This is a genomic window from Micromonospora sp. NPDC048999, assembly GCF_040649295.1.
In the GTDB taxonomy this organism is placed as follows: domain Bacteria; phylum Actinomycetota; class Actinomycetes; order Mycobacteriales; family Micromonosporaceae; genus Micromonospora.
Map to the genome: position 1 here is coordinate 1 of NZ_JBEZFI010000042.1, position 51,715 is coordinate 51,715.

Genomic DNA, 51,715 nt, shown 5'->3' on the forward strand with positions numbered 1-51,715 from the left:
ACTCATAAATCCCCGATGCGGCAGGGGGCGGTAGCTCAGCGGGTTAGAGCAGTCGACTCATAATCGATCGGTCGCGGGTTCGAGTCCCGCCCGCCCCACCTGCGAAATCGAGCCGGGCACCTGATCTCACGGTCAGGTGCCCGGCTCGATTCGTGTCTATGGACGCAAGATCAAGGGTGTACGTCAGGGTGTACTCGGCCTTCGCAGCAGCGCCGCACCCATACGGTCCGTAGCGGCCTTCGCCATCTCCGACGCGACGTGCACGTAGCCGCGGGTCACCTGGATCGCCGAGTGCCTCAGCACTTCCTGCACGACCTCGATGGCCACGCCCTGCGCGATCATCAGCGTGGCCGCCGTGTGACGGGTGTCGTGTACCCGGACAGGCCGGACGCCGGCCGCCTTGCACAGGTCCTTCCACTCCGCCCAGTCCCGTGCCGGGTCGATGGGGGAACCGTCGAGGTCGGCGAAGACCAGGTCGTGCTGCGCGTACGCACCCTCGGCCATCACCTTCTCCAGATCCTGGACCTCTCGGTGGCGGCGCAGCTCGTCGACGAGCTCCTTCGGGATCGGGATGGTGGCCTTCCCGGACCCCTTTGGCGCCTTCAGGATCAGCCCGCCCTCCAGCTGGATTTCGCCGGTACGCAGCCGCAGCACCTTGGATGGGCAGTTCCCGGCCCGCCGCCGGCCGCACGTCGGTGCTCCTAGCTTGCTGCCAGTTGCTCCCGACTTAGGAGCAATGCAGCCGTGCTCGAACGGCCGGCGGTGCAGCTGCCAGAACACGTCCATCGTGCCGGCGTCCAGGTCGACGTACGACCAGCGCAGCCCCAACGCCTCGCCCTGCCGCAGCCCGATCGCCAGGCCTACCGACCAGCGGGCCGAGTTCCGGCGCCGCTCCGCCGCCGTGAGCACCCGCAGCGCCTCCGCCTCGGTGAAGGCGTCCATCTCCTGCTTCTTCGCCTTCGGGTTGTCCTCCAGCAGCTTCGCCACGTTCCGCGTGGTCATGCCGCGCCGGTACGCCACCTCGAGGGCCCGGGACAGGATCCGATGGGTCTGCACGATCGTGGCGTCGGCCAGGCCCTTCCGCTGCATCTCCAGGTAGATCCGGTCGGGGTGCTCGGGGGTGAGTCGGTCGAGCCGCACGGTCCCTGCGATCGGGTAGACGTAGTTGCGCATCTTCGACCGGTAGCCGTGGATGGTGGTGGGGTCGACCCGGCGGGGCGCGACCGTTTCGAAGTAGGTTTCCAGCCACTGCTGCAGCGTCTGCGGCCGGCCCGGCTTGACGACGGTGCCGGCCTTCTTCTGGTCGAGCAGCTCGTCGACGCGCTCTTCGACCTCTTCGATGGTCTTGCGTTTGACGTGCCGTTGGTCGGGCCGGCCGTTCGCCTTCGTGCCGACGGTGACCCAGGCGTGGTAGAGGCCGTCGGAGCCCTCGTTGATCGTCGGGTACCGCTGGCGGGCCATCAGCGGCCGCCTCGCTCGGCGCGCTCGGCGAGCATCTTCAGCATCTCCCGCAGCACCAGCTTGTCCGAGTCGGGCACGTTGGGGTCGGCGAGGGTGCGCAGGATCTTGCGGATCTCCGGCGGCAGGGGCGGCTCAGGTTCGGGGTTGTCCCGGGTGAGGGACAGACCGAGGGCGGCGGCGGCGCCGGCGGGGGAGACGCCGAGGCCGTCGCAGAACGCGCGGACCTTGTCGAGGTCGGGGGCGGTCTTGAAGTTGCCCTTCTGCCAGCGGTGGAAGGTCGACGGTGGGACGCCGGTGGCCTGGCGGATGGCCTTGTCGTTCATGCCGCGGTCGCGGGCGGCGGCCAGCGTTCGTGCTACGAACGCGGCGAAGCGTGCCCGGGAGACGTCGGGTGTTGGTGCTGGGGATGCTGCTGCCACGAGGTCAAGGTAAGTCCCATTTATGGGTCTGTTGTCGCACGGGCGGGTGTGCTCCCACCGTTGGGTGCGCCTGCGGGTCTCCTTGAGCCGGTCCGCCGCTCGGGCTGCATAGCGCTGCATAGCTTACATGGTGAGCCTTATCTATGGCCCGAGCAAATCACCCGAACGGCTGATGTAGTCGCATCGGTGCGAGTGCGCTACGGTACTCCCATGCATGAGAGTGCAACGCCACGCAGTGACGCGAGTGAGAGCGTCTCCGCCGGCGGGGCGCAGTCCGACCCGCTGGCCTACTCGGTTCCCGAGGCCGCCCAGCGCATCGGGATGAAGGAGCGGAAGGTACGCCAGCTCGTCGCCGACGGGGCCATCCGCTCCTTCAAGGTCGGCGCCGCCCGCCGGGTGAGCCACACGGCACTCGTCGAGTTCATCGAGAAGCAGGAGAAGAGCGCAGCATGACCCACCCCTCCCCGCACCCGGGCACCCCGACCCCGCCGGCCGGTCCGAGCCGGGCCCTGTCCACGTGGTTGGACCGGATCCGCGCGGCCCGTAGCCGTAGCGCGAAGGCGGCCACCGTCGCCGGCTCGCGTAGCCGTTCGGCGGAGCCGATGAGCGCCGTCGACCGGGTGCGGAAGTACCGGGCGCAGACCGGCCGTCCGGGGCTGACGCCGGCGCAGTCGCGTCGGGCGATGAAGAAGCTCAACCGCGCGGTGGGGTGACCTCGGCCGATGTGGCCGGGGGTGGGGGCGGTGGCCCCGTCGACGTCGCCACCGCCCCCGCTCGCACCGCCGCATAGCACTGATCTTCCGGCCCGTCGGGACTCCACCACTCGGCGTCGCTACGACCGGCGGGCCGGACCAAGCCCGGGTGGCCGTCCGCTGAGGAAGGGCTCCGGACGGCCACCCGGCCACAAGAAAGCGGGCCGCCCATGCCCGGGCGACCCGCACCACCGACCACTCACCGAAAGGACAGGTCGATGACTTTCACACAGACTAGCAACGGCACCGTCCGCCGCACGATGACCTACTCCGACCAGGCGCACCTGCTGCGGTCCATCGAGCATGCGGTCACCTACGACCGGTTCGCCGCGCCCACCAGCATCAACATGCAGCCGGAGCACCGGTACGCCATCATCCAGTTCGCTGGCGACGAGGTGGCCGCCGTCCGGGAGTGGGCGGCGCGGGTCGGCGCGACGGTCGTCCACGGGGACTGCACCTACGACCGGACCACCGGCGAGCCGTGGCACGAGTTCGGCACCCGTCCGGGTGGGAAGAAGGGCCAGCTTGTCGGCTGGACGGTCGACCTCTGGTGCCGCGTCAACACCCCCTCGCCGGTCGAGCCGGAGCCGGAATCGATCGCGCTCGACCCGGCGACGGGCGCGGACCTGGCCGCGAAGATGCAGGCCGAGGTCGACGCCATCGAACACCGGCACGCCGGCGGGACGGTCGGCGGACCCGGCGAGAACAGCGCCGCCTGCGCCTGCAGCGTCACGTACGCCGGGTTCGACACGCACGCCGAGGCGGCCAAGCTGCTGGACGAGCACATCGCGAACCCGGCCGCCGCCGAGCCGCAGGCCACCATCGGGGACCTGCTCACCGTGGACGACGCCGCGCAGCTGGCGGACGACGTCACCGCCGGCATCGCCAAGGCCAACGCCCCCGGCTGCCTCGCCTGCGGGCACGTCCGCAGCTGGCACATCGAGGACGAGCGCGGCTGCCGGGTCGACGGCATCGACGGCGGCTGCGGCTGCCCGTTCTTCGCCAAGCCGGCCGGGGCCTGACCCGTGGCCGCCACCGTGTTCCCCGCCGCCGCCTCCGAGCAGGCCCGCGACGATCACCCGACCTGGTGCGCCTGCAACCCGTGCACCAGCCGTGTGCTCGCCGTGCTCGGCCGGCCGCTGGTGCCGCCGGGCGTGGTCACCGATCGGACTGGGAAGGCCCGTAACAGCTCCCCGGCCGGCTACGTCGCTCCCGAGCGGCGCACTCATCACGGTCTGCCGGCCGGGGTCGAGCAGGGCGGGGCGGGTGCGGGGGCTCCCGCCTCGCCCGCCCGGGGCGATGCCCGATGACGGCCGCCGAGCGGAAGGCGCGCGCCGAGGCGCTCCGCGAAGCGATCGCCGCGATGGCCATGCGGAACCAGGACGCCGCCCTCCGGTTCGGGCTGGCGAAGCTGGGCAGCGAGGAGGAGACGCGCTACTACCGCGCCATGCGCCGCCGGTACTCGGCGGTGGTCTGGCTCGCTCGCGCTCTCGCCCGAGTGGCTGGCGGTGCCCGATGAAGGCCCTGGCCCGCCGCATCCGGCTCGCGCTGCACCGCCACGACCCGATCGAGTGCTGGTGCGAGCTCACCGCCGCCGACGCGCACCAGCCGTCGCTGCCGGTCCAGCCCGGCCCGGTCTGGTGCACCGACTGCTGGGCGCTGCCTGGCGAGACGCATCAGCTGTCCTGCCAGCAGGTCACCCCGGAGCAGTTCCGCGCGTACCTGGCGGCCGAGCGTGAGCAGCACGAGCGGCAGGCCCGCCGTGATCTGCAGCTCGGCCACGTCGAGCGGTGGACCGCGTTCGTCGCCGCGCTGCTCGCGACCGCCCTGATCTGGGGGTGGCTCCTGTGATCGCCGTCGCCATCCTGCTGATCGCCGGCGGGGCCGCCTGCATCGGCTGGCTCCTCTGGGAGTTCGCCCGCGCTCCCGAGCAGCGCGAACCCCGCCCGAAGCCGCTCACCGTCGACGAGCACGCCCAGGCCCCGCTGCTGCAACCCAACCAGCCCATGTTCACCGCCGCCGAAGAGCAGCAGATCGCCGACCACGACCCGGAGCGGCGGGAAGCCCTCGCCGCCGAGTGGCGCAACTTCATCGCCTCCCTACCCGACACGCATGAACGGAAGTACCGCGCATGACCACCACCAGCGGGGCTGAGGACCGCCTGCTCACCCCCGGCGAGGTCGCTGCCCTGTTCCGGGTTGACGCGAAGACCGTCACCCGCTGGGCCGCCGCCGGCCGCCTCCCCTACATCCGCACCCCGGGCGGGCACCGCCGCTTCCCCGAGTCCTACGTCCGCGCCCTCCTGAACGGAGCTGCGAAGTGATCAACGTGAGTGATATGGCCACCGGCCTGCTCGGGATCGGCGTGATCGCCGGAGCCGTCGGCCTGGTCGCGATCGGCGGCCGCGACAGCACCGCTAACGAGCACGACGTGTCCGACTACTGGCAGGCCGGCACGTTCGGCCCCGTCGACGCCGCGACCCTCGATGTGGCCGACGCCCTGGACCTGGTCGGCCCGGCGCCGGCCGAGCATCCGATGGCCGACATGGTCCTGCCGCCGGCCCGCCGGGACTGGCCGCTGGTCAACGCCGCCCGGTGGGACGTGCGAGGCACCGTTCTGTGGGAGCCGCCGTACGCGGACTTGGAGCTCGCCCGGGTGCTGCGCCGGTGGGGCACCGACCCTGCCGACATCGCCGCCCGGATGCTGCGGGAGATCGCCGCCGAGCAGCGCGCCCTGGCGGGTGTCCGGTGATCCGCGACGCCGTCGAGGCGGTCATCGCCGACCGCAACGCCCAGTCCTGCGACAAGCAGGTGCTCGACGCCGCCGAGCAGGTCCTGGCGCGAATCGCCCAGTCCTGGATGGCGGTGGCGCCGCCGCAGGCGTGGATCCGCCGGGCCGCCGCCGAGCTGCTGCGCGATACGGCGTGGATCCGCCCGGCAGCCCCCGGCTGCAACTGCGTGGCGACCGGCGGGCAGGGCCTGGTCCCGACCGCCAGCCGCGAACACGCCGACGACTGTCCCGCCGGCCCGGCCGGGATCACCGACCGGCAGCTGCTCGCCGACGTCCGCCGGTGGGCCCGCGCCAACGGCTGGAGCCTGTCGTGGGGCGGCTGGGTCAACCACCGCTACGACAGCGACGCCGACATCGCGGTCGACTGGGACGACGTCGAGCTGCGCATCAAGCGCAAGGAGACGTACCCCGGTGGTACCGGCCGGTACTGGCCGTCCCGGTTCACGGACTACCCGGTCACGTCGGTCGTTCAGGCGGTGGACATCCTCGTCGCCCTGGACGTGCTGCCGCACCGGTTCAGCTCGGCGTACCGCGCGGCGGTGACCTCATGATCCGGAAGCCGCACCCGCTCGCCGGGCAGACCGTCACCATCCGCGCCGACGCCGTCGACCTCGGTGGCCAGCAGTACCGCGTCGAGGACTGGTGGCAGAACGTCGCCGGCATCTCATGGATGGACGCCGAGGGCAACCCGGCCGCGCTTACGTACGCGATCCGGTCGGCGATCGCCGGGCTGCCCACCGACAACGAGGTGCTGTACGGGAAGGTCGGTTCGTTCGGCCACCTGGTGCACGTCTCCGAGCTGGAGACGGGAGCTGGCCAGTGATCCGGCAGCACGTCGGCGGGCTGCTCCCGCTCGTCACCGTCAGCAGGATCCGCCACCTCGCCGGCGGCCAGACGTTCCGGCTCTGGATCGTCTGGTTCCGCATCGCTCTGACGGTCGAGGTCGGCCTCTGATGTCGACCCAGCTCGCCCCGGTGGCCGCCGACACCACGTCGGCGGCCACCCCGCGCCTCACCATCGAGCAGCGGTACCTGCTCTGGCTCCTCGCCGAAGGCGAAACCCACGCATCCATCGGCCGGCGGATCGGCGTAACGACGCCGACCGCACGCATGCGCCTGTCCCGCACCTACCGGCAGATCGGCGCCCGGAACGCGTGCCACGCCGTCGCCATCGCCTGCCGCGCCGGACTCCTCCCGGCGCCCGAACAACCGGGAGACGGCCACCGATGACCCAGAGCACCACCAACGCAGCCGCACGGCGAGTCACCCCGACCGCCGTGCGGCTCCTCCCCGCAGACGCCGACCGCGACGAATGGCTCACCCGCCGGCGCGACGGCATCGGATCATCCGACGTCGCCGCGATCCTCGGCGTCGCCGACAAGCACACCGCCGTGCACGTCTACCACGACAAGCGCGGCGACCTCGTCGACGACGCCGGCGAAGCCGCCCTGTGGGGCCGGCTCCTCGAGGAACCGGTCGCCCGCGAATGGGCGCGCCGGCAGAAGTCCGTCATCCAACGCGTCGGCCTGGTCGCGCACGTCGACGAGCCGTGGCAGATGGCCACCCTCGACCGGCAGGTCCTCGAATGCCCGATGGACCGCAGCGTGAAGACCCGGTGCGCGCTGGAGGTGAAGTGCCGGTCGGCGTACAAGGCCAACCGGTGGCGCTCCGACATCCCCGACGACGTCCTCGCCCAGGCGACCTGGCAGATGCGCGTCACCGGCTACGACCACATCCACGTCGCCGTGCTGCTCGGCGGCAACGAGATGAAGCTGACCACCGTCGAGCGCGACGAGCGGATGGAGCGGTACGTCCTCCGCGAGGTCACCCGCTTCCGCGAGGAGAACCTGCTCGCCGGGGTCGAGCCGGCGTGGGACCTGGACAAGGCCGCGGCGCTGATCGAAATGGACGCGCTCATGCACCCGACCCGAGTCGGGGAGATCGACCTAGACGGCATCGGCGAGGTCATGGAGTACGCCGAGCGGTCCGCACGCAAGGGCGCCGCCGAGCGGGCGCTGAAGCAGTCCCGGGCGGCCCTCGCCCGGCTGGCGCAGGGCGCCCAGACGGTGAAGTTCGCCGACGAGTTGGCGTACGAGTTCACGCCGGTCGACAAGCGCACCGCGGACCTTGACCGGCTGAAGGAGCGGTGGCCCGAGGCGTACGCGGACTGCGTGGCCGAGAAGACGCATTTCCAGATCCGGCTGTCGCCGGAGTTCCGCAGGACAGGAGAGTTCGAGTGAGCAAGCTACGCGACCGCGTCGACGCCGACGAGGCAGGCTGGGCGCCCGGCGATTCGCCGGCGGCAGCTTCCCGGCCGGTCGACGAGCCGGACGAGCTGCCCGACATCGAGTACACAGACCCGATCGTCGACGTCGACCAGGTGCCGGTGCACGTTGCGTGGGCGCGAGTGATGCGCGACGTCAAGTCGATCGCGAAGAGCGCCCGCGCCGAGATCAAGACCGAGAAGAGCAGCTACCGGTTCAACTTCCGGGGCATCGACATGGTCCTCAACGGCGTTGGTCCCGCGCTGCGCCGCCATGGCGTCATGGTGATCCCGGTCAAGACCGAAGCCAGCTACGGCAGCGCCGGGAAGATGCGCGACGTCCAGGTGCGCGTGACCTACGAGATCCGCGGACCGCTGGGCGACGTCATCACCGCACAGTCGGTCGGCGAGGGCCTGGACACCGGCGAGCGGGGCACCACCAAGGCGCTCACCACGGCGTACCGGAACTTCCTGACCACCGCGCTGACCATCCCCACCGAGGATCCGAAGGTCGATCCAGACCGGGTGAACCTGGAGCGGGAGGAGACACGGTTCAACCCGCTGGCCTACCGGGACGAGGCGCTGAACACGCGCACGTCGGCGGCCCGGCTGTCGCAGATGATCCAGGAGCTGCGGGCGCTCGGGCACGGCGGCGAGCTGGTGAAGAACGAGAACGGCGATGAGGAGAAGCTGGGGAACCTGCTGATCCGGATCCGCCGGGAGCGGACCGCGCCACCGCCGGACGCCGGCGATGAGTGGCCGGAGACGACGCAGCCCGGGGGCGCGTCGTGACCGAGCTGCGAATGGTCGGGCTCGACCTGTCGACGTCGGCGGCCGGGATCGCCCACACCCACTGGCACGACGGCACCCCGCGCCTCGGGTGCCGCACCGTCAACACCGGGCTGATGGGCCTGCACGACAAGATTCACCGGGTCCTGGCCGACGTCGCCGCGGCGTGCACCTGGTCGGGCGGCGGGTTCGCGGCCAAGCCGCACCTGGTCGTCGTCGAAGGCTCGTTCAGCCGTGGCAGCGCCAGCGACGGCCCGCTGCACATGCTCCGCGGCGCGACCCTCCACTGGCTGTGGACGAAGCGGATCCCGTACGTCGATGTGCAGCCCGGCACGCTGAAGGTTTGGGCGACCGGGTCGGGTGCGCTCAAGGGCGAGAACAAGGTGACCAAGGGCAAGGTCATCCCCGCGGTGCTGTCGACGTACGGCGGGCTGATGGCGATCGACCCGCGGGACTCGGATCAGTGTGACGCGGTGGCTCTGCTGTCGATGGGCCGGGCGGCGTACGGGCAGCCGCTGGCGGACGTTCCGCAGTCGCATCGGCGGGCGCTGAAGACGCCGAAGTGGCCGGACCTAGCCACCGAGCAGGGCCCGGTGGTGCCGGTATGACGCTGCCGCCGCACCTGCTCGCCGCCGTCGACCAGCACCGGGCGCTGCTCGCCGAGCTCGCCCACCACGCCCGCGTGCACGCGGCCGCCGACCAGTGCCCGTGCCCGCAGATCTGCCCCGGCCAGAAAGTGCTGGACCGCCTCAACGCCCTGCCGCCCCGGTACCAGTCGCTGCTGGTGTGCCAGATGGTCGCCGAGCTGGGCGCGCTCGGCTACGGGCTGCCGGCACGCCGGGCCGAGGCGGCGCCGGCCGTCATGGATGAGCCGTCGTCCCGCCCGTGGTGGCGGCGGCTGATGCCCCGGAGGGGTGGAGATGTTGAAGAGTGAGTTGACCGCGCTGCTCGCGCCGCGCCGCGACAACGACGTGGTGATCGACGTCGACGGCGTCCGGGTGCCGCTGGTCGGGGTGACGTACTGCAACGTCGGCGACCAGATCGTGTTGTCGATGGACCCGGCCGAGCTGGACGGGGCGATGCGGGCGGCGGTGTTGCCGCACTGCCGCCGCTGCGGCTGCACGGAAGGTGCGGCGTGCCCGGGTGGGTGCGCGTGGGCGTCGGATGAGCAGCAGGTCGCAGCTGGTCTTGATCCGATGCTCGGGGATGTGTGCACGGCGTGTGTGCCGCAGCCGGTGGGGGCCGGGTCATGACGGCCGCAGTCGCGGCGGCCGCGCTGCCGGATGCCGGCCCGTGCCGCACCTGCAGGTGCGCCCAGTGGGGGCACAAGCGTGGCAAGAGTGGCTGCAAGGAGTGCGGCGTCTGCGACCGGTATCTACCGCCGAAGGCGCACCCGAAGTCGACGCCCGCGCCAGAGGCCTCCGCCGAACCGACGTCGGTGGCCGAGCTGCCCGACGAGGACGTCGAGGCGTGGAACGCTGACGCGCTCACTCCGGAGCACCCGACGCTGGCCGAGGTGGAGGCGGAGCCGGAGCCCGTCGACGAGCCGGATCCGCTGGCGGCCGAGGTGGTGGCGGATCCGGCTGCGCAGGCGGCGCACGCTGACCAGGTGGCCGCGATCGACGCCCAGCTCGCCCAGCCCGGCCCGACCGACGGCGAGCTGGCGGACGAGATCGACCAGGCGGAGAGCGCCGTCGAGGTCGAGCAGCTGCGCGGCGACGTCGAGCGGTACGGCGACATCCTGCACGAGACGGCCAAGGTTCTGGGCATCGCGCCGGATGACGACGGCGACAACTACGACGAGATCCCGATCGAGGCCGCTGCGGCCCAACGCGCCCGGGCTGTGGCTGTGCACCGGCGGAACGAGGACCGCGCCGAGCTGGAGCGGCAGGCCGCCGCCGACGTTGAGCGCCGCCGCGAGCATCACGAGCACGTGCAGCGGCTCGCCGTCGAGCGGGACCAGGCCGTCGGCGCTGCCGAGGATGCGCAGCGCCGCGCCGAGCATCTCGCCGGCGAGCTGGAGGCCGCGAACGCCCGCCTGGCCGCTGACCTGGCCGCCGCGAACGCGCGTCAGGTGAAGACCCGGCGAGCCCTCGACAACGCGATCCGGACCGGCGCGGCGGCCGCCGCGCGGGTGCTTTGGCGGTACGACGCCTCCCAGTGCTTGACCTGCGGTTCCCGGTACACGGTGCCGGTCGACCACGAGCATCCGCTGACGCCGGTGACTGTGCTGGTTGTCGCGCGGGACCTGGCCGAGGCGACCGCCCCGGCCGACGAACCGAGCAAGGAGAACTGACCGAAGTGGCAGTCAAGATGTCGGCCCAGCTCACCCGCGACAAGCGGGAGTTCAACGGCCTCGACCGCATCGCCGACCAGCTGATCGATCAGCCGCGCGGCACCCGGTACGCCGTCGTCGCGTACACGGTCAAGCGGGTCACCGACGAGGTCGACGAGGGTGTGGAGATCCCGACGGTGCAGATCAACCACATCGAGCCGGTGGACGGGGTGCAGGCGGATCGGGTGCGGGAGCTCCTCGCGGAGCGGTACCAGGACCGGACGGGTAAGAGCCTCGACGGGGATCCGACGCTGTTCGACGTCGTCGAGCCCGTCGACGGCGGGGAGCGCCAGGTGCCGGAGGCCGGCGCGGACGAGCTGCTGGCGGAGCACCGCGAGCAGCGGGAGGCCCGTGCGTCGGCGGCCGCCGCGCCGGAGTTCTCGGGCGGTGAGCCGGCATGACGACGATCAGCGCCGAGCACGCCGAAGAGCTGTTCGAGTCGTCCGACGGGGAGGTCGTCGGCCCGTGGACGCGCGTCACCGAGGTGGCGCACGAAGCCCGGCGGTGGATGCAGGGCCACTCGCTGATCCTCCGCGACGAGGCCGGGGCGCATTGGTCCCTGGACTACGACCTCGGCCTGACGGAGGAGCAGCCGCACGAGCTGCCGTGGCGGAACGGTGTGGACCCGGTCGAGCTGGCCCGGGTGTGGCCGCACGAGGTGGTGCGGGTGGAGTACCGCACCACGCCCCCGGCTGGCGGCCCGTCGTGAACACCACGCTGACCATCCGGGACCTGCAGGACCGCGTCGACCAAGGCGTGAAGTGGCTCGACCAGCACTTCCCCGACTGGTGGAACGCCGACCGGCCCGACAAGGGTGAAGAGGACGGCGGCCCGATCCGCGTCGACGAACTCTCCATGTCCCACAACTGCTACTGCGTGCTCGGCCAGCTGCTCGGCAACTACTACCGGGCGAACCTCTCGATCGAGCAGGCCGTCGAGTTCGGATTCGACAGCTCGGTGGGCGCAGTGGCGGTGGACATCGGAACGGCTCAGGAGGCGATGGCCGACGAGTTCGAGGCGCTGCGGGAGCTGTGGATCCGGGTGATCGAGCAGCGGCGGGCGGAGGTCGGACCGTGATGGGCAGGGCCAAAGTACCGCCACCGACGGACCCGGCCGTCGGGCAGCTCGCCGAACTCGGCTACCGCGTCGGCCAGGCCGTCGCCTGCATCGACGCCCGGCTCAGCGCGGCCGGCACGAACAAGGTGCTCGTCGACGCGCTGCTCGACGTGCGGAACCTGCTCCGCCCACCGAACCCGTCGCCGTGAGCGAGGACCGGGCCCAGCTGCTGCGCGCCCTCGTCGACGAGCGATTCCAGACGCCCCGGCCGGCCACCCGCCGGCCGGGGCGCACCCCCACCGCACGGAAGGACCACCACCGTGGCAGCGACAGCGACGGTCGAGAAGAGCCAACCCACTGACACCGGCCGATGCGGCGAGTACGCCGGATTCGAGCGGCACCGCAGGCGCGGCGAACTCGCCTGCGGCCCGTGCAAGAACGCGGACACCGCCTACCGGCAGGCCAACCAGGCGGCGCGAAAGTCCCGACCGCTGCCGCCAATGCCGCTTCCGCCGACGTTCGGCCGGTACGCCGCCCTGGACGTGCCGCACGACTTCGCCGGCGATGACCTGTCGCAGTGCGTGGCGTGCTTCGGGTGGCGCAACGATCCGCGGCACCCCCTGACGGGCGGGCCGGTGGTCGGCCGATGACCGCAATGAACGACGACATCGTGATCGCCTGCGTCGACCTGGCAGGCCGGGCAGGCGCAAGCGGGGTCGACATCGGCTACATCAACGCGGCCCGTTGGTACGCGGTTGCCACCTACCGGGGCGCGCGGATCATCGTCGACGGACACGGCTCGCCCACGGCGGCCGCGCTCGCGCTGGCCGAACGGCTGCTGTCCCGCGCGAAGTGCCGGTGCACCCAGCCGGTCACGCTGTCCGACGCCCGGCCGGGCTGCCGGTGGCGGCTGGTGGGCCGCCGGTGGGAGCCGGGCTGCGATGCGGCGCCGATAACGGTGGCCGCCGGCGGGCGGGGCGATCTGGCGGCGATCGAGCGGGCTATGGCGCTGGTGCCGCCGGGCGGGAACCGGGCGGCGCGGCGCAAGGCGAAGCGGAGGCGGCCGTGAGGACGCCGACCCTGAACCGGCAACGCGTCGACCTGCTCCGCGCCGTCCAGGCCGGCAAGGTGTACCGGTCGATGGGTGGCTGCGACCTGCGCGAGGTGCGACGTGGCCAGAACCAGCGTGTGGACCGGCGGCTGCGTGAGCTCGCGGCCGCCGGCTGGGTGGAGCTCGCGCCGGGCGGCCGGTTCCACACGCTGACCGAGGCCGGCGTGCTGGCGCTGTCGGCGGTGGCCTCGTGACCGCCCAGCACGGCTCGTCGGGGCTGGCCGGCTACATCACCATGCTGTGCCTCGCTGGCCTGCCCGACTGCGTCGACGAGGGCTGCGTCTGCCGCTGCCACGACTTCGCTGGCCACGGCGAGCCGGTGTGCGGCGCGACGAACACGGTGGTCGGCCTGACCTGCAACCGCCGGCCCCACCCGCCCGGCACCGCCCACTACCAGCTCGACGGCAGCAGCGTCCGCGCCTGGCCCAGGGGCGAGCCGTGACTGATCCGTGGGTGCGGCGGCACCAGCTCCGGTACGCGTGGCCGCTGATCATCCGCCGCACCCGAACCCGTGAGCTGCGGGCCCGTTTCCTTGCCGACCTGCTCCGAAGGAAGAACCGCCGATGACCGACACCCCACCCGCCACCGCCGCCGACCTGATGCGCCTCATCGACCGCTACGCCGGGCACCTGGCCCAAGCGGAGGGCCTCAGCGTCGCCGGCTCCGATCGCTCGATGGAACGCGAGACCAGCCGGGCCGCCGAACTGCGGACCCGCATCCGCGCCGAGGTCGACCGGCTCTACGCCGGCCAGCCCGCCCCCGTCGACGACGACCCCCGCCACATCATCGACCTCCGCGCCGACGGATGGACCATCAAGCACCCGCTGAGCTGCCGGCTCGGTGACCTGTTCGGCTGCCCCGTCAATCTTGCCGCCGAAGGCCTCGACGGCCCGCCGGCGCCGCCCGGCCGGTACGCGGTGTCCGTCGACAGCATCGACGGTCAGCTGCGCATCGGTGACCGCGTCGACCAGGCGGTGGCAGGCCGATGACCGAGAAGCCGTACACCGACGCGGACGTCGACCTGGTCCATGACGCGATGGTCGACGCCCGCTTGCAGGGCCTTCGCGACTGGACAGACAGGCCGGCCCGCGCCGTCCTGGACGCACTCACCGCCGCCGGCCGGCTCGCCGCCCCCACGAGCGACCTCACTGACCGGCTCGCCGCCGCCCTAGCCGACGTCATCCGCCGCTGCGACAGCGGCGTCCCGTTCGGTGCTGGCGGCAGCCGGCACACCGGCTGGATCCGCGCCGACGTCGTCGACGGCTGGCGGGCGCTGCTGGCCGAGCACGCTTGCCCCTGCAAGCCCGACGCGCCGGAGCACCGGCACGGCGCTGGCGGCTACACGCCGGAGGACGTCAACACGCTCCTGGCCAACGTCGCCCGCAGCCTCACCGCTGCCCGCGACGACGACGAGCGGGCCGAGGCGATCGAGATGCTCCTGTCCGGCTGGTACGCGGCCTGGCCGGACAGCGCGGTGACGGACCCGCACGCCCCGCTGGCCGGCGAGCTGCTGCGCCTGCTCACCGGCCAGCCGGCGCGGGGCGCCCCAGCCGTCACCACCCCGACGTACGTCCACCACCTGCTCGACGCGTTCCTCACCGGCCAGCCCCTCAACTTCCACCGCGACCCCGTACCGCTCGACGTCCAGCGCCGGCTAGAGCACGCGGTGGCCACCGGGCAGATGGGCACCGCGCCCGGCCCGGACTGGTCGCACGAGATCGCGTTCGACACCGACGGCACCTGGACCCTGGAGCACCCCACCGGCTGCCGCACCGCCGAGCACGACTTCGACTGCCGGGTGCGGCAGCTCGCCGAACGGCAGATCACCTCCGACCTGGCCCAGCTGATGGCCGGCGGCCGGTACACCTGCTTCGCCGGCGACCTGGGTGACCTGTTCCAGCTCGGCGAGCGACTCCACGACGACCAGTGCACGACGCCGGTGTGCGCTGCCTGTGGGTGCTGGTGCCACGCCGAAGAACAGACCGAGGAGGCCCGCACCGATGGCTGACACCCCGACGGCCACCGATCTGATGCGCAAGGCCAGCGACACCATGCGCCTCGACACCGACGAGCGCTGGCACGCCGTAGCGGCCTGGCTCGACGACCTCCTCCGCACCACAGCCGACTACGTCGACGACGAGCCGTGCCGTGGCAACTGCTGGCACTCGGTGTGCGCGGTCAACCGTGGCGCGCACACCGTCGCCCGCGCCTACCTCTCGGACGAGGCGGAGGGCTGACCGGTGATCGACCTACTCACCAGCGCCCAGGTCGCCGAGCTCGCGGAAATCCGCCGCAGCTCGGCCCGCGTCTGGACCGCCCGACGGGGCATCTCCCGCGCCCACCACGACGGGCAGTGGTGGTACCCAGCCGGCCCGGTCATCGCCGCTGTCGCCGCCGGGCGGCCGCCAGCGCTGCGCCTGGCCCGGTTCGTCGCCAACCCGCTCAACCGCACCACCTGAGGAGGTCCTGGTGACGCAGCAGGCGCCACTCATCCCCACCCGCCACGGCCCCGACATCTGGCGCCGCTTCCGCCTCACCGGCAGCCACCACATCAACGCCGCCGCCTGGGAAGACGCCCGCGCCCAACGCCACCCCGTCGGCACCTGCCGCAACCTCACCAGCGACAAAGCCTGCGGCGGCAACCTCGACCCCGGCCAGCCGTACGACGTCGGCCGCCGCCAGTTCTTCCCCACCCGCTGCGGCACCTGCGGACACGAGACCGCAGCGCCCGGCCCCGCACCACGTAAGAAAGGCCGCCGATGAGCGCACGCTCCGCCTCCGTCAACTGGGGCGAATGGCCAGCCTGGCTCGACCAGGCCGACCAAGACGGCATCACACCCGCCTGCCGCGGCGAGGACACCAACCTGTTCTTCCCCGACAACGGCCCCGGAGCCATGGAGGCCATCGCCAAGGCCCGCGCTATCTGCCGCCGCTGCCCACTGCAATCCGTCTGCGAGGAGTGGGCGCTCGCGCAGCCGCCGCACCTGCTCCACGGCGTGTGGGGAGGCCTCAGCCACGCCGAACGCCTCGCCCGCAAACCACGCGGACAGCAGCCACCCCAGTTCCGCAAGCACACCCGCTCCTGAAAGGACAACCGTGACCCGCATCCACAACGGCCCCGCCCGCAACACCCCCAAGGGCACCGCCCGACTCACCCGCGCCGACGTCGCCGCCACCGTCCCCGCCCACCTCACCCGCTGCTGCTGCGCGCCCGTCACGGTCGGCGTGTTCCACGGCCAGCAGCTCGTCGACGTCGAGCGGCGGCACATGCGGGCGCAGGGCTGCCAGCAGCCGACCGGCCACACCGACCCGCAGGTCTACCAGGCCGACATCCGCACCGGCCGCCGCTGATCCACCCCGACCCCCGGGCCCGACCAGCACCAACGGGCCCGGGGGTCACGCACCACCCGAACCAATCACGCGAACGTGTGAGGAAGAAGGCTTCCGAAATTGATCACTAACGCTGTCGGCGGCGATATGATCAAGGCGCAAATGAATACGGCCGGAACGGGTGCTGGTAACACCCGAACCGGCCTGAGGCAACACCCGATCGCCAACACGACCGGAAGGAGCCCTGGCCGAATGATGCCATGGCACGTCAATTCCTCGCAGCGTGACGCACAGCACCTCGACGCGATCGGGGGTGCGTGGTAGTGGCCCGCTCAGAAGCACGCATCCTGGTCAGCATCTGGACCGACGCCGACTTCCTCGCGCTCAGCGAGGGCGCGCAGCGCATGTTCATGTTCCTGTGCTCGCAGCCCGACCTCGCCCACGACGGCGTACTCGCACTGCGCGAACGCCGCTGGAGCAAGTCCGCCGCCGGACTGACGCGAACCGATGTCGAACACCGCCTGGAAGAACTGCAGCACGCCCGGTTCATCGTGATCGACGAGGACACCGAGGAAGTCCTGATCCGGTCGTTCATCCGCCGCGACAAGGTCTACCGGCAGCCCAACGTGCTCCGCGCGGCCGCCGACCACCTGGCCGTCGTGTCCAGCCGGACCATCCTCGCCGCCATCGCCGCCGAACTGCGCCGGGTGCTCGCCGCCGACGACATCCACGACGGGGCCCGTCCGATCGTCGTGGCGATGCTCGACGCGATCGGAACCCCTCCGGAAGCCTTCCCGAACCCCTCCGGCAACCCCTCAGGAGGGCCTGACGACCACCGTGACGTCGCCGAGCCCGCACCCGCAGCCGAGAGCGGCGTATCCGCAGGTGGAAACCCCTCGGGAACCCATCCCGAAGGGTTCGGCGAACCCCTCGCGAACCCATCCGCCGGTACTCCCGGGGAACGGGGAGTAGTTACGGCCGTAAGTAGTGCTTCCCCTAGCCCCGATCCTCGTTCCTCGGGCCCCGGTCTTCGCCCCCAGTCTTCGACTGGGGGGCGCGCGGGCGTGCGCGAGACGCCGCCGGCCGGCGACGCCTCGGGGCCGCCCCCCTCCCGATGCGATGACCACCTCGAAGACCCGGACCCGCCGTCGTGCGGACGCTGCGCCGACCGCCGCCGCGCCCGCGAACGCTACGACCGCGACCAGGCCGCCGCCAACGCCCGCGCCCAATCCGAACGCGCCCGCCAACTGGCCGAGGCTGCCCGCGCCGCCATCGACGCCTGCCGGCTCTGCGACGACCGCGGCTACCTCGGCGACGGCCGGCTCTGCAACCACGACCCCGACCAGACCGACCGCGCACGCCGCGGCGCCGCAGCAGCATCGGCCGCCATCCGCCGCACCGGAGGCGGCCAGTGACCCACCCGCACACCCTCCACGCCCGCCGCGCCGCCGGCGCCCTCACCAACACCCGCCGCCACCTGGCCGACGCCGTCAACCGCGAGCACGCCGAACGCCACGCCGAAGCCCGCACCATCGCGGCGGCCGCCGCCATCCAAGCCTGGCGGCCGATGATCGGCCCCGCCGGCGGAGGCGGCTACGGCTACGGCGACCCGGCGTCCCGCGCCGCCGTCGACCACCTCGAACCCGAGGTACGCGACGGCCGCCTCGCCCGCCTCGCCTCGAGCACCACGGCGACCCTCGCCTGGCTCGCCGACCGCCTGCAGCTGCCCGCCGCCAGCGACCCGCTCACCGCCCTCGCGGCCGCCATCCCGCAGCTGCGCCCGGCCACCTCGAGGGAACTCGCACTCTGGCTCGACGAAGCCGACCAGACCATCCGCGAACGCCTCGCCCTCGACCACGCTGGCCAGCTGCTCCCCGGCCTACGCTGCCCCCGCTGCGCCCGCCGCCAACTCCGGGCCCACACCACCGGACCACGCCCCACCTGGACCATCACCTGCCCCGACTGCCTGTGCGCCGGCGACACCTGCCCCTGCCGCATGCCCGTCCGCCTGGTCGACGTGCCGCACATCTGGGGCCACGACCACCCGCTCGCCGCCGGCCTGAACGCCGCTGGTGCGGTCGCGGGGGACGCGCCAACCCGAGAGGACCGATCGTGCGCGACAACCTGATCTTCCTGCTGCTGAACTCCGTGCCCAAGTGGTTGCGCGGCCGGCTGTACCTGCGGATCTGCCGCCGCCAGATGGAGCGGTGGCACCCCGAACTGCGCACCGACCCGAGCTGGCGTAGCCGGTTCACTGACTGACGCCCCGGGCCACCCGGCACAGCACCGCACCCGAGAGGACTGACCATGGCCGACCAGCCCGACCAGACCACCCCCACCGAGGTCACCATCAGCAGCCCCGGCGTCACCGTCACACTCAAGGCCCACGCCCCGCTACCCGAAGTCACCGACCGAGCCGAGCAAATCCACGAACGGGCCGTCCGGCGGCACGCCGACGCCACCCGGCTGCCCGAAGGGCACGGCGGACACCTGTGACCATCGACCGGCCGAGGGAGAATGAACCCGTGACCAGCCTGCACCGCATCGCCGGCCGCCAGTACGGCACCGCCCGAGCCATCGCCGCCGCCCTCGGCCCAGACGTCACCGTCGACATGATCCGCAAATGGGCCGACCCCGACCGCGAAACCAACCCCATCACCCGCATCCGCGTAGGTCACAACGTCTACTACCCGCTCGACGAAGCCCAAGAGAAGGAAGCCGAGAAGTACCTCTCCGGCCGCGGACGGCCCCGCCGACTTGACGAACCGATCATGGCCGCCGCATGATTTGTCCACACACCTGATCTAGGCGAACTCTGCCCACGGCCCGGAGCTGCGATACGCGCCCGGGCCGTTCGCATACCCAAGGCGGTTCCACCATGGACACCATGACGGCCGACACCACCACCCCCAGCCAGACCGACATCGCCACCTGGCTCCGCGACACCGGCCGACCCGACACCTGGGCCGCCAGCCTCACCGGCCTGCCCTGGGCCTACATCCGGCCCGTCTGCGAGATCGCCGCCAACACCAGCGTCCACCCGATCGCTGCCCTCAGCGTCGCCGCCACCTACAGCCAAGACCTGGCGTTCCGTGCCGCCGCGGCCGCGCATCTCGCCAAGCACGGGGCCAGCGAAACCAGCGGGCCCAACCGGGCAGAGAGGCGGGCCAACAAACGGCGGGGCCAGCAGTCCGGGGCCCGCCGCAAGTAGGGCCCCCCACCAGCCTGGCCCCCGCCCACCCGGCCCCACCCTGGCACTGGACGCGACACCAACCAGCAGCGACCAGCGCAGGCGAGGTGACGACAATGCCCCGCACCAACACCGGCACCACCACCCAACGCGGCCTGGGCTGGGAGCACCAGCGGGCACGGGCCCAACTTCTCCCAAGGGCCTACGGCACCCCATGCCCCTACTGCCACCAGCTGATGCTTCGCGGACAAGATCTCGATCTCGATCACGCGACACCGCGAGCGCTCGGCGGAGCAGGCCCACGCCGCATGACCCATGCCAGCTGCAACCGCAGCGCAGGCGCGCAACTCGGCGCGCAACTACGACGAGCACGACGCTCAGCATCACGAACAGTCACGACGACCGAGCGACATTCGCGAGCGTGGTGACGGAGGGTAACCCAGGGGGGAGGGGTCCCCACGGGAGATCAACAACCCCTGACCCGCCCACGCATCAGGGGGATCTCCCCCCGCAACGGTGATCTTGCGGAGGTGCCCCCGTGGCCGACTACACGGTGACGGAGCGTGTTCGCCGTCATCGGGCGCACAAAAACGGTGATCACGGCCTGTGTCTGCCTGGCCGGGAGGACTGCGTTCCACCGCCGGTGGAGGTGCCGTCGAGTGGTCCGACCGTTACAGGTGACGACCCGCCCGCGGCGCCGACCGGGCTGCGGGAGCGGGGCGCGCGGCTGTGGGCGGCGACCGTGGCGGAGATGCCGGGGATGACGGTCGGCGACCTGGTGTTGCTGGAGGAGGCGTGCCGCACGGCGGACCGCCTGGACCGGCTGGACGCGCTTCTGCACGGCCGTGACGCGATGTGGGTGCGGCTGCGGCAGGCCCGCGCCGGCGAGCAGGTGACGCTCGTGGTCGACCAGGTGCTGACGGAATCGCGGCAGCAGCAGGCGGCGCTGGCCCGGATGTTGCAGCAGCTGGGCCGCGGCCGCCGCCCGGCGCCGGCGCGAGGCGGTCAGGTCCCGCTGACGGCGGGCAACTCGGAGGGCGGTGAGGTTCGTGCCAGTGGCGTCGCTGACCTCACCGCTCGGATTGACGCTGCGCGGCGCGCGCAAGCCGCGGGTTGAGACCCACCCGGAGTACGTCGGCAGCTTCGGGGCAGAGGCTGCTGAGCTGATGGTCCGGGCTGGCCGGCCGTTGGATGACTGGCAGCAGGACTCGGGCTCGCTGATCCTCGCGGTCCGCGGCGACGGCAAGTGGGCCTGCTTCGAGTACTGCGAGTGGGTAACCCGTCAGAACGGCAAGGGCGGCATCCTGGAAGCCCGAGCCCTGGCCGGGTTTTTGTTGTTGGGCGAGCAGCTGATCATGTGGTCGGCTCACGAGTACAAGACCGCGATGGAGGCGTTCCGGCGGGTCCGGGCGCTGATCAAGGCGCTGGGCCGGCAGGTCGGGGACAACGAGAACCTGTTCGAGTTCGACAAGGTCGACGAGAGCGGGCAGCCGGCCACCTTCTTCGTGAAGATCAATAACACGAACGGGGAAGAGGGCTTCGAGCGGCTCGACACCGAGGCGCGTATCAAGTTCATCGCCCGCAGCAAGGGCTCCGGCCGCGGATTCTCCGGCAACTGCAACATCATCGACGAGGCGTTCGCGCTCACCGTCGACCAGCACCAGGCGCTGCTGTACACGGTCTCCGCCATCCCGAACGCGCAGATCATCTACGCCAGTTCGCCGCCGCTGACCGGCGACACCGGCGCGGTGATGTACGCGCTGCGGCGCCGCGGCGACCCGACCGCGCCGCGTACCAGCGAGGACGGGCCGTGGGAGCAGGACCCGTCCCTCGGCTACCGCGACTATGGCCTCGGCGGGGATCTCGACTGCCTAGACGGCATCGACCTCGACGACAAAGCGAACTGGGCTGCAACGAACCCGTCGCTGGAAATCCGAAGATCGAATGGCACTGGTCAGACGATCGAAGGCATTGACCGGGAGAAGCGGGCTGCGGCGGCCGACCTGCCGGGCTGGGCGCGGGAGCGGCTGGGGATTTGGCCGCGGCAGATCGGCGGCAACGACGGCGGCTGGCGGGTCATCACCGAACCGCAGTGGCTGGCACGCCTGGACCTGCAGGCGGTCATGGGCGACCCGCACGTCCTGGCGGCACAGATCGACCCCGAACGGGAGTGGGCCGGGATCGTCGCCGCCGGGCCGCGGGTGGCCGGGGGCCGTGTGCTGGACGTCGTCGACGTGGTGCCCGCCGGGTTGGCGATCAGCCGGCTCGCGGAACTGGCGGCCCGTCACTCCCCGGTGGCGATCGTGTGCGGCGACAAGGCGTTGGGCGACGCGGCCGAGGGCAGAGGGCTGCGGATCATCCGGGCCGGCACCAGTGATTTGGCCGCGGCGGCGGGCACGTTCTACGACGCGGTGGCGGGCGCCGCTCCGGACGTGTGGCAGCTGGGCCAGGCGCAGATGACCGCCGCGGTGCGCCAGCTGGCGAAGCGGACGGCTGGCGACCGGTGGCGGTGGGACGAGTCGACGCCGGGCGCCTATCTGGTGACGGCGGGATCTCTTGCGCTGTGGGCGCTGGGCACGCCGCGCCTGCACACACCGAGCCAGACGCCATTCGCGCTGACCTGATGGAGGGAGGGCCGGCTGAGTGACCTCCTTCGAGCAGCAGCGTGGTCTGTGGGTGCCGGACGGCGCCCAGTCGAGCCGTAGCAGCTTGTCGATGCAGGATTTCGCGGACCTGTTCAGCTTCAACGGATCCGCGTACCCGTTCCTACAGACGTCGATGGGCGCGCTGAACGAGGAAGCCATCGGCGCGACGCTGTCGCAGGTCGCCAGGAGCAACGGCCCGGTGTTCGGTCTGACGCAGGCCCGGTTGCAGCTGTTCATCCAGGCCCGGTTTCAGTGGACGCACTTCGTGGGTGGCGCCCCGACGGACCTGTTCGGGTCGCCGGAGTTGCGGGTGCTGGAGCGGCCGTGGCCGGGCGCGACGACCGCGCACCTGCTGGCGCGGATGGAGCTGGACGGCACCACGGCCGGCAACGGCTTCTACCGTCGCCTGCGGCGGAGGCGGGAGTCGCGGGTGGTGCGGCTGCGTCCGGAGTGGACCTACATCGTGATGGGCTCCGAGGAGGACGAGGAGCGGCCGGAAGAGGCGGCCGACGTCGAGCTGCTCGGCTACGCGTACAAGCCGCCGAACGGCAAGATGCAGGTGTTCATGCCGGACGAGGTGGCGCACTACGCTCCGCTGCCCGACCCAGACGGAGTCTTCCTGGGCATGAGCTGGTTGACGCCGGTGATCCGGGACATCAGCGGCGACAACCTGATGACCGACCACAAGCGGGCGTTTTTGCGCAATGCGGCGACGCCGAACATGGTCATCCGGTTCGATCCCGGCATCTCGTTGCAGGCCGTCAAGGACTTTCGCGAGGTCTTCGAGGCCGAACACCAGGGTGCGTGGAACGCCTACAAGACGCTCTATCTGGGCGGCGGCGCGGACGCGACGGCCGTTGGCGCGGACATGAAGCAGCTGGATTTCGCGGTCGTGCAGGGTAAGGCGGAGTCGCGGTTGGCCTCGGCCGCCGGCGTGCCACCCAGCTGGGTCGGATTCAGCGAGGGCCTGCAGGGCAGCGCGTTGAACGCGGGCAACTTCACGGCCGCGCGGCGCCGGTTGTCCGACGGCACGCTGCAACACCTGTGGACGCACGCCGCGGCGGCCCTGGAGGTGCTGCTCGACCGGCCCGACGAGGGCGCGAGCCTGTGGCCGGCAACGAAGGGCATTCCATTCCTTCATATGGATGCCCAGGACGCGGCCAATGTGCAGCACAAGGAGTCGCAGACGATCACTGCGTTGGTCCGTGACGGCTTCACGGCCGAGTCGGCGATCGCCGCGGTGCAGACCTCGGACTGGTCGCGGCTCGTGCACACCGGCTACGTGTCGGTGCAGCTTCAGACCCCCGGCGAGGGGGACCCCAATCCGCCGGCGAACGGCGGCTGAAGGCCAGGACGGCGCCCCGGGCGGGTGCCGCGAGGGAGGTAGTGCGAGATGACCACGATGACCGGGGTGGACCCTCGCCAGGTTCTCCGCTCGCAGGTCCGCACCCAGTTCTTCGAGTTCCGCGCGGCGGAGCCCGGCGACGGCGAACCGAACGACGGGCGGACGCTGCGCGGGTACGGGGCCGTTTTCGACCAGCCGACCGTGATCGAGTCGTATGCCGGCTCGTTCGAGGAGGTCGTCAAGCGGGGTGCGTTCAGGAAGACCCTGCGCGAGCGGACTCCGGTGATGCAGTTCGATCACGGCAACGACAAGAGGGTCGGCAGCGTCCCGATCGCGGAGATCAAGGAGCTGTACGAGGACGACGAGGGTCTGTTCACCAGGGCGCGACTCTTCCCGAACGACGTGGTGGAGCCGATCCGCCAGGCGGTCGAGGGCAAGGCCATCCGTGGCATGAGCTTCAAGTTCCGGGTCATGCAGGACCGCTGGGTCGACCGGGACGGGAAGAAGATCCGCGACGACGAGCTGGCCGGCCTGCTGGAGGATCCGGGTGAGCGGGGTCCGATCCGCAGGGAGATCACCGAGGTGCAGCTCTTCGAGCTCGGCCCGGTGGTGTTCCCGGCGTATACGCAGACCAGCGTCGGCGTGCGGTCGTTGCCGGCCGGCTCGCCGTTCGATCCCAACGCCCTCGCACTGCGCGGCGTCATCGCCCAGTTCGGCCTCGACGCCCGCTGCATCAAACGGCACCTGGGCGTCTTCGACGCCGACGCGCGCCGCGCCCTGGCCGACGAGATCGCCGAGACGTTCCCCGAGCTCGCGGAGGTGCTCGCGGCCCGCGCCGCCACCCCGCCGCCCGTCGACGAGCCGGCCACCGCGCCGGCGCCGGCCGAAGAGCCGGACACCACGACTTCTGTCGAGCCGGCCCCGACGGCCACTCGGCAGCGCACCACCACCGAGCCGGTAGCGCGCCACTCGGTCCCCACCCTGCGGGAGGCCCCCAGTTGGTACCTCCCGCGTACCAGTCGTTAGGAGAGAAAGATGGCGGAGGAAATCCGCAGCCTGGAGGACCGCGAGGCGCGCATCGGTGAGATCGACCAGCGCCTGGCGGAGCTGGACGAGCAGTACGCCGACGAGCTCATGCCGGACAACGTCCGCGACGAATGGAACTCGCTCAACTCGGAGCGCGACGAGCACGCCGCCACGGTGGCGGAGCTACGTGCCCGGCGGGAGCGGCTCGGCTCCCTCGCCTCGCGCGGTCGCAGCACCGAGCGGGCGGCAACGGACACGCCGGCGTTCGTGCGGCAGCGCGGCACCGACGAGATCTACGACATCCCGGCGGCCCGGTTCGCGTCCGGGTCGGACGAGGAGTTCAGGGACCGGCTCCACGACAACGCCCGACGGGTGATCGAGCGCAGCGCGTTCCCGGGGCAGCGGCGTGAGCACTGCCAGGAGCGGGCGACGGAGCTGCTCGACACGGTCGACGACTCGCGGGGTGCCCTGGCCCGGCGGATCATCACCACCGGCAGCCCGGTGTACGAGCGGGCGTTCGGCAAGGCGGTGCTCGCGCGGTCGACGAACGGGCTGAGCCACGACGAGCAGCGGGCGCTGTCGCTCGGCTCCGACCCGGACGGCGGGTATGCGGTGCCGTACCAGCTCGACCCGACGGTCATCCTGACCGACGGGGGCAGCACGAACCCGCTGCGGCAGATCAGCCGCGTGGAGCCGATCGTCGGCAAGGAGTGGCAGGGTCTGACCAGCGACGGCGTGATCGCGACGCGTACGCCGGAGGTCGGAGAGGCCACCGACGGGGCGCCCACGTTCGACCAGCCGACCGTCAGGCCCTCGGCGGTGCACGTGTTCGTGCCGTTCAGCATGGACGTCGACTACGACTGGCCGCGGCTGCGTAATGAGCTATCGCGGATGTTCCAGCGGGCGAAGGACAACGAGGAGGCCACCTCCTTCATCTCCGGCGACGGGCAGCGGATCGCCGGCGGTGGGGACAAGCCTCAGGGCATCGTGGCCGGGCTGCCGTCCGAGTCGGAGGTGCTCGATGGTGGGGCGTTCACCAGCGAGGTCCTCGACGACATGGAGGCCGGCGACAACGGCCTGGACCCGGACTGGCGGGCCAACGCCCGCTGGCTCGGCAACAAGTCGATCTACAACCTGATCCGCCACTTCGACACCGCTGGCGGCGCGGACCTGTGGACGCGAATCGGTGACGGTCTGCCGCCGCGGCTGCTCGACTACCCGGTGGCCGAGGCTTCGCGGATGTCGGGCCGCCCGACCGGCCGGTACCTGGTGTTCGGTGACTTCGGCGAGTACCTGATCGTCGACCGGGTGGGCATGAGCGTCGAGCTGGTGCCGCACATCTTCGGTTCGGCGCGGCGGATGCCGACCGGTCAGCGGGGCATCTACGCCCGCTGGCGTAACAGCAGCAAGATCCTCGTTCCCGAGGCGTTCCGGGTGCTCAAGGCGGGCCCCGCTTCCTGATCCCGTGCCGGCCGGCACTCACCGGTGGGGTGCCGGCCGGACTGATCATGTGAGGAGGTCGCCCGGTGGGTGATCTGGTTGTGGCCCGCACGTCGGGCGTGGTGATGATGGACGGGCGTCGGCATCCGATCCGACGGGGTGCGACGATCGCCCGGGCCGAGCACCCGATCGTGACGGACAACCCGAGGCTGTGGGAGCCGCTGCGGGTGCACTACGACGTGGTCGAGGCGGAGCCGGAGACGGAGGCCGTCGACGAGCAGGCCGAGTCAACCCTGGTCGTGGCGGATCCGCCGGTGCAGGTCGAGTCGGGTGGGGTGGAGCAGGCGACTGCGGCGCCCGGCGAGCTGCGGGACGTGCAGCTGCCCGGGCCGAAGCGTCCGCCGACGTCGGGCCCCGGGTCCGGGGTGGAGGCGTGGCGGCGGTACGCGGCCGAGGTGACGGGTACGCCGGTGGAGCAGTGGGCGGGGAAGAGCCGCGAGGACATCATCAAGGCCCTCGCCGTCGAGAGCGTCGGTGAGTGACGCGTCGACCTGGTCAATCCTGATCCCGACCATCAGTCAGCGCGCTGACCTGTTCCGTCGGCTGCTGGACGTGCTGCTGCCGCAGCTCGACGAGCACGGCGGCAGGGTTCGGGTGCTGGCCTGGTGGAACAACGGGCACCCGTCGCTGCCGGAGATCCGCCAGGCGCTGGTGCGGGACGCGGGCACCGACTACGTCAGCTTCGTCGATGACGACGACCTGGTCGTGGGCGACTTCGTCGGTGCCATCGTTGCGGCCCTGGCCAGCCGTCCGGATCATGTCGGGTACCAGGTCGCGTACCACGTTGACGGTGAGCTGAAAGAGATCTGTGACCACAGCCTGCGGCACCGCCGCTGGTACCGGGACCGGGTCAATGGCCTGTGCCGCGATGTCACCCACCTAGACCCGATCCGCCGCGATCTGGCCCTGCGGGCGGACTTCCGTCAGGCGCGGCGTGGCCATGCCGAGGACCGGGTGTGGGTTGCGCAGGTGCGCCGATTTCTGCGCACGGAGGAGTACATCCCCCGGGTGCTGTACCACTACCTGTGGTCGGAGACGGGGAGCGCGTGGCAGCGTCCCGACCGGCTCCAGGCGGTCGGTGCCCGGCCGGTAGTGGATCACCCATACTTCGCGTGGCATCCGGAGTGCGCGGATGGCTGACCTGCTGGTGATCGTGCCCTCGCGGGGGCGGCCGGAGTCGGTGGGCCGAATGGTGAAGGCGTGGACACGGACGGGGGCGTACGACGACGGCGCCGAACTGATGTTTGCCGTCGACCGCGACGACCCCACCTATGACGTCTACATGGCCGAGATCGCCTGGGCGTTGCCGGGCACGCTGGGCACCTACCAGGCCGAGGCGTGGATGCCGATGGTGCACAAGCTGAACGCCGCCGTCGTCGACACGCTCGCGGCCGTGCCTGGCCTGCCGGCGTTGGGGTTCGCCGGCGACGACCATCTGCCGCGCACGCCCGGCTGGGCGAAGCGGTACGTCGACGAGCTGCGCCAGCTCGGCAGCGGCATCGTGTACGGCGACGACGGCTACCAGGGCGAGCGGCTGCCCACCCAGTGGGCGATGACCGCCGACATCGTCCAGGCGCTGGGCCGGATGGTGCCGGCCCCGGTCGAGCACCTGTACTGCGACAACGCGGTGCTGGACCTCGGCCGGGCCGCCGCATGCATTCGGTACCTGCCGGACGTGCTGATCGAGCACATGCATCCGGTCGCCGGCAAGGCACCAGATGACGACCAGTATCGGCGGGTCAACGGCCGCGACCAGTACGCCCGGGACCACCGGGCCTACCAGCGGTGGCGACGGGACGGCCTGCGTGCGGATGCGGCGCGAGTCCGCGATTTGAGGAGGTAGACCATGGCCATCCGACTCCCTGCGGCGTCCCGCAATGCGGCGGTGGACGCGATCACCGCAAGGTTGTCCGGCGGCACGATCGAGGTCCGCACCGGTGCCCAGCCGGCCAGCGCCGGCGATACGCCCACCGGCACGCTGCTCGCCACGTTCGCGCTCAACGCGCCGGCCTTCTCGGTCGCGTCGGGCGGCGCGGCCGCGCTCGCGGTCTCCCCGCAGCCGGAGGCGATCGGCGAAGCGGCCGGTACGGCTGGCTGGTGGAGGGCCAAGGACGGCAGCGGCGCGACCGTCATGGACGGGTCATGCACCGCCACCGGTGGTGGCGGTGATCTGACCCTCAACACCGCCACCGTCAGCGTCGGCCTGGCGCTGCGGCTGACGGGCGGCACTGTCACGATGCCCGCTGGCTGACCCGGGGAGGTCGATGTGGCGGTCACCGTCGTCGCCGTCACCTCGGGTACCACGGGGGCCGGCACCATCAGCACACCGATCGCCACGGCGTTCCCAGCAGACTGGAAACCTGGCGACCATGCCGTGCTGTTCGGGCACTCGTCCGGCACCGCACTGACGCTTACCCCGTCCGCTGGCTGGCCGGCACCGCCGGCACCGACGTGGCCGGTCGCCGAGGGCAGCAACTCCCGGCTGTACGCCTGGGTGCGGCAGCTGCAGGCCGGCGACACCCCGCCGACGTTGACGCCGTCCGGCGCGATCACGTGCGGCTGGACGATGGTCGTGCTGCGGGGCGGCGACAGCATCGCCCAGGTCGCGGTGAGCACCGCCGCCAGCAGCCCGCTGACCCTGCCGACGCTGACGGGGGTGGCCGCCGGGTCAATGCTGGTGGCCGCGGCGCACTGCCGGGTCGGCAGCGGCACGATCCCCACGACCGTCGCGCTGGACGCGGTGGCCTACACGTCGGCGGCCCCGTGGTCAACGAGCCGGCCTACCGCGAATGCGAACATCCGCGCGGCAGCCGGTACCCGGCTGATCGGCTTGGCTGGCACGTATGGCGGCGAGCAGGTCACCAGCGACGTCACCGGGTCAATGATCGGGGCGCTGGTCGCGGTGTCGGCGGCCGCCACCGGGACGGATGCGGCCCTCGCCGCGACCCTGCCGGCGCTCGCCGCCACGATCGCCGCCGGGGCCAGCGGTCACGGCAGCATCGCCGCGGTCCTGCCGGCGCTCACCGGAGCCGCCAGCGGTGAATCCAACGGCCGCAGCAACCTCGCTGTGGCGCTGCCCGCGCTGGCCGGGCAGTTCGCCGGCGACGCCGTAGCCGACGTCGCGGCCGCCGCCGTCCTGCCGGCCCTGACCGGAGCAATCGCAGGTCAGGCCGACGCATCGGCCAGCCTGGTCGGGGTGCTGCCGGCGCTGCGGGCCTCGGTCACTGCTGCCGACGGCCGGCCGGTGCTGCGTGGCAAGGCCGGGCTGGGGGTGCGGACCGGTGCCGGGGCATCGGCTGGGCTGCGGGCCGGGCCGACTGCGAGAGGGAGTGTGTGATGGCGTACGACCTGGGTGCCACGGTGCCGCTGGGCGTGGATGTGCGCGACTCGGCCGGCAACCTGGTGAATGCGGACTCGGTCACCCTGACCGTGACCCTGCCCGACGGCAGCGCGGTGGCGCCGGAGGTGGATTCGCCGGTTGAGGCGGGCCGCTACTCCTGCGACTTCGTGCCGTCGATGCCTGGCCGGCATGTGGTTCGGTGGACGACGTCCGGCCCGGCAACCGCGTTCGTCGACGTGTTCCACGCAATTCCTGACGGTTTCGAGGCGATCGTCGGCCTGGCCGAGACGAAGCGGCACCTGAACATTCCGGCCGACGACGACCAGGACGACGAGGAACTGCGCGGCTTCATCCTCTCCGCGTCCATGGTCGTCGAGGACGTTGTCGGGGTGGTCGCCCGCCGCGCGATCACCGAGAAGGCGTCCGGGGGCGGCCGGCACATCGTGCTGGAGAAGCCGCCGGTGCTCGAGGTGGTGGAGGTCCGCGTCGACGGCGTCCTGGTCGACTCGGGCGAGTACACGGGGTCGCCATCGGGGCTGCTGGCACACAGGAACGGCTGCTGGCCGGCGGGGCTGCGGAACGTCGAGGTCACCTACCTGGCGGGCAAGACGGTAGTGCCGCCGAACATCATCGACGCGACGCTGGAGCTGATCCGGATCAACTGGAGGCCCCAGGCCGGCGGCAACTACAGCGCGTTCGATGGCGGCCGGAATGACGACTTCGGCAACGCCGGTCTCGAGGCCAGCCTGCAGGGCAACCTGCGGCTCGGGTTCTTCGTCCCGAACACGGTGGTCCAACGATTGGCCCCGGACCAGCGCGGGCCGGTGGTGCTGTGACGAACATCAGGGAGGGCGCGTGAACCGCTACACCGCTACCGGCGTCCTGGCGGACATGCGCGAGGGCCGTCGGGTTCTCGTGCTCTCCCCGACGCGCACTATCGCCCGCCTCGCGTTTGCCGAGGTGGTGCAGTTCGCGCTCCCCGGCGAGCGGGTGCGCCGCGCCAATGGGGAAGAGGGGATCTGGGTTGAGGACGGCCCGGGGCGGGTCCTGTTCCGCACTGTTCGTTCCGTGCGCGGGCTGGCTGTCGATGTGTTGGTCTTCGACTTCGACCCACCGGGCCCGATCGAGCTGGAATCCGTCTGGCCGGTCCTGAACGGCTCTCCGATCGGTGAGGTGATTCGGCCGTGAGCAGCAGCGTCCCGGCCGCGCTGGACTACCTGGCTCGCGAGATCCGCGCGCTCGGCCCGGTCAAGGCTGCGAAGGTGCCCGTCTCCGACGGGTGGCCCAACAAGCGGGGTGACCGGCTGATCGCGCTCGGCGTGGTACCCGAGGACGAAGACAGCAGCGTGCTCGTCTCGTACGCCGAGCTGTCCCGCGAGGAGTACGAGTCTGTCGAGGTGCCGTGCATCGTCGTGGCCCGCTGCGGCGGCGCTAACGCTGCGGCAGATGCCCGCAGGCAGGCGTACGAGCTGTTCGACGCGATCGCCGAGCTGGTGCGCCGGGACCGTCGGCTGGGCGACGCCGTCAAGCCGGGCCTGCCGGCGCGGATCGTCCGGGCCGCAATGTCGCAGACGTCGGATGTGCGGCAGGCCGGTGAGGGCCGGGTGTGCGAGATCCGGTTTGCGTTGACCTGGCAGCACCGCGGCTAGCTGAGGATCGCGAACCCGACAACCAGGACCACGACGAGGAAGACCAGCGCGCCGGCCACGCTTGCGGGCGTCCACTGCGACTGCGGTTGCGGTTGCGGCTCCGGTTCACCGGGCGCGCGGCCGGGGTCGCGGACGTACCCCTGGCTCTCCATGCCGGCGATCGCGCCGAGCGCTGCAGCCGGGGTGTCGAACGCGTATTCGGCGTGGGGGCTACCGCCCTTGCGGACCCAGTAGACGGCGACGTGCCACCTATCGTCGCGCCGACTGGCCTCGAACCGGGTGCCTGACGGGTGGACCCACACCCCGTTCGGCACCTCAGGTGACTCGGCGTGCGCGCTGGTGTCGTCCATGCCCGCGAACGCTACAAGCCCCACTCAACCCACCACAGGGGGTGATCGGCCATGCCTGCAGTCGGATTGGACGCATTCGGCCAGGTCGTCGTCGACCTGAGGGCCATCCCCCGAGATGTGCGCAAAGACCTGCGACCCGCGCTGAAGGCGACCGGTGACCGCGTCGCCCAGGACGCCCGGGCACGCGCGTCCTGGTCGTCGCGGATCCCTGGGGCGATCGGCGTACGGGTGCTGTACGGCGCCAAGCCCGGGGTGGTCGTCAGGGTGAACCGCAAACGGGCGCCGCACGCTCGCCCCTACGAGGGCATCAGCGCCCGGATGGGCAGCGCGGCCACCTTCAGGCACCCGTTCTTCGGCAACCGGGACCGCTGGTACAGCCAAAAGACCCGCCCGTTTCTGGAGCCCGCGGCCAAGGCGCATGGCGCCGAGGTGCGTGAGGACATCAAGCAGGTCGTCGAGCAGGCCGCCCGGCGCCACGGATTCCACTGAGCAAGGAGAGTGCTATGGCACCGCAGCCCCTGAAGCCCACTAGGCGGTACATCGCGCCTGAGGTGACCACGGTCTACTGGGCGAAGACCGTCGCCGATATCAACGCGCCGACCCGCACCGAGCTGGACGCGACCACGTCGAAGGACCTGTCGCCGGAGATCGCGGCGATGAGCGGGTGGGAGGTGTCCGCGGACCGGGTGGCCGTCCCGGACCTCGGCACCCGCAAGACGGGTCGGATCAGCGGTCGGGTCAACCCGGGCGACGCGCAGATCAGTTTCTACGCCAGCGAGGACACCGACGACGTGCGGAAGGTCATCAAGCGCGGTGACCGCGGCGTCGTGTGCATCCTCGACGGCGGAGACGTCGCCGGTCAGGCGATGCGGCCGTTCGAGGTCGAGGTCAGCTCGGTCACGCCGACGGTCGACGTCGCCGGCAGCGAGGGTGCCCGCGTCGTGATCGACTTCAGCATCAACGGCTGGGGCGAGGGCGTCGAAGTCCCTGCGGCCGGCGGCGCGTGAGCCGGAAGAGTCAGCGGGACCGGCTGTTGGGCCGGTCCCGCCCGTCTCTGCCGTACCCGCTGCTGGTCGACCCGGACGGTGCGGCCCGGGCCCGAGAGCGGCTGGAGCGGGCACAGGTGGTCGCCCGGCAGGCCCGCCTCACCGGCCGGGACCAGGACGCCGCCGAGGCGGAGCTGGTGGCGGCCGGCGAGGAACTGGCCGGCTGCTACGAGACGATCGTTCTCCGCGCTCTGCCAATGCGGGGAGAGGTGACGGTCGAAAAGCTGATCGCCGCACACCCGCCCACTCAGAAGCAGATGGCCCAGGCCAAGACGGACCGGGACGAGGCGCAGCAGCGAGGCGAGAAGCCGCCGGACTGGCCGTCCTGGGACGACGACACGTACCGGCCGGCGCTGCTGGCGGCGACCGCCGAGAGCGACATGACCGCCGACGACTGGACGGACATGCTCGCCGAGCGGATGTCGACGGGCGAGGTCGCCGGCCTGTGGGCGGCGTGCCTCGCGATCAACTCCAGTGCTCGGGCAACCGATGCGGTGGTGCTCCCAAAAGGCTGGATCAGGACGAGCAACTAGCCCTTGAGCTGGACGTCAGTCGCGCTTACCAGATCCCGCACTCCGTGTTCCTCGCATGGAGCAAGGACGACAGGGACAAGGCGATCTGGCAGTACGCGCGGGAGCAGTCCCGGTGCCGGGGCTGCGGCACCCGCTCCGACGAGTGGTCGCCGGATGCCGGTGGTGACCGGAACGCGTACCTGGCGGTGGTGGACCGCTGCCGCGGCTGCGAGGTGAAGCAAGCCGAGCAGGACCGGATCAAGGACAAGCGGCTGGGGTTCGGCGCATTCGTGCGCCTGCGACGGAGGGGGTAGCGGTGAGCGAAAAGGACCTTAGCTACCGGCTCTCCGCGGATCCTCGGGAGTTCGAGCGCGGTTTCAAGTCCGCCGAGGCCTCAGCGCGAGCGATGGAGCGGGAGCTGGCCCGGCTGGAGCGGGAGCAGGCCAAGGTCGACGCCGCGATGGACAAGGTCGGCGCCGCGTTCCTCGCTGGCGGTGCGGCGATCGCCGCCGGCCTGGTCGTGGCCGCGAAGGCGGCGGTCGACTGGGAGACCGCGTGGGTGGGCGTATCGCGGTTCCTCTCTGGCAGCCCGCAGCAGCTGGCCGATCTGGAGGGCCAGCTGCGGCAGCTGGCCCGCGTTCTGCCGCAGACCCACCAGGAGATCGCCGGCGTCGCCGCGGCTGCCGCGCAGCTCGGCGTCGCCAAGGAGGACATCGCCAAGTTCACCAAGGTCATGATCGACCTTGGTGTCTCCACCGACCTGAGCAGCACGCAAGCCGCTTTCGCGCTCGCCCGAATGATGAACATCATGCAGACGGCGCCGGAGGACGTCGACCGGCTCGGTGCCTCCATCGTCGCCCTCGGCAACAATTTCGCGGCGATGGAATCCGAGATCACGGAGATGGGTCTGCGCATCGCCGGTGCCGGTCGCACGGTGCGCATGTCCGAGGCCGACGTGGTGGGATTCGCCGCGGCCCTGGCTGCCGTTGGTGTCGAGGCCGAGGCGGGCGGTTCGGCGATCTCCCGCGCGTTCATCACCATCGAGCAGGCGGTGCGGTCCGGCGGCGACAAGCTGGAACTGTTCGCCCGGGTCTCCGGCATGTCTGCAGACCAGTTCCGCCAGGCGTGGCAGCAGGACGCCGCCCGGGCGACCGCCGCGTTCACCGCTGGCCTCGGGCGGATGCAGGAGGCCGGTGGCGACGTCTTCGGGACGCTGAACAAACTTGGCCTGTCGGAGATCCGGCTGCGGGACGCGCTGCTGCGTCTTGCAGGCGCCGGGGATCTGGTGACCCGGGCGCTGGATACGGCGAACGCTGGCTGGGACGAGAACGTCGCGCTGCTGGAGACGGCGAACCGGCGGTACGCGACGGTCGAGGCGCGGATGGCGATCGCCCGGAACAACCTGAACGAGTTCGCGATCGACCTCGGGCAGACGTTCCTGCCGGCTCTCGGCAAGGGGGCCGACCTGGTCGCCAACCTCGGGGCCGTGTTTGCTGATTTGCCTGGGCCTGTGAAGACGCTGATCGCGCTGCTCGGGCTGGCGGCGGCTGGCATCCTGCTGACCGGCGGCGCCGCCATGATCGCGGTGCCGCGTATCGCGGCGATGAAGACCGCGCTCGACCAGCTGGCGATGGCTGAGGGTCGGCTGGCGGCGGCCGCCGTCAAGACGACCGGCGCCCTCGGCAAGGTCGGATCCCTCCTCGCCGGCCCGTGGGGCATCGCTATCGGTGTCGCCGTCACCGCTCTCGCCGCATTCGCGGTCGCCCAGGCGAAGGCGCGCGGCCGGGCGCGCGAGCTCTCCCAGACCCTCGACGAACAGACCGGAGCCATAACGCAAGATACGGCGCTGTGGATCGCCAACGAGCTGGCCCAGCGTGGCGCCATCGACAAGGCCGAAAAGCTCGGCATCTCGGCGGCCGACCTCACCGCCGCTGTGCTCGGCGAGGCCGACGCGGTCGAGCGGGTCAACGCGAAGCTCGATGAAGCGAAGGTCCGCCACCAGGGTCACTACCGCGAGACGGAGAAATCGAGGACGGCCGCCAAGGCGCTGCAGCGCGCGATGAGCGAGCTTGGCGGCGACCTGGACCGGGCGCGCGAGCTGCACGACCGGCTCACCAAGGCGACCGAAGGCACGAGTGGTGCGACGGAGAAGCTCGAACCGGCGACCCAGCAGCTGGCTGACAAGCTCGGTTTGACCGCGGATCAGGCCAAGGATCTGTCCGGCGCTATCGATGACCTGGACAAGCAGCTGCGGACCATGCTCGACGGGATGTTCGGGCTGGAAGAGGCCCAGGATGCCGCCGTGCGTGCCATGAAGCGCATGGTCACAGAGGCGAAGAAGAACAAGGGCGCCCTCGACGGCAACAGTGAGGCGGCGCTGACGAACCGGGACAACGTCCGGAAGCTGATCGCCGAGCACATGAAGCAGATCAGCGCCCTCGCCCAGACCGGGGCCAGTAGCGAAACCCTGACGTCGAAGACGGCGGAGTTGCGCGACCAGTTCGTCAAGCAGGCGCTGCAGGCCGGTCTGACGAAGGAGGCGGTGCTCGAGTACGCGAGGGCGTACGACAACGTGCCGGACATCGTGACGACCACCGCGGTGGCTAGTACGGACGAGGCGCAGCGCCGGACCGAGGCGTTGATCGAGGAGTTTAAGCGGCTCGACGGGCGGGTGGTTCGGGTGACGGTGCAGGTCACAGCGAAGGGCGACTACCACCTGATCGGGCAGGGCACCCAGCTGAAGGGCTTCGCCGGCGGCGGCCGGATTGAGGGCCTGCCGGGCCCGCCGGGTGTCGACAGCGGGCTGATCGCGGCCGCCAACGGGGAGCACGTGCTGACCGCGGCCGAGGTGCGGGCGGCCGGCGGCCACCAGGCGATCGAGCAGTGGCGGGCCGGGCTGCTGCGCGGCACGGCGGCGATGCAGCCGGCGCCACGGCCGGCCGCGGCAGGCGGTTCGTCGACGGCGGCGGGGATCACGGTGGAGCAGATGACCGTGCAGGCCTGGAGTGAGCGTTTCTCCTTGGCGCAGATCGAGGGTGAGCTGCTGATGTACGGGGCGTCGGCCTGATGGCGGCGCTGGCTGAAGGTCAGTGGGAGCTCCGAGGCCTGGTCATGGGGCCCGGAACCCGGTACCGGATCGCGGACGACACCAACCCGTGGCAGTCGCAGGTGCGGGCCGATCAGGGCGGGGCCCGGGCCTGGGCGCACGGGAGCTGGTCCGGTGCGGAGTGGGCCGCCGAGCGGGTCGTGCCCATGCGGATCCTGGTCGACGCCGGCCGCGACGACGTCGGCGCGGCGCTAGATCTGCGGCACGCCCTGGCGGCCGCGTTCGCCCCGGTCACGACCGGGCCGGACGTGCCGCTGCGGTGGCGGCAGGGTGGCCGCGAGTACCAGCTTTTCGTCCGCCCTCGGATGGCGGAGCCGGATTTGAGCCTGCTCGGCGCCGGCCGCATGTGGGTCCGGTGCGCGGCGGTCGCCGTGGACCCGCGGATCTACAGCGCTACGGAGCGCGTCACCGCACCGCTGGGCGCTCCGGTGTATACCGGCGGTCTGCGGGTGCCGTTCAGGGTGCCGTTCAGGCTCGTCACGCAGCAGACGGCTGGTATCGCCACGGCGGTCAACGCTGGTCTCGCGCCGGCCGGGCTGCGGCTGCGATTCGCCGGCCCGTCGCCGCAGCCTCGGGTGACGGTGCAGTGGCCGGACGGCACCCGGCGGCAGCTGCGGGTCGCGTTGACGCTGGCGGCCGGGGAGTGGCTGGACGTCGACACGGAGGCGCGGACGGCGCTACTCAACGGCGATCCGACCAACTCCCGGCGGGCGGATGTCACGGGCGACTGGCCGCTGCTGGCGCCCGGTAGCAACACGCTGCGGTACGCGGCGGCGGAGTGGGCCAGCGGCACGGTGACCGGGCGCTGGTGGGACACATGGTGGTGAGGAGGATCCAGGGTGACTAGTCCGCTGTGGATGAATGCTGATGGGCCGACTGCCCCGCCGGAGTACCGGGCGGCTGAGCTGCGCCGTAGTTTCGGTTTGCTTTTGACGAAGGCGGGCGCGGGCTTCCGGTTCGGGTCCCGGTCGGGTGTGCACCCAGCCGGGGCGGACGTGCTCACCCTCACCGGCTTCACGCTGAATGTCGCGAGTTTCCAGGCGGTGGTGTACGCCGGGGCGGGCGGGATCAGCGCGCCGTACATCGGGCATTCGCAGTCGCACACGCGCACGGTGCCGGCCGCCAGCGCGCAGCCGCGCCGGGATATCTGCGTGGTCAGGGTGTGGGATGACGACGAGGACTCGACGGGCCAGAAGAAGCTCGATACGGAGTACGTCTCGGGGGTGCCGGCGGCCTCGCCGAGCAAGCCGCCGCTGCCGTCGGGCTCGTTCGAGCTGGGCGTCATCGACGTCCCGGCTGTTGGCGGCGGCAATCCGACGTTGACCTACACCAGCCCGTGGGTGGTGGCCACCGGCGGGATCTTGCCAGTCCGCAATCCTGGCGAGCTGCCCACGACCTTGGTGTACGAGGGCTCGTACGCTGATGTCCGGTCGACCAAGGAGCTTCGGCGCTGGTCGGGGAGCGCGTGGCAGACGGTGGCGCAGGTGCCGGCCGGGCACGACACGTACGAGCCGGTGGTGACCGGGCACGGCGGCGCAACGTTCTCGACCCGCACTGGTGTCTGGTTGCGGCGGAACGATGGACTGGTGTGGTTCTGCGCTTACCTGTCTGTAAGCGCATCCGGATCTGGGTCGAACACCGTGACGATCACCGCGCCGACCGGCATCTACCGGACGGTCCGCCAGGTCGTGCACGGCCACCTGGAGGGCCTGGCCTCTCCCGGTTTGCGGTACTGCTCTGCCGTGTCGTTCACCGGCGGAAGCGGGGCCGTGTGGGACCGGATCCGGATGGACACCGGAACCGGCTCCAACAGCCTGACCAATCTCACCGGCGCGGATCTGGTCAGCGGCACGCTGGTGACCGTCTCGGGCTCCTACCTGGAGGGCCCGTCGTGACCGTCGTCAATGCGTGGGTGGGTGCCGTCACTCCCACCTCGTTCCGGGTCGTCACCAAGATCACGGGTACGGCTGCTCGGCTCGCCGTGGCCACCAACTCCGGCCTCACCAACCCGACCTACTACGGGCCGGTGACGGCGACCGCGCAGGGCATCGCGTCCCTGACCGCGTCCGGGCTCAGCCCGAACAAACGGTACTGGTGGGGCATCTCCGAGGACGGCGGCGCGGTCCCCAAGCTCACGTCGGGGCAGTGCCGCACCTTCCCCGTCACCGGCGAGCCGGCGTCGTTCAGCTTCATCGCGTCCGGGGACGCCGGGCACACTCCGCAGTACCCCGGGATCGGGTCGGTGCTCGCCAGCAGCAGGCAGTCCAACCACCCCGTGTTCGACACCATCAGGCAGCAGGACCCGCTGTTCTTCGCCCATCTCGGGGACCTGCACTACTACGACCTCGGGTCGGGCAAGCACGGGATCAGCGGCGGCGCGTCCATGACCAACTACAGGCGCGCGATCGACGACGTGCTGCTGCAGCAGCGACAGCACGACCTGTACCGCAACGTGCCGCTGGTCTATATCTATGATGATCACGACTACGGCCCCAACGACTCGGACCGCACCGCTCCCGGCCGAGCGAACGTGATGAGGACCTACCGGGAACGGGTGCCGCACTACCCGCTACCCAGCGAAGACGGAATCTTCCACTCCTTCCAGGTCGGCCGGGTCCTGTTCGTGGCCGCCGACAGCCGGGCGAACCGCGACCCCAACTCGACCAAGGACGGGCCGGCCAAGACCATGCTCGGCTCGGCGCAGATCGCCTGGCTGGAGCAGCTCCTGAGCCGCTCCTCCGCGTCCGCGCTGTGCTGGCTGATGCAGGTCCAATGGATCAGCGGATTCGAAGACAGCTGGGGCGGATTCCGATACGAGCAGGGCGAACTCAAGCAGCTCCTGGGCGACACGGGCTGGCTGGACCGCATGTGGATGATCAACGCCGACAAACACGCGCTGGGCATCGACACCGGCACCAACAACCGCTGGGGACGATTCCCCATCTTCCTGAGCGCGTCCCTGGACGCCGGTGGCAGCGACAACACCGGCAACTACGACCGCGGCGTCTCCGGCGGCCGCAACCGCTACACAACGTTCAACGTCCAGGACCAGGGCGACCGGATCACCGTCACCGGCACCGCCATGATCGGCAAGACGCCGTGGCGTGCCCACACATTCTCGATCCTCGTCAGCACCCCACCGCCAAGCCCAGGCCCGGATCCGGCTCCCGAGCCGGATCCGGAGTTCCCGCCGGCGCCGCCGCTCAGCCCGGCCACCCTCACCGACCGGATCGAGTGGCTGGGATGCGACCTCGTGTCCGGGCGGGTCATCGCCGAGCTGCCCGACCTGACGGGCACCGTGTCCCGGGTGCTGGGCGCATACACGTCGTCGTCGCTGTCGATGCCCATTCCCACGGCCGGGCCGGCCGCGCTGGGGTCGCTGGCGATCCAGGCGACCCAGCCGGGGGTGACGATGATCGTGTGCGTCGCCAACGGCGTCCCCGTATGGGGTGGCATCGTCCTGGTCCGCGATGGTGGGACCGACGCTGACCTTCGGCTCGGGTGCGTCAGCCTGGAGGGCTATTTGGATGCCCGCTACGTTGGCGATCACACCTGGGCGCAGCGGGACGAGGTGAGGGTTATCGCCGCAGGCCTGGCCGGCGACGCGATGGTTGAAGGCATCGGCCTCGACGTCGACGCCCGAGCGTCCGGGGTGCTGCGGGACCGCAGCTACACGGGACGTGACGACGCGACGGTGTACTCCCGGCTGCGGGAGCTGATGGCCGTTGAGGGCGGGCCGGAGTGGACGATTGATGTGGACTGGGCGGACGCGGCAAAGACGCGGGTAGCGAAGATCCTGCGGGTCGGGAAGCGGATCGGCGTCGCGGCCGGGCAGGCACAGCCGCGGGCCGTGTGGACCAGCGGCGGGGCGTCGGATCTCCGGTACCGGCTCTCGGAGGACTACAGCAACGGCAAGGGCGCCAACCACGTCGTGGCGACGAGCAGCGGTGAGGGTGATGAGCGGCCGCAGTCGGCGCCGGCGCGGGACATCCTGCCCGGCTGGCCGCGCTGGGAACGCAGGTGGTCTCCCAGCTCGTCGATCACTGAGCAGAGCACTCTGGACGCGCACGCGCGGTCCGAGCTCGCGCTGCGCCGCGACGGCGCGGTCACCGTGTCCCTCGACACCCGCTTCAGCGCCTACCCGCGCCTGGGCCTGGACTGGCGGTTAGGCGACGACGGCCGCGCCGAGCTGCAAGGCCACCGACACCCGGGCGGCCTGGTCCGGACCGGCCGGATCATCGGCTGGGAGCTGGACACCAGGGCCGGGCGGGCTAGGCCGATCCTGTGGGGAGGTGGCGATTCGTGGCTTTGATCGGCGACCAAGCCATCAGCCCGGCCGACATCATGCGGCGCCTGCGGGACGTGGAGCGGCTGGTGCGGGAAGGGGCCGCTGGGCGGCGGCTGGAGGCGTCGTCCGTAGGCCAGGGCGGGCTATCCGTCAAGGACGGCGGCAGCATGCGGGTCATCGACCGGGACGGCTCGGTGCTGTCGCGGATCGGTGACCTGGGCGGCGGGGTGCGCGGCACGTGGATCGCCCGCGCCGGCGGCGAGCCAGCGTTCGGTGTCTACGGCACTGGTGTGGGCGATGACGTCGGGTTCGCCGGCCTCTACGACCGGTCCGGGCAGTACGTCGTCACGGACGACGCGCAGTCCGGCCGCGGCCTGGCCCGCCCGTACATCCCGATCCCGCACGGGGAGGTCAGCCCGCCGACGACCAGCACCGGGTCAACCTCGTTCGTCACCATGGCGGAGGGGTTGACCGCCATCCAGCACCCGGTGCTGCTGGTGTACGGCCTGGCGATGTGCTCCGCGGGTACGGCCGGTGAGGTGCGGGTGTCGCTGGACGATCCCGGCCCGGTGGGGCCTGTGGAGTCGATCGCGGCCGGCGCCTACAGGTTCTTTTACCTCGGCCCGTTCGCCATGCCGTACAGCGGCGAATACGGGATGCTGCACACCATCCAGATTCAGGCCAGGCGGACAGCTGGGACAGGCACGATCGGCGTCCGGGTGCTGTCCATCCTGGGCCTGGAGTCGTCCTGGGCTCCGTCGGAGTCGGAGCCGGAGTGAGCTAGTCGTCGGTGGGCCGATCCTGGCCGAAGATCGGCGGCTCCGGGAGCGGCTGGCCGGGGCTGGGCGGCGGCACTCGGTCGGGCTGCCGGCCGTCGACGCTTCCAGTCTCGCCGCCGCCGGGCGGCTCCTCGGTGGGATCCGGCTCGGGCTCGGTCACGGTCGGCCTCCTGGTGGGTTTCTTCGTCGGCGCCGCGGTTGGCGCGGTCGCGGTCGGGCTCGCCTCGTCGCTCGGCGTCGGGCCGGCCTGCTCGGCCGCCGGCGTCTCGAGGGACTCATCCGACACCGTAACCGGCTGCTGCTGTGCGGGCCGGTCGGAGCCGACCATCGCTGCGGCGGCCACACCGCCGACCACCACCACGGCGGCGATACCGGCGCAGAGCACGGCCAGGCGCTGGGTTGCTGATCTGGTCATGCGGTCCAGTGTGGCCCGTCGATGCCACTCCGGGCGTCATCCATCTGACCATGTGTGAGGAGCCACTATGACCCGTGCGCCCGACAATCTGCTCGCCGCCCGCACCCTGCTGCTGGACTGCCTCGGCCCGCACGGCCTTCAGCGGGACGCCGTCGGCATCGTCGGCGACGCCAACCACCGGGGCGGCTACCACTGCGGCAGTGACCGGGTGGTGGACCGTGACTATTCGGTGGTGGAGTCGTCCCGAGACTCCTCCGGGCTGACCGACCACGCGTCCGGCCTGGACGTCGGCAAGTTCTCGGTCCGGTCCGGCGGCGCCACGCACACCCTGCAGACGTTATCCACCTGGTGCGTCGAGCAGTGCGTCGCCGGCGCCGCCGACACCAAGGACATCCGGGAGATCATCTACTCCCCCGACGGCAAGACGGTGAAGCGCTGGGACCGGCTGGGCATCCGGAAGACCGGTGACAGCAGCCACCTGATCCACACCCACTTCAGCTTCTTCCGCGACGCGATCAAGGCGGGCCGGGACCAGACGCCGCTGTTCCGCCGCTACCTCACGACCATCGGCCTGCTCAAGGCCCCATCCCTGGAGGACGACATGGCGCTGAGCGCTGAGGACCGGGCTGCGCTCGCGGCCCTGCACGCCGACGTCCGCAAGATCCTGACCGGCAACTTGACGGTCGGGACCAGCGGAGCGCCGGAGAACGCGCTGCTGTACTGGGTCCGCAGCATCGCCGACGCGCAGGACCCGACGGTCCGCAAGGCGTACCCGACGTGGGTGCCGTCGGGTCCGGGCCTCAAGCAGCTCGCCGAGCAGGTCGCTCAGCTGCGCGGCCAGGTCGAGACGCTCGCCAAGCAGCAGCCGGCGGCGGGCGAGCTGGACTACGACCGGCTCGCCCAGGCGCTGCTGCGGCAGATGATCGCGGGCGGGAAGTAGACCAATGGACCCCGCGGTCCTGTCCGCCCTCATCGGCGCCGGCGGCGTCATCGTCGGCGGCCTGGTCACCGGCCCGGCCGTCGCGAAGGTGCTCGGCCGGCGCATGGAAGAAGCGCAGAGGTTGCAGGTGCAAAGCCAGGCGGAGCAGGTCCGCGCGCAGACTGAGGCGATCCGCCAGGGCATCTACGAGCAGCTCACCACCGACCTGCGTTCGGAGATCGACCGGCTGAAGACTGAGCTGGCCGATGCGCGGCAGTCGCTGCGGATCACCTCCGACGAGGCGGAGCGGCTCCGCGCTCGGGTGCTGGAGTTGGAGTCGCGGGTGGCGGAGCTGACCACCGTGCAGGCGGAGCGGGATCGGCTGCGCTCGGATGTCGCGGCGCGGGACGCGACGATCCACGAGCTGCAGCGGCAGGTCGGCGATCTGAAGGCGCAGCTGGCGTCAGCTATGGCCACGCCAGCATCCTGACCTAGCAGTCGTGCTGGTCCTGCACCACCCGGCCGCACCCGGCTTCCTGGCAGCGCCACTGCCGCCCCATCGCCCCGCACCGCTCGCATCCGCCCCAGGCCGGGGTGGTCAGCGGGTTTCCGTCGGGGTCCCGATGCCCGGCCGGGCACACCTCCGGGATCTCCGCCCACCCGTCGCGGGTCTTCCGATACCGCACCACCAGCAGACCGTACCCAGGGAGGGGACGTCATGTTCACCAGCAAGTTCTGGAAGGCCGCCGTCGAGCGGGCCGTGAAGAGCGGCGCACAGGCGCTGCTCGGCCTGTGGGCGCTCGACGGCTTCAACGTCGTCGACGCCGACTTCCGCCTGGCGGCCGGTGTCGCGGCTGGCGCGGCGGTGCTGTCGGTGCTGACGTCGGTGGTGTCGGCGGGCGCCGGACAGCCGGACTCGCCGAGCCTCGTCGGCGGCGACCGGTAGGATCGTCGCTGCGGTGCTGCCGGTGACGTCCCGGCCAGCGCCGACCAAACTTCAGCGCCCCCGCCTGGCTCCGGCCGGGCGGGGGCGCTTCGTGCTGTCCGGGGTCAGGTCGGCAGCGGGCCGGGGCCCCGCCGCTCCACCCCATGGGTGTCCATCAGCCGCCTGATCACCTCCTTGGACACGCCCAGCTCGGCGATCAGCACCCGCATCGGCTGCTCGTCGACGACGTAGCGGCGGCGCAGATACGCGCCCACGTCCTGGTCGCCGAGCCGCCACGCCGCGATCGCAGCCCGACTGTCCGCCTGAGCGCTCGACCTCGCAGCCGCCGCATCCTGCGCCCGGTGTAACGCGCGGCGCTCCTGCTCCCGCCGCTCCCGGCCGACCCTGCCCGCGGCCGCGAGGGGGGCGACCTTCGGTGCCAGCTCCCGCAGCCGGTCCGGGCCGCCGGTGGCGACCGCGATCTCGCGGCGCACCTCCGACAGGTAGCCGGCCGCGAGTGGCTGCCGCTGCCGCATCCCCCACGCCTCCCGGTACTCGGCCGCGGTCATGCCGTGGGTGGCCGGGAGGTGCCGGCCGAGCGCCCGCATCCACCTGCCGCATTCGAGGCAGCGGATGCTGTCCTCGGTGCGCCACTGCACCTCGGGAGGCAGGGTGCGGCCGTGATCAGTCACTTTGGGGCTCGCGGCCCAAGGCCCGGTAGATCCGGCGGGCCGGGTGCTGCTCACACAGATGGATCGTGTCCTCGAGAGCGCCGGCGGCGCCGAGGTCGGCCTGGACCTCGTCCTCGGGCGGCCACTCCTGCGGCCATCCGAGGACGGTCAAGGTGCAGCTCATCACCGCAGTCCCGTTGGGCAGGTCCCCCATGTGACCGCACAGGGAGGGGCCTGCCTCGCGGCCGCCGCGGCGATCCCACTGGCGGCTCACCCGGGCCAGCACTGACCACCGGCTAACGCTCCGCCGCCCGGGCTCTCTGCTCAGGTCCTTCCGGGCCATCAGCTGCGCCACGGTGCCTCTGGTTACGCCGAGCACCTCGGCGGCCTCCGCCTGCGACCACCCGGGCGCGTCGGCCAGGTCCATCGCGCTGGCCAGGGCCACCCCGAGCGGGGTGCGCCACCACCGCAGTGGGGGCTCGCCGGTCTCCGGCCACAGCGCGGCGAGCAGCCTGTCCGCGGCGCCCTGCGGGTCCCGGCCGCTGGTCAGCTCGTCGACCAGACAGTTGGCCTGGTTGATCGTCAGGTCGACGAGTTGTTCCGTCAGGTCGTGCCCGACGACGTCGCCGAGTAGCTGCACGCGGTCGAGCAGCTCGCCGGTGAGCTGCTCGACCGCCAGGCCCTGGTTGATCACGCCTGCACCACGGTGGCGGTGATGGTGGCGCCGTCGCGGGTGATGGTGCCCTCGATGGCGTAGCCGGCGGCGGCGAGCTCGTCGCGCAGGCCCTGCATCCAGTCGGCCTCGTCGTCGGTGGTGGGGATGTCGATGTGGTCGACGGCCTCGATCTCCAGGTCGGCGTCGGCGGGGGTGCTGGCGGGGACGATCCAGCCGCGGGTGTAGCCGTCGTTGGTGGCCTCGACGTCGGTGATGATCTGGAGGGTGGTGGTCGTGGTGTTCATCTCGGGTCTCCTTCGGCCGCTCTCCGCTTCTGTCATCAACTTTATGATGACAGCCAGGTGGGTGTCAACACACATCGGATGACAATCTGCGTGCGGGGTGCGCCGGAGGACCAGGCGGCCCTCCGGCGCACTCGGCTCAGGACCCGCCGCTGACTTCTCTCCTCCACCGGTTCGCGGTCGCCTTACTGCACCCGGCCTCGGCCGCCAGATCCTCGCCCTTCGGCTCACAGTCGAGCTGCTTGATCAGCCGAGCGTGCGCGGCAGCGAGTTGAGCCCGGTCGACCGGCTTGCCCCGCCGGCCACGGCCCCGCTGCGACTCACTGTCGGACGCATCCTGCTCATCACCCTGCTCATCAGCCGGCTCAGGCTCGGGCTCAGTCTGGCCCGACGCATCATCGGTCGACTCAGCCTCAACGGGCTGCTCAGGCTCCGACTCGGGCTCAGGGTTGAGTCCGCCCTGGTCAGGCTGGGACTCCGGCTCACTGTCGGGCCGCGCCGCCCGGGGCCACAGCCCCAGCAGCCAGGTGCTGGCGCGTACCCGCATCCGCGCCGCGGCCGCCTGCTCGCGGGCCTCGGCGCACTTCTGGATCTCCGGGTCGTCCGGGTTCACCGGCGCGGGCTCAACCTTCGCCGGCTCAACCCGGGCCGACTCGGGCTCAACCGTGAGCCCACGAAGAGCCGCCCACGCCGCGCTGAACCGGCCGTGAGGCGCAGCCGCACGCTGAGCCGCCCGGTGAGCCCGGTACCCCTCCCACGCCGCCCGCGGATCCCGCTCGTGGTGGTCGATGCTCCACCGGCGCGCCGCCCACGACCGGATCGGGAACGCCCGCCGGCGCGCCGGCCCGAACTGGGCGCCGGACTCGTCGACCAGGTCCTCACGGAGCAGCTGGACATGCTGGGCGCGGCGGGTGTGCAACCCCCACAGCCACGGGGACAGGCTGGACAGCACGCCGAGGATCACCGCCAGCGCCGTCGGCGCCAGGGCGTCGCCGGCGAAGTGGCTGTAGTTGACGCCGGCCATCACCAGCGCGATGGCGTACGAGGCGCGCCGCAGCCACGCCGCCGTCGCATAGGCCCGCTGGAGCAGGGCGTCGTGGGCGTGCCAGCCGACGTACAGCGCTACCGATTCGGCGGCGGTGGCCACCCCGATGGCGATCGCGATCCGGGCCGCGGGGTTCCAGTCGGCCGGGGTCTGGTCGTGCACGTAGGCCAGCTGCCCGCCGACGGTGACGGCGTTGACGACGAGCAGGGGGCCGATGGTGCGGGCTTGCTCGGCGATGCGGCGCAGCTGGGCGCGGCGGCGGGCCCGGGTCTTCGCCTGGGTCTTGCGGCGTCGTTTCTCCTCGCGTGCCTGTTCGCGGGCGGCGCGGCGCTGCTGGTCGCGGTCGGCGGCTTCCTGCTCGCGGCGCAGCTGGTCGACCTGGCGCTGATGGTCGATGCTGGCCTGCAGTTCGATGCGGCGCAGCTCGGCCAGCTCGGCCGGGGTGAGCTTCGGGGCGCGGGACAGGAGCTTCACTGCGCACCTCCGGCGAGGCTCCCGATGTACTCCATGACCATGGGTGTCTTCAGGAACTGCTCAGACCTGCCGACCCGGTAGCCGGCGAATTCTGCGTGGAGGAACGCCTTCCAATCATCGCCACCCGGCTCGATGGCGATGAGACGCAGATCCTTGCGCCCCGCCTCTTCCTTGAGCTGGGCGAGGCGCTTGGCCGGGCTCTTGCTGTAACCGATCCTCACGGTGGCCCCGTAGTCGATGAAGTAGACGAACGAGGAGGCGGCCGGCTGGCTGCGGTCGGCGGGGACGAGGCGGTAGACGTGAGTGCTGATCCCGGCCGCCTTCCGCACGAAGAGTCGGCCGGCCGGGACGAGCTTGGCGATTGTCCGCTGGACGGTTCGTTCGGAGCATCCGACGTAGTCGGCGATGGTGGCCACGCTGGGCCAGGCGTCGCCGGCCTGGTTGGTGTGGGCGGCGATGGCGAGCACGACCAGGCGCTCGTTCTTGCCGAGGTCCTTGCTGGCCAGCATGGCGGCCTTGACTGCCTGGCTCACCGGGCACCGCCGGCGGTGGTGAGTGCGCGGGCGAGGGCGGCGCGGAGGCCGGCGACGGTGCCGATGTAGCCGGCGACGAGTCGGCGGTTGGGCGGGGTGGTGTGGGCGTGCGGGCGCACGTCAGCGATGATGGGCATGGGTCAGGACTCCGATTCCTGATCAAGGGCCCGGCCGGTGGGTAGGATCACCGCGTCCGGGCCCGTCCTGTAGTTGCGTTCTTCGTCGAGAGCGGGCGGGCGTCAGTTAGTCGTCTTCGGCGGCCGGCCCGGCTTCCGCTGCCAGCCGCGCTCCTTCACCGCCCGGATCGACTCGGCGGTGAACACCGCACCAGACGACGGTCGGGCGACCGGCGCCGGGAACTCCGGGTTCGTGCGGGACAGCTGGTCGACGCGCTGCGGGCTGATCCCCAGCTCGGCCGCGGCTTCCTTGAGCCCCATCAGTTCCATCCGGGACGGGCGAGCCGCCTCGGCGTCGTGCTCCTCCAAGGTGAGCACGCTCAGCCGTAGCGGCTCGCCCGCCGTCCCGAACGCCGCAGCGTATGCGGTGCGGGCCGCCCGCAGCGCCGCCTCCGACGCCTGGCGGATGGTGGGCGCGTCTACGGTCATGGCGGCTTCCAGGCGGTTGGCTTCGCCGTCGTCGTGGACGATGCCGAAGCCGGGCAGCGCGCTGGTGAGCTTGGTGAGCCGGTCGACGTTGCCGGCCTGGTCGGGGCGTCGCCACGTCACGATCGCCCGCCACTGCTGTGTCATGCTGTGACTCCATCCTCTTGTGTCCGTCGATTCATTCGGATGGGGGTGGGGCCGCGCCGCTTACGCGGCCCCACCGCTGCTACTCCGCCTTGGGCGGGAAGCGCAGCCCAGCACCGCGAAGGGCGTTGATCATCCACATCCACTCGCGCGAGTTACGCGGAGTGTGGTGGAAGACCAGCGTGGTGATGCCCTTGGAGAACACCCACGTGCCCGTGTTGGTCTGCCGGGCGTAGAAGCCCTGGCGGACCGCTGCGGTGATGATTTGGTCCATCCGGTCGGTCATTTCTAGTTTCACCTCCCCTCTTGTGTCCGTCAAGGAAATGCTATCGGAAAGCCTTGAGTAACACAAGGGATTAGGGGCAGGTTCTTCGACGGAAGCGCCCCGGCTACCGGCAGGCGGGATGCACGGCCCAGCGCGTCCCCAGCAGCACCATGCGTGACCATGCCGCATACTGTCCGCATGACCGACGGCTGGAGACTCAACCCACCCGAGCCCTTCCAGCGCGCCACCTGGCGTCAGCGGATCCACCTCGCCTGGGCCCGACTCCTCCAGCAGTAGCCGCACGCGAAGCGGCCCCGCTCCCTGACGGGGGCGGGGCCGCTTGCTGTCAACTGGTGGGCTGGCCGGATCCGGGGCAGGTGCCCCGGCTACCCGTTCCCTGGTGGGGCGGGCAGTTGCTTCCGGGCTTCACACCGACGCGGGCTCCGCAGACGGAGCACTGGGACTGAGGTGCCATGACTGGACTCCCTGGGGGATTTGGTAGTCCGGGTAATGGTCGGTCTCGGGCTCGCGCATCGACCCTGACGCCGCCAGGCCGCGCAGGTAGATCACTGAGCCGTCGCGGGCGGTGATCCGGATCGCCGCGGCGACCGGCCCGTGGGTTCCCGGCTGACGGCACAGCTCCCACCCGCTGAACGGGTCTGGCTTGGCGGCGTCGAGCAGCTGGTGCGCGAACACGAGGATTCGAGCGGCACGCCACTTCATTGGCAGCGGCTCGGTGGGTAGCGGCACTGGCGTGGCGTCACGCGGCGGCACGGCGGCCGTCAGCAGTGCCCGGGTGTCCGACGACCGGTGCATCACCGCGACCCCTGCGGGCGACTGGCCGCCCGGCGTCGTGTCCCGGCCGTACCGCGACACCGACACGATGTCGGGGTGCTCGGCCGCCCGGAGGAGGGCCTCCATCACATCCAGGGCCTGGGATACCTGCAAGGCGCTCTCCTATCGGTCGCGGGGGATCTTGGCAGCTCACGGGCCGGGTCAGTCTACCGGCGGGGATGCGGCGGGGCCCTGCTCCAACGCATCGCCGCTACCTGTTGGCTCTGCGGGCCCGGCGTCGGGCAGGCGTCGCGACGGCGGCCGTCGAGGCGCCCCTGCCCCCCGGCCCGCACCCAGGCGCGCGGCAGATGCAGAACCCGCCGTACGGCTGCATCTCCCGGCTACCGATGCAGCGGTGCGTGGTCTCGATGACGCCCGGCACGCAGCCCATACACCGGGACGGCTCCCCCGGGGCCATGGACCTCACCTGCGGCGGCGACATCGGGTAGGCGCGGTCAGATCTCGCCGTCACGAGCTGGTCATCCCGGCGACGACCCGGGCGGCGTTCGCGGTGGCCCACGGCCAGCAGCGTTTCCGGGTCCGGCAGCGGGGGCAGCGGCCGTTGACCTGCCGGTGCGCGTCGAGGTCCAGCTGCCACCAGGCGGCGCTCACCGGAGCGCCCCGATCGCGACGGCCAGGGCGACGACGGCCAGGCACGTCCACACGGTGGCTCGCAGCCGGCTCACCCGGTCCACGACACGAACCTCTCGTGCAGCTCAGCGCGCGGCGTGGTCAGCAGGTCGGCGGCGGCCGCGAACAGCAGGTTGCCGACGTAGCGGGCCAGCCCCGACCGGTCCTGCCCGTACGCTTCCGCCAACCTGGTCCGGGCCGGCGAGCAGGGCCAGGCAACGCCGTTGGGGCAGTCCTGACAGAGCCAGGACGGCTGGGCCGGCACGTGCTTGCCATCAAGCCGACCGGACAGGGCCTCCACGGACCGGGTGGCGGCCCGCGCCTGGGCGGTCACCGGGCGGGCCACCGGTACTCGGGCGCCCGGTTGGCCAGCAGCCGCTGCCGCGCCGCAGCGTGCTCGCGGGCCTGGAGCTCCCGGCCGGCGTCGGGCTGGGCGGGGCGGTGCCGCCGTCGTTTCAGATGGTGCAACAGATCGTGGATCGGCCTCAGCATGGGCTTGCCTCCCTCGTCTCTGAGGGGCGGCCACCACCTGGGGAAATGCAGTGGGTGACCGCTCCCTCACCTCAGAGTCGGGGGTGGCGGGTGAGGTATCCAGGTACCTCACGCACCAGAATCAACGACCGTGCCGGAAAGTAGTACGGCGCGTACCAGTCAGGCTGTGCAGCCGACCGCCGACGCCAGCTCCGCCAGCTCCGCCGACATCGCCCGCCGGCGCCGCTCCGCGATCAGCTGCACGATGTCCCGCGCGTACCGCTGATGCCGCAGCCACACCGGCGCCCGATCCCGCAGCTCCATCAACACCCCAGCAGCGTCCCCGTACTGGGACCGCTCGGTGTGCGCCCACGCCACGTCCAGGCGGTGCCGCTGCCACGACGTGGCCACCGTCCCCTCAGCCGGTGCCACACGATCGGCCATCTGGAGCACCCGGCCCGCGTCGCCGGCGACCGCCGCCACCTCCACCCGCATCATCTCCACCCGGGCCGACCTGAAGCCGCCCAGGATCGTCAGGTGCCCGTCGCCCACCGGCCGGTCAGCCAGCCGGGCCGCCGCGGCCGCCGCCGAATCCAGCAGCGCCGCCGCGTCGTCCGGCCGGTTGTCCCTGGCGGCGGCGGCCGCTCCGGCGAGCAGCAGCCAGCCCCACACCGCGAGCTCGGCCGGCTCGGCCCGCCGCACCCGAGGTTCGATCGCGTCGGCGGTCACCACCGCCACCTGCTCGGCCTCCGCCAGCCGGCCCTGCCGCAGCAGCAGCCACGACGAACCCTTGACCGTCAGCGCACCCAGCACCTGATCTCCGGCCGTCTCGGCGGCGTCGAGCGCGGCCACCACCGCCGCGTACGCCAGGTCCCCGGCTCGCAGCTGGGTCAGCAGCTCTCCCGCCAGGTATCGGGCTTGCGCGAGCGTCGCATAGGCGTGGGCCCGCATCGGCTCGCCGGCGTCGGCGGCGGTGTGTTGGGCGTCGTCGAGGAGGCGGGGCATCGCGGCCAGGGCTGCCGCGTAGTCGCCCCGATGATAGGCGGCGTCGACGTCGCTGAGCCGTCTCCGGACGGCGTCCATGGTGGTTGGCGGTCCGTCCGGCGTGGTGACGAGTGGGCCGGCGAGGCCGCGGGCGGGGGTCAGCGTCCGCCGGATGTCGGCTAGGGATAGTGGCCGGTGGTCAGGCTCGCGGCGGGCGGCAGCCTCGGAGCTGTCGCCGAGCAGCGCGGTGGTGGGCACGCTCAGGGCGCGGGCGAGGGCATGCAGCGTTTCCAGGCGGGCTGATTGCCGTGTGCCCTGCTCCAGCTTGCGGATGGTCTCGACGCTGACGCTGGCCTGCTCGGCGAGCTGCTCTTGGGTGATGCCGGCTTGGCGGCGGATGCGGGCGAGGTGCTGGCCCGTGGTGGGCTGGCTCATGGTGTCTCCCAGGTTGAGGACTGGGTGGTGGCCCGCCGGCCTCAACCCCGGCGGGACCACCATCTGCCACGGTAGTGCACCGGGCACAGCCTGTCGCGGACTCAGTAACTCGGGTACCTCACCCGGCATGATCCAGTGTGTCCATAGTCTGCGGCCGTGGTCTACCCCGGGCAGGAGCCGGTCGGCCGTCACGAGCTGGCCGCGATCCTGCGCGCCCGGATCACGTCTGGGCAGCTCAAGCCAGGTGACCGGCTACCCTCGGAGTCGACCCTGGCCCAGACGTACGACGTCAGCGGGGTGACCGCCCGGGCGGCGGTGAAACAGCTACGC

85 protein-coding genes and 1 tRNA gene (1 of these 86 cut by a window edge) are annotated in these 51,715 nt (G+C 71.6%); 68 read left to right on the forward strand and 18 right to left on the reverse strand.

The window, feature by feature from the left end:
- Positions 1 to 24: 24 nt before the first annotated feature.
- Positions 25 to 98: transfer RNA gene (locus tag AB0C02_RS27850), tRNA-Ile, on the forward strand.
- An 85-nt stretch (positions 99 to 183) separates the two neighbouring features.
- Here the strand turns inward: AB0C02_RS27850 and AB0C02_RS27855 are convergent.
- Positions 184 to 1,461, reverse strand: coding sequence for a site-specific integrase (locus AB0C02_RS27855; RefSeq protein WP_357551914.1), 1,278 nt, complete (start codon positions 1,459 to 1,461; stop codon positions 184 to 186).
- Entirely contained in the window at positions 1,461 to 1,880 is a 420-nt protein-coding gene (locus AB0C02_RS27860; protein WP_357551915.1) for an XRE family transcriptional regulator, read from the reverse strand. Before AB0C02_RS27860 ends, AB0C02_RS27855 begins: the two co-directional genes overlap by 1 nt.
- A 210-nt stretch (positions 1,881 to 2,090) precedes the next feature.
- Between AB0C02_RS27860 and AB0C02_RS27865 the strand changes: the two genes are divergently transcribed.
- From AB0C02_RS27865 to AB0C02_RS28130, 54 genes are all read left to right on the forward strand, one after another.
- A complete protein-coding gene (locus AB0C02_RS27865) occupies positions 2,091 to 2,333 on the forward strand; it encodes a helix-turn-helix domain-containing protein (protein ID WP_357551916.1) in 243 nt (80 codons plus the stop codon).
- Positions 2,330 to 2,593 (forward strand): hypothetical protein, encoded by a 264-nt coding sequence (locus AB0C02_RS27870; protein WP_357551917.1) that lies wholly within the window; start codon positions 2,330 to 2,332, stop codon positions 2,591 to 2,593. The genes AB0C02_RS27865 and AB0C02_RS27870 overlap by 4 nt, the downstream gene beginning before the upstream one ends.
- A 257-nt stretch (positions 2,594 to 2,850) precedes the next feature.
- Entirely contained in the window at positions 2,851 to 3,654 is an 804-nt protein-coding gene (locus AB0C02_RS27875) for a hypothetical protein (RefSeq protein ID WP_357551918.1), read from the forward strand.
- A gap of 3 nt (positions 3,655 to 3,657) precedes the next feature.
- Positions 3,658 to 3,942, forward strand: a complete 285-nt coding sequence (locus AB0C02_RS27880; protein WP_357551919.1) for a hypothetical protein — start codon at positions 3,658 to 3,660, stop codon at positions 3,940 to 3,942.
- On the forward strand, positions 3,939 to 4,151 hold the full coding sequence (locus AB0C02_RS27885) for a hypothetical protein (RefSeq protein ID WP_357551920.1): 213 nt from the start codon (positions 3,939 to 3,941) through the stop codon (positions 4,149 to 4,151). The genes AB0C02_RS27880 and AB0C02_RS27885 overlap by 4 nt, the downstream gene beginning before the upstream one ends.
- Positions 4,148 to 4,483 carry a hypothetical protein gene (locus AB0C02_RS27890; RefSeq protein WP_357551921.1) on the forward strand — a complete coding sequence of 112 codons (336 nt, stop codon included), beginning with the start codon at positions 4,148 to 4,150 and terminating at the stop codon, positions 4,481 to 4,483. Before AB0C02_RS27885 ends, AB0C02_RS27890 begins: the two co-directional genes overlap by 4 nt.
- The gene (locus AB0C02_RS27895) at positions 4,480 to 4,767 is read left to right on the forward strand and encodes a hypothetical protein (protein ID WP_357551922.1); all 288 of its coding nucleotides are present in this window, start codon (positions 4,480 to 4,482) and stop codon (positions 4,765 to 4,767) included. Before AB0C02_RS27890 ends, AB0C02_RS27895 begins: the two co-directional genes overlap by 4 nt.
- Positions 4,764 to 4,955: a BldC family transcriptional regulator gene (locus AB0C02_RS27900; protein ID WP_357551923.1), complete on the forward strand. Its 192-nt coding sequence runs from the start codon at positions 4,764 to 4,766 to the stop codon at positions 4,953 to 4,955. Before AB0C02_RS27895 ends, AB0C02_RS27900 begins: the two co-directional genes overlap by 4 nt.
- Before the next feature lie 5 nt (positions 4,956 to 4,960).
- The gene (locus AB0C02_RS27905) at positions 4,961 to 5,383 is read left to right on the forward strand and encodes a hypothetical protein (protein ID WP_357551924.1); all 423 of its coding nucleotides are present in this window, start codon (positions 4,961 to 4,963) and stop codon (positions 5,381 to 5,383) included.
- Complete coding sequence (locus AB0C02_RS27910; RefSeq protein ID WP_357551925.1) at positions 5,380 to 5,973, forward strand: hypothetical protein; 594 nt, start codon at positions 5,380 to 5,382, stop codon at positions 5,971 to 5,973. The genes AB0C02_RS27905 and AB0C02_RS27910 overlap by 4 nt, the downstream gene beginning before the upstream one ends.
- Positions 5,970 to 6,245, forward strand: coding sequence for a hypothetical protein (locus AB0C02_RS27915; protein ID WP_357551926.1), 276 nt, complete (start codon positions 5,970 to 5,972; stop codon positions 6,243 to 6,245). Before AB0C02_RS27910 ends, AB0C02_RS27915 begins: the two co-directional genes overlap by 4 nt.
- Positions 6,242 to 6,376, forward strand: a complete 135-nt coding sequence (locus AB0C02_RS27920) for a hypothetical protein (RefSeq protein ID WP_357551927.1) — start codon at positions 6,242 to 6,244, stop codon at positions 6,374 to 6,376. Before AB0C02_RS27915 ends, AB0C02_RS27920 begins: the two co-directional genes overlap by 4 nt.
- The gene (locus AB0C02_RS27925) at positions 6,376 to 6,651 is read left to right on the forward strand and encodes a LuxR C-terminal-related transcriptional regulator (protein ID WP_357551928.1); all 276 of its coding nucleotides are present in this window, start codon (positions 6,376 to 6,378) and stop codon (positions 6,649 to 6,651) included. Before AB0C02_RS27920 ends, AB0C02_RS27925 begins: the two co-directional genes overlap by 1 nt.
- Complete coding sequence (locus AB0C02_RS27930) at positions 6,648 to 7,661, forward strand: lambda-exonuclease family protein (protein ID WP_357551929.1); 1,014 nt, start codon at positions 6,648 to 6,650, stop codon at positions 7,659 to 7,661. Before AB0C02_RS27925 ends, AB0C02_RS27930 begins: the two co-directional genes overlap by 4 nt.
- Positions 7,658 to 8,476, forward strand: coding sequence for an ERF family protein (locus AB0C02_RS27935; RefSeq protein WP_357551930.1), 819 nt, complete (start codon positions 7,658 to 7,660; stop codon positions 8,474 to 8,476). The genes AB0C02_RS27930 and AB0C02_RS27935 overlap by 4 nt, the downstream gene beginning before the upstream one ends.
- Positions 8,473 to 9,081 (forward strand): hypothetical protein, encoded by a 609-nt coding sequence (locus tag AB0C02_RS27940; RefSeq protein WP_357551931.1) that lies wholly within the window; start codon positions 8,473 to 8,475, stop codon positions 9,079 to 9,081. Before AB0C02_RS27935 ends, AB0C02_RS27940 begins: the two co-directional genes overlap by 4 nt.
- Positions 9,078 to 9,407: a hypothetical protein gene (locus AB0C02_RS27945; RefSeq protein ID WP_357551932.1), complete on the forward strand. Its 330-nt coding sequence runs from the start codon at positions 9,078 to 9,080 to the stop codon at positions 9,405 to 9,407. The genes AB0C02_RS27940 and AB0C02_RS27945 overlap by 4 nt, the downstream gene beginning before the upstream one ends.
- A complete protein-coding gene (locus AB0C02_RS27950) occupies positions 9,394 to 9,726 on the forward strand; it encodes a hypothetical protein (RefSeq protein ID WP_357551933.1) in 333 nt (110 codons plus the stop codon). The genes AB0C02_RS27945 and AB0C02_RS27950 overlap by 14 nt, the downstream gene beginning before the upstream one ends.
- Positions 9,723 to 10,769, forward strand: coding sequence for a hypothetical protein (locus AB0C02_RS27955; RefSeq protein WP_357551934.1), 1,047 nt, complete (start codon positions 9,723 to 9,725; stop codon positions 10,767 to 10,769). Before AB0C02_RS27950 ends, AB0C02_RS27955 begins: the two co-directional genes overlap by 4 nt.
- 5 nt (positions 10,770 to 10,774) lie before the next feature.
- Positions 10,775 to 11,209, forward strand: coding sequence for a hypothetical protein (locus tag AB0C02_RS27960; protein WP_357551935.1), 435 nt, complete (start codon positions 10,775 to 10,777; stop codon positions 11,207 to 11,209).
- Positions 11,206 to 11,517: a hypothetical protein gene (locus AB0C02_RS27965; protein WP_357551936.1), complete on the forward strand. Its 312-nt coding sequence runs from the start codon at positions 11,206 to 11,208 to the stop codon at positions 11,515 to 11,517. Before AB0C02_RS27960 ends, AB0C02_RS27965 begins: the two co-directional genes overlap by 4 nt.
- Positions 11,514 to 11,885, forward strand: a complete 372-nt coding sequence (locus tag AB0C02_RS27970) for a hypothetical protein (protein WP_357551937.1) — start codon at positions 11,514 to 11,516, stop codon at positions 11,883 to 11,885. Before AB0C02_RS27965 ends, AB0C02_RS27970 begins: the two co-directional genes overlap by 4 nt.
- Positions 11,885 to 12,073 carry a hypothetical protein gene (locus AB0C02_RS27975; RefSeq protein ID WP_357551938.1) on the forward strand — a complete coding sequence of 63 codons (189 nt, stop codon included), beginning with the start codon at positions 11,885 to 11,887 and terminating at the stop codon, positions 12,071 to 12,073. Before AB0C02_RS27970 ends, AB0C02_RS27975 begins: the two co-directional genes overlap by 1 nt.
- 111 nt (positions 12,074 to 12,184) lie before the next feature.
- Entirely contained in the window at positions 12,185 to 12,514 is a 330-nt protein-coding gene (locus AB0C02_RS27980) for a hypothetical protein (RefSeq protein ID WP_357551939.1), read from the forward strand.
- On the forward strand, positions 12,511 to 12,933 hold the full coding sequence (locus tag AB0C02_RS27985) for a hypothetical protein (RefSeq protein WP_357551940.1): 423 nt from the start codon (positions 12,511 to 12,513) through the stop codon (positions 12,931 to 12,933). Before AB0C02_RS27980 ends, AB0C02_RS27985 begins: the two co-directional genes overlap by 4 nt.
- Positions 12,930 to 13,169: a hypothetical protein gene (locus AB0C02_RS27990; RefSeq protein ID WP_357551941.1), complete on the forward strand. Its 240-nt coding sequence runs from the start codon at positions 12,930 to 12,932 to the stop codon at positions 13,167 to 13,169. Before AB0C02_RS27985 ends, AB0C02_RS27990 begins: the two co-directional genes overlap by 4 nt.
- Positions 13,166 to 13,417: a hypothetical protein gene (locus AB0C02_RS27995; RefSeq protein ID WP_357551942.1), complete on the forward strand. Its 252-nt coding sequence runs from the start codon at positions 13,166 to 13,168 to the stop codon at positions 13,415 to 13,417. Before AB0C02_RS27990 ends, AB0C02_RS27995 begins: the two co-directional genes overlap by 4 nt.
- Positions 13,414 to 13,542, forward strand: coding sequence for a hypothetical protein (locus AB0C02_RS28000; protein ID WP_357551943.1), 129 nt, complete (start codon positions 13,414 to 13,416; stop codon positions 13,540 to 13,542). Before AB0C02_RS27995 ends, AB0C02_RS28000 begins: the two co-directional genes overlap by 4 nt.
- Positions 13,539 to 13,964, forward strand: coding sequence for a DUF6085 family protein (locus AB0C02_RS28005; RefSeq protein WP_357551944.1), 426 nt, complete (start codon positions 13,539 to 13,541; stop codon positions 13,962 to 13,964). Before AB0C02_RS28000 ends, AB0C02_RS28005 begins: the two co-directional genes overlap by 4 nt.
- The gene (locus AB0C02_RS28010) at positions 13,961 to 14,983 is read left to right on the forward strand and encodes a hypothetical protein (RefSeq protein WP_357551945.1); all 1,023 of its coding nucleotides are present in this window, start codon (positions 13,961 to 13,963) and stop codon (positions 14,981 to 14,983) included. The genes AB0C02_RS28005 and AB0C02_RS28010 overlap by 4 nt, the downstream gene beginning before the upstream one ends.
- On the forward strand, positions 14,976 to 15,212 hold the full coding sequence (locus AB0C02_RS28015; RefSeq protein WP_357551946.1) for a hypothetical protein: 237 nt from the start codon (positions 14,976 to 14,978) through the stop codon (positions 15,210 to 15,212). Before AB0C02_RS28010 ends, AB0C02_RS28015 begins: the two co-directional genes overlap by 8 nt.
- 3 nt (positions 15,213 to 15,215) lie before the next feature.
- The gene (locus tag AB0C02_RS28020; protein WP_357551947.1) at positions 15,216 to 15,434 is read left to right on the forward strand and encodes a hypothetical protein; all 219 of its coding nucleotides are present in this window, start codon (positions 15,216 to 15,218) and stop codon (positions 15,432 to 15,434) included.
- Positions 15,435 to 15,444: 10 nt separating this feature from the next.
- On the forward strand, positions 15,445 to 15,738 hold the full coding sequence (locus tag AB0C02_RS28025; protein ID WP_357551948.1) for a hypothetical protein: 294 nt from the start codon (positions 15,445 to 15,447) through the stop codon (positions 15,736 to 15,738).
- Positions 15,735 to 16,061, forward strand: coding sequence for a WhiB family transcriptional regulator (locus AB0C02_RS28030; protein ID WP_357551949.1), 327 nt, complete (start codon positions 15,735 to 15,737; stop codon positions 16,059 to 16,061). The genes AB0C02_RS28025 and AB0C02_RS28030 overlap by 4 nt, the downstream gene beginning before the upstream one ends.
- Positions 16,062 to 16,071: 10 nt before the next feature.
- Positions 16,072 to 16,326: a hypothetical protein gene (locus AB0C02_RS28035; protein WP_357551950.1), complete on the forward strand. Its 255-nt coding sequence runs from the start codon at positions 16,072 to 16,074 to the stop codon at positions 16,324 to 16,326.
- A 296-nt stretch (positions 16,327 to 16,622) separates the two neighbouring features.
- A complete protein-coding gene (locus AB0C02_RS28040; protein WP_357551951.1) occupies positions 16,623 to 17,720 on the forward strand; it encodes a hypothetical protein in 1,098 nt (365 codons plus the stop codon).
- On the forward strand, positions 17,717 to 18,433 hold the full coding sequence (locus AB0C02_RS28045) for a hypothetical protein (RefSeq protein ID WP_357551952.1): 717 nt from the start codon (positions 17,717 to 17,719) through the stop codon (positions 18,431 to 18,433). The genes AB0C02_RS28040 and AB0C02_RS28045 overlap by 4 nt, the downstream gene beginning before the upstream one ends.
- The gene (locus AB0C02_RS28050) at positions 18,418 to 18,567 is read left to right on the forward strand and encodes a hypothetical protein (RefSeq protein WP_357551953.1); all 150 of its coding nucleotides are present in this window, start codon (positions 18,418 to 18,420) and stop codon (positions 18,565 to 18,567) included. The genes AB0C02_RS28045 and AB0C02_RS28050 overlap by 16 nt, the downstream gene beginning before the upstream one ends.
- A gap of 45 nt (positions 18,568 to 18,612) precedes the next feature.
- The gene (locus tag AB0C02_RS28055; protein ID WP_357551954.1) at positions 18,613 to 18,801 is read left to right on the forward strand and encodes a hypothetical protein; all 189 of its coding nucleotides are present in this window, start codon (positions 18,613 to 18,615) and stop codon (positions 18,799 to 18,801) included.
- Positions 18,802 to 18,830: 29 nt separating this feature from the next.
- Positions 18,831 to 19,091 carry a hypothetical protein gene (locus AB0C02_RS28060; protein ID WP_357551955.1) on the forward strand — a complete coding sequence of 87 codons (261 nt, stop codon included), beginning with the start codon at positions 18,831 to 18,833 and terminating at the stop codon, positions 19,089 to 19,091.
- Between the two features lie 101 nt (positions 19,092 to 19,192).
- Positions 19,193 to 19,516: a hypothetical protein gene (locus tag AB0C02_RS28065; RefSeq protein WP_357551956.1), complete on the forward strand. Its 324-nt coding sequence runs from the start codon at positions 19,193 to 19,195 to the stop codon at positions 19,514 to 19,516.
- A gap of 517 nt (positions 19,517 to 20,033) precedes the next feature.
- Entirely contained in the window at positions 20,034 to 20,612 is a 579-nt protein-coding gene (locus AB0C02_RS28070) for a hypothetical protein (protein ID WP_357551957.1), read from the forward strand.
- Positions 20,551 to 22,119, forward strand: coding sequence for a hypothetical protein (locus AB0C02_RS28075; RefSeq protein ID WP_357551958.1), 1,569 nt, complete (start codon positions 20,551 to 20,553; stop codon positions 22,117 to 22,119). The genes AB0C02_RS28070 and AB0C02_RS28075 overlap by 62 nt, the downstream gene beginning before the upstream one ends.
- Before the next feature lie 52 nt (positions 22,120 to 22,171).
- Positions 22,172 to 23,485, forward strand: coding sequence for a phage portal protein (locus AB0C02_RS28080; RefSeq protein ID WP_357551959.1), 1,314 nt, complete (start codon positions 22,172 to 22,174; stop codon positions 23,483 to 23,485).
- A gap of 48 nt (positions 23,486 to 23,533) precedes the next feature.
- Positions 23,534 to 24,511 (forward strand): HK97 family phage prohead protease, encoded by a 978-nt coding sequence (locus tag AB0C02_RS28085; protein WP_357551962.1) that lies wholly within the window; start codon positions 23,534 to 23,536, stop codon positions 24,509 to 24,511.
- A 9-nt stretch (positions 24,512 to 24,520) separates the two neighbouring features.
- On the forward strand, positions 24,521 to 25,972 hold the full coding sequence (locus tag AB0C02_RS28090; RefSeq protein ID WP_357551964.1) for a phage major capsid protein: 1,452 nt from the start codon (positions 24,521 to 24,523) through the stop codon (positions 25,970 to 25,972).
- 65 nt (positions 25,973 to 26,037) lie between these two features.
- Complete coding sequence (locus AB0C02_RS28095) at positions 26,038 to 26,493, forward strand: hypothetical protein (protein ID WP_357551966.1); 456 nt, start codon at positions 26,038 to 26,040, stop codon at positions 26,491 to 26,493.
- Positions 26,486 to 27,151, forward strand: coding sequence for a hypothetical protein (locus tag AB0C02_RS28100; protein ID WP_357551967.1), 666 nt, complete (start codon positions 26,486 to 26,488; stop codon positions 27,149 to 27,151). The genes AB0C02_RS28095 and AB0C02_RS28100 overlap by 8 nt, the downstream gene beginning before the upstream one ends.
- Positions 27,144 to 27,854, forward strand: a complete 711-nt coding sequence (locus AB0C02_RS28105; RefSeq protein WP_357551968.1) for a hypothetical protein — start codon at positions 27,144 to 27,146, stop codon at positions 27,852 to 27,854. Before AB0C02_RS28100 ends, AB0C02_RS28105 begins: the two co-directional genes overlap by 8 nt.
- A gap of 3 nt (positions 27,855 to 27,857) precedes the next feature.
- Entirely contained in the window at positions 27,858 to 28,262 is a 405-nt protein-coding gene (locus AB0C02_RS28110) for a hypothetical protein (protein WP_357551969.1), read from the forward strand.
- A 15-nt stretch (positions 28,263 to 28,277) separates the two neighbouring features.
- On the forward strand, positions 28,278 to 29,348 hold the full coding sequence (locus AB0C02_RS28115) for a hypothetical protein (RefSeq protein WP_357551970.1): 1,071 nt from the start codon (positions 28,278 to 28,280) through the stop codon (positions 29,346 to 29,348).
- Complete coding sequence (locus AB0C02_RS28120; RefSeq protein ID WP_357551971.1) at positions 29,348 to 30,187, forward strand: hypothetical protein; 840 nt, start codon at positions 29,348 to 29,350, stop codon at positions 30,185 to 30,187. Before AB0C02_RS28115 ends, AB0C02_RS28120 begins: the two co-directional genes overlap by 1 nt.
- Positions 30,188 to 30,206: 19 nt before the next feature.
- Positions 30,207 to 30,539, forward strand: a complete 333-nt coding sequence (locus AB0C02_RS28125; protein WP_357551973.1) for a hypothetical protein — start codon at positions 30,207 to 30,209, stop codon at positions 30,537 to 30,539.
- Entirely contained in the window at positions 30,536 to 31,000 is a 465-nt protein-coding gene (locus AB0C02_RS28130) for a hypothetical protein (RefSeq protein WP_357551975.1), read from the forward strand. The genes AB0C02_RS28125 and AB0C02_RS28130 overlap by 4 nt, the downstream gene beginning before the upstream one ends.
- Here AB0C02_RS28130 and AB0C02_RS28135 read toward each other — a convergent pair.
- Entirely contained in the window at positions 30,997 to 31,350 is a 354-nt protein-coding gene (locus AB0C02_RS28135) for a hypothetical protein (RefSeq protein ID WP_357551977.1), read from the reverse strand. The two genes, AB0C02_RS28130 and AB0C02_RS28135, sit on opposite strands and share 4 nt — an antisense overlap.
- Positions 31,351 to 31,416: 66 nt before the next feature.
- Here AB0C02_RS28135 and AB0C02_RS28140 point away from each other — a divergent pair, with 66 nt between their 5' ends.
- The 9 genes from AB0C02_RS28140 to AB0C02_RS28180 all read left to right on the forward strand — a co-directional run bounded on the left by AB0C02_RS28140 (position 31,417) and on the right by AB0C02_RS28180 (position 41,081).
- Positions 31,417 to 31,839 (forward strand): hypothetical protein, encoded by a 423-nt coding sequence (locus AB0C02_RS28140; RefSeq protein WP_357551979.1) that lies wholly within the window; start codon positions 31,417 to 31,419, stop codon positions 31,837 to 31,839.
- A 14-nt stretch (positions 31,840 to 31,853) separates the two neighbouring features.
- Positions 31,854 to 32,357 carry a hypothetical protein gene (locus AB0C02_RS28145; RefSeq protein ID WP_357551981.1) on the forward strand — a complete coding sequence of 168 codons (504 nt, stop codon included), beginning with the start codon at positions 31,854 to 31,856 and terminating at the stop codon, positions 32,355 to 32,357.
- A complete protein-coding gene (locus tag AB0C02_RS28150) occupies positions 32,354 to 32,929 on the forward strand; it encodes a hypothetical protein (RefSeq protein WP_357551982.1) in 576 nt (191 codons plus the stop codon). The genes AB0C02_RS28145 and AB0C02_RS28150 overlap by 4 nt, the downstream gene beginning before the upstream one ends.
- Positions 32,930 to 32,973: 44 nt before the next feature.
- Positions 32,974 to 33,222 (forward strand): hypothetical protein, encoded by a 249-nt coding sequence (locus AB0C02_RS28155; protein WP_357551983.1) that lies wholly within the window; start codon positions 32,974 to 32,976, stop codon positions 33,220 to 33,222.
- A gap of 2 nt (positions 33,223 to 33,224) precedes the next feature.
- Complete coding sequence (locus AB0C02_RS28160; RefSeq protein ID WP_357551986.1) at positions 33,225 to 35,975, forward strand: phage tail tape measure protein; 2,751 nt, start codon at positions 33,225 to 33,227, stop codon at positions 35,973 to 35,975.
- A gap of 44 nt (positions 35,976 to 36,019) precedes the next feature.
- Complete coding sequence (locus tag AB0C02_RS28165) at positions 36,020 to 36,841, forward strand: hypothetical protein (RefSeq protein WP_357551988.1); 822 nt, start codon at positions 36,020 to 36,022, stop codon at positions 36,839 to 36,841.
- Between the two features lie 168 nt (positions 36,842 to 37,009).
- Positions 37,010 to 37,909, forward strand: coding sequence for a hypothetical protein (locus tag AB0C02_RS28170; protein WP_357551990.1), 900 nt, complete (start codon positions 37,010 to 37,012; stop codon positions 37,907 to 37,909).
- The gene (locus AB0C02_RS28175; RefSeq protein ID WP_357551992.1) at positions 37,906 to 40,326 is read left to right on the forward strand and encodes an alkaline phosphatase D family protein; all 2,421 of its coding nucleotides are present in this window, start codon (positions 37,906 to 37,908) and stop codon (positions 40,324 to 40,326) included. The genes AB0C02_RS28170 and AB0C02_RS28175 overlap by 4 nt, the downstream gene beginning before the upstream one ends.
- The gene (locus tag AB0C02_RS28180; protein ID WP_357551993.1) at positions 40,317 to 41,081 is read left to right on the forward strand and encodes a hypothetical protein; all 765 of its coding nucleotides are present in this window, start codon (positions 40,317 to 40,319) and stop codon (positions 41,079 to 41,081) included. Before AB0C02_RS28175 ends, AB0C02_RS28180 begins: the two co-directional genes overlap by 10 nt.
- 1 nt (position 41,082) lies before the next feature.
- Here the strand turns inward: AB0C02_RS28180 and AB0C02_RS28185 are convergent, their stop codons facing one another.
- Positions 41,083 to 41,496: a hypothetical protein gene (locus AB0C02_RS28185; RefSeq protein WP_357551994.1), complete on the reverse strand. Its 414-nt coding sequence runs from the start codon at positions 41,494 to 41,496 to the stop codon at positions 41,083 to 41,085.
- 67 nt (positions 41,497 to 41,563) lie between these two features.
- Between AB0C02_RS28185 and AB0C02_RS28190 the strand changes: the two genes are divergently transcribed.
- Entirely contained in the window at positions 41,564 to 42,436 is an 873-nt protein-coding gene (locus AB0C02_RS28190; RefSeq protein ID WP_357551995.1) for a hypothetical protein, read from the forward strand.
- Between the two features lie 4 nt (positions 42,437 to 42,440).
- Complete coding sequence (locus AB0C02_RS28195; protein WP_357551997.1) at positions 42,441 to 42,905, forward strand: hypothetical protein; 465 nt, start codon at positions 42,441 to 42,443, stop codon at positions 42,903 to 42,905.
- A gap of 1 nt (position 42,906) precedes the next feature.
- On the opposite strand, the gene AB0C02_RS28200 is transcribed toward AB0C02_RS28195, so the two are convergent.
- Positions 42,907 to 43,104: a hypothetical protein gene (locus tag AB0C02_RS28200; RefSeq protein WP_357551999.1), complete on the reverse strand. Its 198-nt coding sequence runs from the start codon at positions 43,102 to 43,104 to the stop codon at positions 42,907 to 42,909.
- 29 nt (positions 43,105 to 43,133) lie between these two features.
- Here AB0C02_RS28200 and AB0C02_RS28205 point away from each other — a divergent pair, with 29 nt between their 5' ends.
- Positions 43,134 to 43,361 (forward strand): holin, encoded by a 228-nt coding sequence (locus AB0C02_RS28205; RefSeq protein ID WP_357552000.1) that lies wholly within the window; start codon positions 43,134 to 43,136, stop codon positions 43,359 to 43,361.
- Between the two features lie 104 nt (positions 43,362 to 43,465).
- On the opposite strand, the gene AB0C02_RS28210 is transcribed toward AB0C02_RS28205, so the two are convergent.
- The 13 genes from AB0C02_RS28210 to AB0C02_RS28270 form a co-directional block, all read right to left on the reverse strand.
- Positions 43,466 to 44,032, reverse strand: a complete 567-nt coding sequence (locus AB0C02_RS28210; RefSeq protein ID WP_357552002.1) for a MucR family transcriptional regulator — start codon at positions 44,030 to 44,032, stop codon at positions 43,466 to 43,468.
- Positions 44,025 to 44,705, reverse strand: coding sequence for a hypothetical protein (locus tag AB0C02_RS28215; protein ID WP_357552004.1), 681 nt, complete (start codon positions 44,703 to 44,705; stop codon positions 44,025 to 44,027). Before AB0C02_RS28215 ends, AB0C02_RS28210 begins: the two co-directional genes overlap by 8 nt.
- Positions 44,702 to 44,971: a hypothetical protein gene (locus AB0C02_RS28220; RefSeq protein ID WP_357552006.1), complete on the reverse strand. Its 270-nt coding sequence runs from the start codon at positions 44,969 to 44,971 to the stop codon at positions 44,702 to 44,704. Before AB0C02_RS28220 ends, AB0C02_RS28215 begins: the two co-directional genes overlap by 4 nt.
- Positions 44,972 to 45,107: 136 nt before the next feature.
- Positions 45,108 to 46,487: a hypothetical protein gene (locus AB0C02_RS28225; RefSeq protein ID WP_357552008.1), complete on the reverse strand. Its 1,380-nt coding sequence runs from the start codon at positions 46,485 to 46,487 to the stop codon at positions 45,108 to 45,110.
- Positions 46,484 to 47,020, reverse strand: a complete 537-nt coding sequence (locus AB0C02_RS28230) for a helix-turn-helix domain-containing protein (protein WP_357552009.1) — start codon at positions 47,018 to 47,020, stop codon at positions 46,484 to 46,486. The genes AB0C02_RS28225 and AB0C02_RS28230 overlap by 4 nt, the downstream gene beginning before the upstream one ends.
- A complete protein-coding gene (locus AB0C02_RS28235) occupies positions 47,017 to 47,157 on the reverse strand; it encodes a hypothetical protein (RefSeq protein WP_357552010.1) in 141 nt (46 codons plus the stop codon). Before AB0C02_RS28235 ends, AB0C02_RS28230 begins: the two co-directional genes overlap by 4 nt.
- Positions 47,158 to 47,259: 102 nt before the next feature.
- Positions 47,260 to 47,769, reverse strand: coding sequence for a hypothetical protein (locus AB0C02_RS28240; protein WP_357552012.1), 510 nt, complete (start codon positions 47,767 to 47,769; stop codon positions 47,260 to 47,262).
- Positions 47,770 to 47,848: 79 nt separating this feature from the next.
- A complete protein-coding gene (locus AB0C02_RS28245; protein WP_357552014.1) occupies positions 47,849 to 48,052 on the reverse strand; it encodes a hypothetical protein in 204 nt (67 codons plus the stop codon).
- A 405-nt stretch (positions 48,053 to 48,457) separates the two neighbouring features.
- Positions 48,458 to 48,979 (reverse strand): hypothetical protein, encoded by a 522-nt coding sequence (locus AB0C02_RS28250; protein ID WP_357552016.1) that lies wholly within the window; start codon positions 48,977 to 48,979, stop codon positions 48,458 to 48,460.
- 354 nt (positions 48,980 to 49,333) lie between these two features.
- Positions 49,334 to 49,477, reverse strand: coding sequence for a hypothetical protein (locus AB0C02_RS28255; RefSeq protein ID WP_357552018.1), 144 nt, complete (start codon positions 49,475 to 49,477; stop codon positions 49,334 to 49,336).
- Positions 49,478 to 49,547: 70 nt separating this feature from the next.
- Positions 49,548 to 49,841, reverse strand: coding sequence for a hypothetical protein (locus AB0C02_RS28260; protein ID WP_357552019.1), 294 nt, complete (start codon positions 49,839 to 49,841; stop codon positions 49,548 to 49,550).
- Complete coding sequence (locus AB0C02_RS28265) at positions 49,826 to 49,987, reverse strand: hypothetical protein (RefSeq protein ID WP_357552021.1); 162 nt, start codon at positions 49,985 to 49,987, stop codon at positions 49,826 to 49,828. The genes AB0C02_RS28260 and AB0C02_RS28265 overlap by 16 nt, the downstream gene beginning before the upstream one ends.
- Before the next feature lie 159 nt (positions 49,988 to 50,146).
- On the reverse strand, positions 50,147 to 51,385 hold the full coding sequence (locus AB0C02_RS28270; protein ID WP_357552023.1) for a helix-turn-helix transcriptional regulator: 1,239 nt from the start codon (positions 51,383 to 51,385) through the stop codon (positions 50,147 to 50,149).
- A 156-nt stretch (positions 51,386 to 51,541) separates the two neighbouring features.
- Here AB0C02_RS28270 and AB0C02_RS28275 point away from each other — a divergent pair, with 156 nt between their 5' ends.
- Positions 51,542 to 51,715 carry the 5' end (the start) of a winged helix-turn-helix domain-containing protein gene (locus tag AB0C02_RS28275; RefSeq protein WP_357552025.1) on the forward strand. 240 nt of this gene lie beyond the right edge of the window, so only the first 174 of its 414 coding nucleotides appear in the window; the start codon lies at positions 51,542 to 51,544; its stop codon lies off the right edge, out of view.

Coding starts and splice junctions, on each gene's coding strand:
- AB0C02_RS27855 (WP_357551914.1), bottom strand. CDS start 1,461: ATGGCCCGCCAGCGGTACCCGACGATCAACGAGGGCTCCGACGGCCTC.
- AB0C02_RS27865 (WP_357551916.1), top strand. CDS start 2,091: ATGCATGAGAGTGCAACGCCACGCAGTGACGCGAGTGAGAGCGTCTCC.
- AB0C02_RS27870 (WP_357551917.1), top strand. CDS start 2,330: ATGACCCACCCCTCCCCGCACCCGGGCACCCCGACCCCGCCGGCCGGT.
- AB0C02_RS27875 (WP_357551918.1), top strand. CDS start 2,851: ATGACTTTCACACAGACTAGCAACGGCACCGTCCGCCGCACGATGACC.
- AB0C02_RS27885 (WP_357551920.1), top strand. CDS start 3,939: ATGACGGCCGCCGAGCGGAAGGCGCGCGCCGAGGCGCTCCGCGAAGCG.
- AB0C02_RS27890 (WP_357551921.1), top strand. CDS start 4,148: ATGAAGGCCCTGGCCCGCCGCATCCGGCTCGCGCTGCACCGCCACGAC.
- AB0C02_RS27900 (WP_357551923.1), top strand. CDS start 4,764: ATGACCACCACCAGCGGGGCTGAGGACCGCCTGCTCACCCCCGGCGAG.
- AB0C02_RS27915 (WP_357551926.1), top strand. CDS start 5,970: ATGATCCGGAAGCCGCACCCGCTCGCCGGGCAGACCGTCACCATCCGC.
- AB0C02_RS27925 (WP_357551928.1), top strand. CDS start 6,376: ATGTCGACCCAGCTCGCCCCGGTGGCCGCCGACACCACGTCGGCGGCC.
- AB0C02_RS27930 (WP_357551929.1), top strand. CDS start 6,648: ATGACCCAGAGCACCACCAACGCAGCCGCACGGCGAGTCACCCCGACC.
- AB0C02_RS27945 (WP_357551932.1), top strand. CDS start 9,078: ATGACGCTGCCGCCGCACCTGCTCGCCGCCGTCGACCAGCACCGGGCG.
- AB0C02_RS27950 (WP_357551933.1), top strand. CDS start 9,394: ATGTTGAAGAGTGAGTTGACCGCGCTGCTCGCGCCGCGCCGCGACAAC.
- AB0C02_RS27955 (WP_357551934.1), top strand. CDS start 9,723: ATGACGGCCGCAGTCGCGGCGGCCGCGCTGCCGGATGCCGGCCCGTGC.
- AB0C02_RS27965 (WP_357551936.1), top strand. CDS start 11,206: ATGACGACGATCAGCGCCGAGCACGCCGAAGAGCTGTTCGAGTCGTCC.
- AB0C02_RS27975 (WP_357551938.1), top strand. CDS start 11,885: ATGGGCAGGGCCAAAGTACCGCCACCGACGGACCCGGCCGTCGGGCAG.
- AB0C02_RS27985 (WP_357551940.1), top strand. CDS start 12,511: ATGACCGCAATGAACGACGACATCGTGATCGCCTGCGTCGACCTGGCA.
- AB0C02_RS28005 (WP_357551944.1), top strand. CDS start 13,539: ATGACCGACACCCCACCCGCCACCGCCGCCGACCTGATGCGCCTCATC.
- AB0C02_RS28010 (WP_357551945.1), top strand. CDS start 13,961: ATGACCGAGAAGCCGTACACCGACGCGGACGTCGACCTGGTCCATGAC.
- AB0C02_RS28015 (WP_357551946.1), top strand. CDS start 14,976: ATGGCTGACACCCCGACGGCCACCGATCTGATGCGCAAGGCCAGCGAC.
- AB0C02_RS28030 (WP_357551949.1), top strand. CDS start 15,735: ATGAGCGCACGCTCCGCCTCCGTCAACTGGGGCGAATGGCCAGCCTGG.
- AB0C02_RS28055 (WP_357551954.1), top strand. CDS start 18,613: ATGGCCGACCAGCCCGACCAGACCACCCCCACCGAGGTCACCATCAGC.
- AB0C02_RS28065 (WP_357551956.1), top strand. CDS start 19,193: ATGACGGCCGACACCACCACCCCCAGCCAGACCGACATCGCCACCTGG.
- AB0C02_RS28085 (WP_357551962.1), top strand. CDS start 23,534: ATGACCACGATGACCGGGGTGGACCCTCGCCAGGTTCTCCGCTCGCAG.
- AB0C02_RS28090 (WP_357551964.1), top strand. CDS start 24,521: ATGGCGGAGGAAATCCGCAGCCTGGAGGACCGCGAGGCGCGCATCGGT.
- AB0C02_RS28105 (WP_357551968.1), top strand. CDS start 27,144: ATGGCTGACCTGCTGGTGATCGTGCCCTCGCGGGGGCGGCCGGAGTCG.
- AB0C02_RS28110 (WP_357551969.1), top strand. CDS start 27,858: ATGGCCATCCGACTCCCTGCGGCGTCCCGCAATGCGGCGGTGGACGCG.
- AB0C02_RS28120 (WP_357551971.1), top strand. CDS start 29,348: ATGGCGTACGACCTGGGTGCCACGGTGCCGCTGGGCGTGGATGTGCGC.
- AB0C02_RS28135 (WP_357551977.1), bottom strand. CDS start 31,350: ATGGACGACACCAGCGCGCACGCCGAGTCACCTGAGGTGCCGAACGGG.
- AB0C02_RS28145 (WP_357551981.1), top strand. CDS start 31,854: ATGGCACCGCAGCCCCTGAAGCCCACTAGGCGGTACATCGCGCCTGAG.
- AB0C02_RS28165 (WP_357551988.1), top strand. CDS start 36,020: ATGGGGCCCGGAACCCGGTACCGGATCGCGGACGACACCAACCCGTGG.
- AB0C02_RS28185 (WP_357551994.1), bottom strand. CDS start 41,496: ATGACCAGATCAGCAACCCAGCGCCTGGCCGTGCTCTGCGCCGGTATC.
- AB0C02_RS28190 (WP_357551995.1), top strand. CDS start 41,564: ATGACCCGTGCGCCCGACAATCTGCTCGCCGCCCGCACCCTGCTGCTG.
- AB0C02_RS28195 (WP_357551997.1), top strand. CDS start 42,441: ATGGACCCCGCGGTCCTGTCCGCCCTCATCGGCGCCGGCGGCGTCATC.
- AB0C02_RS28205 (WP_357552000.1), top strand. CDS start 43,134: ATGTTCACCAGCAAGTTCTGGAAGGCCGCCGTCGAGCGGGCCGTGAAG.
- AB0C02_RS28220 (WP_357552006.1), bottom strand. CDS start 44,971: ATGAACACCACGACCACCACCCTCCAGATCATCACCGACGTCGAGGCC.
- AB0C02_RS28235 (WP_357552010.1), bottom strand. CDS start 47,157: ATGCCCATCATCGCTGACGTGCGCCCGCACGCCCACACCACCCCGCCC.
- AB0C02_RS28240 (WP_357552012.1), bottom strand. CDS start 47,769: ATGACACAGCAGTGGCGGGCGATCGTGACGTGGCGACGCCCCGACCAG.
- AB0C02_RS28245 (WP_357552014.1), bottom strand. CDS start 48,052: ATGACCGACCGGATGGACCAAATCATCACCGCAGCGGTCCGCCAGGGC.
- AB0C02_RS28265 (WP_357552021.1), bottom strand. CDS start 49,987: ATGCTGAGGCCGATCCACGATCTGTTGCACCATCTGAAACGACGGCGG.
- AB0C02_RS28270 (WP_357552023.1), bottom strand. CDS start 51,385: ATGAGCCAGCCCACCACGGGCCAGCACCTCGCCCGCATCCGCCGCCAA.